This window comes from Candidatus Planktophila sp. (genome assembly GCA_030681675.1).
Taxonomy (GTDB): Bacteria; Actinomycetota; Actinomycetes; order Nanopelagicales; family Nanopelagicaceae; genus Planktophila.
The window spans coordinates 1-57,671 of sequence record JAUXRP010000014.1; the positions used below are offsets into that span (position 1 = coordinate 1).

The 57,671-nt window shown below is 45.8% G+C and carries 52 protein-coding genes, 1 tRNA gene and 1 pseudogene (1 of these 54 running past the window's edge); 3 read left to right on the forward strand and 51 right to left on the reverse strand.

Features of this window, described 5'->3' with window-relative positions; genetic code table 11:
• Positions 1-647, reverse strand: a 647-nt coding sequence (locus tag Q8K48_03270; protein ID MDP1851419.1) for a S1 RNA-binding domain-containing protein, incomplete at its 3' end; no start/stop codon positions are given.
• A gap of 129 nt (positions 648-776) precedes the next feature.
• On the opposite strand from Q8K48_03270, the gene Q8K48_03275 reads away from it, so the two are divergent.
• Positions 777-2,003 carry an MFS transporter gene (locus tag Q8K48_03275; protein ID MDP1851420.1) on the forward strand — a complete coding sequence of 409 codons (1,227 nt, stop codon included), beginning with the start codon at positions 777-779 and terminating at the stop codon, positions 2,001-2,003.
• A gap of 4 nt (positions 2,004-2,007) precedes the next feature.
• Here the strand turns inward: Q8K48_03275 and polA are convergent, their stop codons facing one another.
• Positions 2,008-4,596, reverse strand: coding sequence for a DNA polymerase I (gene polA, locus Q8K48_03280; protein MDP1851421.1), 2,589 nt, complete (start codon positions 4,594-4,596; stop codon positions 2,008-2,010).
• Between the two features lie 35 nt (positions 4,597-4,631).
• Here polA and Q8K48_03285 point away from each other — a divergent pair, with 35 nt between their 5' ends.
• Positions 4,632-5,042 (forward strand): PaaI family thioesterase, encoded by a 411-nt coding sequence (locus Q8K48_03285; GenBank protein ID MDP1851422.1) that lies wholly within the window; start codon positions 4,632-4,634, stop codon positions 5,040-5,042.
• 4 nt (positions 5,043-5,046) lie between these two features.
• Here Q8K48_03285 and Q8K48_03290 read toward each other — a convergent pair whose 3' ends face one another.
• The 30 genes from Q8K48_03290 to Q8K48_03435 form a co-directional block, all read right to left on the reverse strand.
• The gene (locus tag Q8K48_03290; protein MDP1851423.1) at positions 5,047-5,769 is read right to left on the reverse strand and encodes an ABC transporter ATP-binding protein; all 723 of its coding nucleotides are present in this window, start codon (positions 5,767-5,769) and stop codon (positions 5,047-5,049) included.
• Positions 5,759-6,535 (reverse strand): ABC transporter ATP-binding protein, encoded by a 777-nt coding sequence (locus Q8K48_03295; protein ID MDP1851424.1) that lies wholly within the window; start codon positions 6,533-6,535, stop codon positions 5,759-5,761. Before Q8K48_03295 ends, Q8K48_03290 begins: the two co-directional genes overlap by 11 nt.
• Positions 6,536-7,573 carry a branched-chain amino acid ABC transporter permease gene (locus Q8K48_03300; protein ID MDP1851425.1) on the reverse strand — a complete coding sequence of 346 codons (1,038 nt, stop codon included), beginning with the start codon at positions 7,571-7,573 and terminating at the stop codon, positions 6,536-6,538. It lies immediately after the preceding gene.
• A gap of 4 nt (positions 7,574-7,577) precedes the next feature.
• Entirely contained in the window at positions 7,578-8,528 is a 951-nt protein-coding gene (locus Q8K48_03305) for a branched-chain amino acid ABC transporter permease (protein ID MDP1851426.1), read from the reverse strand.
• Positions 8,529-8,666: 138 nt separating this feature from the next.
• On the reverse strand, positions 8,667-9,818 hold the full coding sequence (locus Q8K48_03310; GenBank protein ID MDP1851427.1) for a branched-chain amino acid ABC transporter substrate-binding protein: 1,152 nt from the start codon (positions 9,816-9,818) through the stop codon (positions 8,667-8,669).
• A gap of 143 nt (positions 9,819-9,961) precedes the next feature.
• Positions 9,962-10,537: a response regulator gene (locus Q8K48_03315; protein MDP1851428.1), complete on the reverse strand. Its 576-nt coding sequence runs from the start codon at positions 10,535-10,537 to the stop codon at positions 9,962-9,964.
• A gap of 36 nt (positions 10,538-10,573) precedes the next feature.
• Positions 10,574-10,646: transfer RNA gene (locus tag Q8K48_03320), tRNA-Leu, on the reverse strand.
• A 14-nt stretch (positions 10,647-10,660) separates the two neighbouring features.
• Positions 10,661-12,100 (reverse strand): pyruvate kinase, encoded by a 1,440-nt coding sequence (gene pyk, locus Q8K48_03325; protein ID MDP1851429.1) that lies wholly within the window; start codon positions 12,098-12,100, stop codon positions 10,661-10,663.
• Between the two features lie 9 nt (positions 12,101-12,109).
• Positions 12,110-13,564: a glutamate synthase subunit beta gene (locus tag Q8K48_03330; protein ID MDP1851430.1), complete on the reverse strand. Its 1,455-nt coding sequence runs from the start codon at positions 13,562-13,564 to the stop codon at positions 12,110-12,112.
• Positions 13,557-18,068 (reverse strand): glutamate synthase large subunit, encoded by a 4,512-nt coding sequence (gltB, locus tag Q8K48_03335; GenBank protein MDP1851431.1) that lies wholly within the window; start codon positions 18,066-18,068, stop codon positions 13,557-13,559. The genes Q8K48_03330 and gltB overlap by 8 nt, the downstream gene beginning before the upstream one ends.
• Positions 18,069-18,194: 126 nt before the next feature.
• The gene (locus tag Q8K48_03340; protein ID MDP1851432.1) at positions 18,195-18,902 is read right to left on the reverse strand and encodes a VIT family protein; all 708 of its coding nucleotides are present in this window, start codon (positions 18,900-18,902) and stop codon (positions 18,195-18,197) included.
• Between the two features lie 10 nt (positions 18,903-18,912).
• Complete coding sequence (gene lgt, locus Q8K48_03345) at positions 18,913-19,731, reverse strand: prolipoprotein diacylglyceryl transferase (protein MDP1851433.1); 819 nt, start codon at positions 19,729-19,731, stop codon at positions 18,913-18,915.
• Positions 19,732-19,735: 4 nt separating this feature from the next.
• Positions 19,736-20,449: a thioredoxin domain-containing protein gene (locus Q8K48_03350; GenBank protein ID MDP1851434.1), complete on the reverse strand. Its 714-nt coding sequence runs from the start codon at positions 20,447-20,449 to the stop codon at positions 19,736-19,738.
• A gap of 43 nt (positions 20,450-20,492) precedes the next feature.
• A complete protein-coding gene (locus tag Q8K48_03355) occupies positions 20,493-21,107 on the reverse strand; it encodes a vitamin K epoxide reductase family protein (GenBank protein ID MDP1851435.1) in 615 nt (204 codons plus the stop codon).
• A gap of 15 nt (positions 21,108-21,122) precedes the next feature.
• Positions 21,123-21,926 (reverse strand): tryptophan synthase subunit alpha, encoded by an 804-nt coding sequence (gene trpA, locus Q8K48_03360; GenBank protein MDP1851436.1) that lies wholly within the window; start codon positions 21,924-21,926, stop codon positions 21,123-21,125.
• On the reverse strand, positions 21,923-23,113 hold the full coding sequence (trpB, locus tag Q8K48_03365; GenBank protein MDP1851437.1) for a tryptophan synthase subunit beta: 1,191 nt from the start codon (positions 23,111-23,113) through the stop codon (positions 21,923-21,925). Before trpB ends, trpA begins: the two co-directional genes overlap by 4 nt.
• Positions 23,110-23,895 carry an indole-3-glycerol phosphate synthase TrpC gene (trpC, locus tag Q8K48_03370; protein ID MDP1851438.1) on the reverse strand — a complete coding sequence of 262 codons (786 nt, stop codon included), beginning with the start codon at positions 23,893-23,895 and terminating at the stop codon, positions 23,110-23,112. The genes trpB and trpC overlap by 4 nt, the downstream gene beginning before the upstream one ends.
• The gene (locus Q8K48_03375) at positions 23,892-24,074 is read right to left on the reverse strand and encodes a hypothetical protein (GenBank protein MDP1851439.1); all 183 of its coding nucleotides are present in this window, start codon (positions 24,072-24,074) and stop codon (positions 23,892-23,894) included. The genes trpC and Q8K48_03375 overlap by 4 nt, the downstream gene beginning before the upstream one ends.
• The gene (locus Q8K48_03380) at positions 24,074-25,558 is read right to left on the reverse strand and encodes an anthranilate synthase component I (protein MDP1851440.1); all 1,485 of its coding nucleotides are present in this window, start codon (positions 25,556-25,558) and stop codon (positions 24,074-24,076) included. The genes Q8K48_03375 and Q8K48_03380 overlap by 1 nt, the downstream gene beginning before the upstream one ends.
• The gene (hisI, locus tag Q8K48_03385; GenBank protein ID MDP1851441.1) at positions 25,555-25,899 is read right to left on the reverse strand and encodes a phosphoribosyl-AMP cyclohydrolase; all 345 of its coding nucleotides are present in this window, start codon (positions 25,897-25,899) and stop codon (positions 25,555-25,557) included. Before hisI ends, Q8K48_03380 begins: the two co-directional genes overlap by 4 nt.
• Positions 25,900-25,913: 14 nt before the next feature.
• On the reverse strand, positions 25,914-26,687 hold the full coding sequence (gene hisF, locus Q8K48_03390; protein MDP1851442.1) for an imidazole glycerol phosphate synthase subunit HisF: 774 nt from the start codon (positions 26,685-26,687) through the stop codon (positions 25,914-25,916).
• Positions 26,684-27,409, reverse strand: a complete 726-nt coding sequence (priA, locus tag Q8K48_03395) for a bifunctional 1-(5-phosphoribosyl)-5-((5-phosphoribosylamino)methylideneamino)imidazole-4-carboxamide isomerase/phosphoribosylanthranilate isomerase PriA (protein ID MDP1851443.1) — start codon at positions 27,407-27,409, stop codon at positions 26,684-26,686. Before priA ends, hisF begins: the two co-directional genes overlap by 4 nt.
• Positions 27,406-28,008, reverse strand: a complete 603-nt coding sequence (gene hisH, locus Q8K48_03400; GenBank protein MDP1851444.1) for an imidazole glycerol phosphate synthase subunit HisH — start codon at positions 28,006-28,008, stop codon at positions 27,406-27,408. The genes priA and hisH overlap by 4 nt, the downstream gene beginning before the upstream one ends.
• Positions 28,005-28,589, reverse strand: a complete 585-nt coding sequence (hisB, locus tag Q8K48_03405; GenBank protein ID MDP1851445.1) for an imidazoleglycerol-phosphate dehydratase HisB — start codon at positions 28,587-28,589, stop codon at positions 28,005-28,007. Before hisB ends, hisH begins: the two co-directional genes overlap by 4 nt.
• 14 nt (positions 28,590-28,603) lie before the next feature.
• Positions 28,604-29,689: a histidinol-phosphate transaminase gene (locus Q8K48_03410; GenBank protein ID MDP1851446.1), complete on the reverse strand. Its 1,086-nt coding sequence runs from the start codon at positions 29,687-29,689 to the stop codon at positions 28,604-28,606.
• Positions 29,686-30,996, reverse strand: coding sequence for a histidinol dehydrogenase (gene hisD, locus Q8K48_03415; protein ID MDP1851447.1), 1,311 nt, complete (start codon positions 30,994-30,996; stop codon positions 29,686-29,688). Before hisD ends, Q8K48_03410 begins: the two co-directional genes overlap by 4 nt.
• Before the next feature lie 54 nt (positions 30,997-31,050).
• Positions 31,051-34,548 (reverse strand): DNA polymerase III subunit alpha, encoded by a 3,498-nt coding sequence (gene dnaE, locus Q8K48_03420; GenBank protein ID MDP1851448.1) that lies wholly within the window; start codon positions 34,546-34,548, stop codon positions 31,051-31,053.
• A 15-nt stretch (positions 34,549-34,563) separates the two neighbouring features.
• On the reverse strand, positions 34,564-35,505 hold the full coding sequence (locus tag Q8K48_03425) for an RluA family pseudouridine synthase (GenBank protein MDP1851449.1): 942 nt from the start codon (positions 35,503-35,505) through the stop codon (positions 34,564-34,566).
• On the reverse strand, positions 35,502-35,987 hold the full coding sequence (gene lspA, locus Q8K48_03430; protein ID MDP1851450.1) for a signal peptidase II: 486 nt from the start codon (positions 35,985-35,987) through the stop codon (positions 35,502-35,504). The genes Q8K48_03425 and lspA overlap by 4 nt, the downstream gene beginning before the upstream one ends.
• Positions 35,988-35,989: 2 nt before the next feature.
• Positions 35,990-36,730 (reverse strand): TraR/DksA C4-type zinc finger protein, encoded by a 741-nt coding sequence (locus Q8K48_03435; GenBank protein MDP1851451.1) that lies wholly within the window; start codon positions 36,728-36,730, stop codon positions 35,990-35,992.
• Positions 36,731-37,003: 273 nt separating this feature from the next.
• On the opposite strand from Q8K48_03435, the gene ileS reads away from it, so the two are divergent.
• The gene (gene ileS / locus Q8K48_03440; protein ID MDP1851452.1) at positions 37,004-40,117 is read left to right on the forward strand and encodes an isoleucine--tRNA ligase; all 3,114 of its coding nucleotides are present in this window, start codon (positions 37,004-37,006) and stop codon (positions 40,115-40,117) included.
• Here ileS and Q8K48_03445 read toward each other — a convergent pair.
• From Q8K48_03445 to dinB, 19 genes and pseudogenes are all read right to left on the reverse strand, one after another.
• Positions 40,104-40,385 carry a YggT family protein gene (locus tag Q8K48_03445; protein MDP1851453.1) on the reverse strand — a complete coding sequence of 94 codons (282 nt, stop codon included), beginning with the start codon at positions 40,383-40,385 and terminating at the stop codon, positions 40,104-40,106. The genes ileS and Q8K48_03445 overlap by 14 nt on opposite strands.
• Before the next feature lie 7 nt (positions 40,386-40,392).
• Positions 40,393-40,665, reverse strand: a pseudogene (locus Q8K48_03450) (cell division protein SepF).
• Positions 40,666-40,887: 222 nt separating this feature from the next.
• Positions 40,888-41,550 (reverse strand): YggS family pyridoxal phosphate-dependent enzyme, encoded by a 663-nt coding sequence (locus Q8K48_03455; protein ID MDP1851454.1) that lies wholly within the window; start codon positions 41,548-41,550, stop codon positions 40,888-40,890.
• A complete protein-coding gene (locus Q8K48_03460) occupies positions 41,547-42,209 on the reverse strand; it encodes a polyphenol oxidase family protein (protein ID MDP1851455.1) in 663 nt (220 codons plus the stop codon). The genes Q8K48_03455 and Q8K48_03460 overlap by 4 nt, the downstream gene beginning before the upstream one ends.
• A gap of 5 nt (positions 42,210-42,214) precedes the next feature.
• Positions 42,215-43,348, reverse strand: coding sequence for a cell division protein FtsZ (ftsZ, locus tag Q8K48_03465; protein ID MDP1851456.1), 1,134 nt, complete (start codon positions 43,346-43,348; stop codon positions 42,215-42,217).
• A 131-nt stretch (positions 43,349-43,479) separates the two neighbouring features.
• Positions 43,480-44,121 (reverse strand): FtsQ-type POTRA domain-containing protein, encoded by a 642-nt coding sequence (locus Q8K48_03470; protein ID MDP1851457.1) that lies wholly within the window; start codon positions 44,119-44,121, stop codon positions 43,480-43,482.
• Positions 44,122-45,507 carry a UDP-N-acetylmuramate--L-alanine ligase gene (murC, locus tag Q8K48_03475; protein MDP1851458.1) on the reverse strand — a complete coding sequence of 462 codons (1,386 nt, stop codon included), beginning with the start codon at positions 45,505-45,507 and terminating at the stop codon, positions 44,122-44,124.
• Positions 45,504-46,583, reverse strand: a complete 1,080-nt coding sequence (locus tag Q8K48_03480; GenBank protein MDP1851459.1) for a UDP-N-acetylglucosamine--N-acetylmuramyl-(pentapeptide) pyrophosphoryl-undecaprenol N-acetylglucosamine transferase — start codon at positions 46,581-46,583, stop codon at positions 45,504-45,506. Before Q8K48_03480 ends, murC begins: the two co-directional genes overlap by 4 nt.
• The gene (gene ftsW, locus Q8K48_03485; GenBank protein ID MDP1851460.1) at positions 46,571-47,737 is read right to left on the reverse strand and encodes a putative lipid II flippase FtsW; all 1,167 of its coding nucleotides are present in this window, start codon (positions 47,735-47,737) and stop codon (positions 46,571-46,573) included. Before ftsW ends, Q8K48_03480 begins: the two co-directional genes overlap by 13 nt.
• Positions 47,727-49,136, reverse strand: coding sequence for a UDP-N-acetylmuramoyl-L-alanine--D-glutamate ligase (murD, locus tag Q8K48_03490; GenBank protein MDP1851461.1), 1,410 nt, complete (start codon positions 49,134-49,136; stop codon positions 47,727-47,729). The genes ftsW and murD overlap by 11 nt, the downstream gene beginning before the upstream one ends.
• Positions 49,121-50,179: a phospho-N-acetylmuramoyl-pentapeptide-transferase gene (gene mraY / locus Q8K48_03495; GenBank protein ID MDP1851462.1), complete on the reverse strand. Its 1,059-nt coding sequence runs from the start codon at positions 50,177-50,179 to the stop codon at positions 49,121-49,123. Before mraY ends, murD begins: the two co-directional genes overlap by 16 nt.
• Positions 50,176-51,552, reverse strand: a complete 1,377-nt coding sequence (murF, locus tag Q8K48_03500) for a UDP-N-acetylmuramoyl-tripeptide--D-alanyl-D-alanine ligase (GenBank protein MDP1851463.1) — start codon at positions 51,550-51,552, stop codon at positions 50,176-50,178. The genes mraY and murF overlap by 4 nt, the downstream gene beginning before the upstream one ends.
• Positions 51,549-53,045: a UDP-N-acetylmuramoyl-L-alanyl-D-glutamate--2,6-diaminopimelate ligase gene (locus Q8K48_03505; GenBank protein ID MDP1851464.1), complete on the reverse strand. Its 1,497-nt coding sequence runs from the start codon at positions 53,043-53,045 to the stop codon at positions 51,549-51,551. Before Q8K48_03505 ends, murF begins: the two co-directional genes overlap by 4 nt.
• The gene (locus Q8K48_03510; GenBank protein MDP1851465.1) at positions 53,026-54,825 is read right to left on the reverse strand and encodes a penicillin-binding protein 2; all 1,800 of its coding nucleotides are present in this window, start codon (positions 54,823-54,825) and stop codon (positions 53,026-53,028) included. The genes Q8K48_03505 and Q8K48_03510 overlap by 20 nt, the downstream gene beginning before the upstream one ends.
• On the reverse strand, positions 54,818-55,219 hold the full coding sequence (locus Q8K48_03515) for a hypothetical protein (GenBank protein MDP1851466.1): 402 nt from the start codon (positions 55,217-55,219) through the stop codon (positions 54,818-54,820). Before Q8K48_03515 ends, Q8K48_03510 begins: the two co-directional genes overlap by 8 nt.
• Positions 55,219-56,172, reverse strand: a complete 954-nt coding sequence (gene rsmH, locus Q8K48_03520; protein ID MDP1851467.1) for a 16S rRNA (cytosine(1402)-N(4))-methyltransferase RsmH — start codon at positions 56,170-56,172, stop codon at positions 55,219-55,221. The genes Q8K48_03515 and rsmH overlap by 1 nt, the downstream gene beginning before the upstream one ends.
• 157 nt (positions 56,173-56,329) lie before the next feature.
• Positions 56,330-56,761 (reverse strand): division/cell wall cluster transcriptional repressor MraZ, encoded by a 432-nt coding sequence (gene mraZ, locus Q8K48_03525; GenBank protein ID MDP1851468.1) that lies wholly within the window; start codon positions 56,759-56,761, stop codon positions 56,330-56,332.
• Positions 56,762-56,946: 185 nt separating this feature from the next.
• Positions 56,947-57,294, reverse strand: coding sequence for a DUF3040 domain-containing protein (locus Q8K48_03530; GenBank protein MDP1851469.1), 348 nt, complete (start codon positions 57,292-57,294; stop codon positions 56,947-56,949).
• A 36-nt stretch (positions 57,295-57,330) separates the two neighbouring features.
• Positions 57,331-57,671, reverse strand: partial view of a DNA polymerase IV gene (dinB, locus tag Q8K48_03535; GenBank protein MDP1851470.1) — the final stretch only. It continues 835 nt past the right edge of the window; 341 of the gene's 1,176 nt are visible here — the last part of the coding sequence; its start codon lies beyond the right edge, outside the window — the gene reads right to left on this strand; its stop codon occupies positions 57,331-57,333.

Consider the following 57,671-nt stretch of genomic DNA (forward strand, 5'->3'; position numbering starts at 1 on the left):
ACGATCGATGAAACGACACCTGTGCGAACTTGACCCTTTTGAAGCTGATTAAGGAATGTCGTGCGGGACTCTGATTGAGTCTGCTCGAGGAAGGCACGACGAGAAAGAACTACGTTATTACGGTTCTTATCTAGTTCAATAATGCGTGCCTCGACCTGCTTACCAATGTATGGTGTTAAATCACGGACGCGACGCATTTCAACAAGGGATGCTGGCAAGAAGCCACGAAGTCCGATATCAACAATAAGTCCACCCTTAACAACTTCGATAACAGTTCCGATGACAACTTCGTCACGCTCTTTCTTGCCTTCGATGTCTCCCCATGCACGTTCGTACTGTGCGCGCTTCTTTGAAAGGATGAGACGACCTTCTTTATCTTCTTTTTGAAGAACAAGAGCTTCAATACTTTCTCCAACTTTTACAATCTCATGTGGGTCTACATCGTGGCGAATTGAAAGCTCGCGTGAAGGAATTACACCCTCCGTCTTATATCCGATGTCAACGAGAACTTCCTCGCGACCAACTTGAACGATTGTTCCGGTGACGAGATCTCCGTCATTAAAATTTCTAATTGTTCCTTCGATTGCCGCTAGAAAATCAGCTGCTGTTCCAATGTCATTTACTGCAATTACTGGTGTTGTAGACAAGTGTGCTCCGTAGGGATAGATGAATAGAAGTTCCCGCATTCGCGGCTGGAGGGCAAGGCTACGGTTTGCCTGTACTTAAGGGCAAATCCTCCCCGGGAATCTCGCTCTTTAGTTAGACTTGTCATCATTATGAATCGATACCGCCAATTATTTGCCATGCCCAATGTGTGGGTTCTGGTTTTGGCTGCCTTTCCTGCGCGCGTTGCCTACGGAATGGTCGGTTTAGCGCTGTTTTTTAAAGCCGAGCAGGAGACGGGATCGATTGCATTAGCAGGTCTGGTTATAGGAGCAAACTCGTTAGCGGGCTCATTTACCGCGGGAGTTCGTGGATCGATAATCGATAAATACGGACAAAAGTGGCCGCTTAGAGTCCTCGTACCCGGGTATGCATCGATGATGGTATTGGTCAATATCTCCCATTCAGCAACCTTCATTCTCGTAATGGCAACCATTATGGGTTTAACCGCACCACCAATAAATTTATCTGTGCGCCCTCTCTGGAAAACAATAGTTCCTGGAGATTTTCTTCGTACCGCTTATGCAGTTGATACATCGGTGATGAACACAGCTGGAGTTATTGGTCCAGTCATTGCGACATCTTTGGCTTTATCTAAATTTCCAGGAAGTCCGTTAGTCACTGCTGCGATTCTCATGGCGCTAGGCGGCGGTGCTTTAGCAATTGCACCGGTTTCAAGAGATTGGAAACCGGAAAAGAAAGAGCGTGGCGCACAATCTCTTTGGCGTAGCCCTGCACTTCGATTAATGATGCTTGAGGGATCATTCATCGGTTTTGGCTGGGGACTCTTTGATGTTGCTGTACCGGCATTTGCAACAATCGAAAACGTTGCTCATCGCACGGCCTGGGTATTTGCAGCTATGGGTATCTCAAGCATTATCGGCGGATTAATTGCAGGACTACTTTCAAAGCGCACATCTTCGCTATCGGCGCTGCGTAAAACATACTTTATTTGGTTTCTAGTTGCGATACCCATGGCATTTACATATCCAGGGTGGTCCATGGCAATTGCCGGCGCCTTCCTTGGTTTCGTTGGGGGTGCAATTCAAGTTTTCTATTGGGAAGTCATGGAGGCTGTTCGCCCAAAGGGATCGGCAGTTTCTTATATGGCCTGGCTTTGGACAGTCGAGGGAAGTGTGATGTCGTTGGGTGCGGCCGTTGGGGGAATACTCTCTGAAAGAATCTCTCCGCAGTTTTGTTTAGCACTAACTGCAGTTTCCATTGGACTAGGCAGCCTCATACTGACAATTGGAAAAGAACGCTTAATTGCCGCCGATAGAATTCCAAGTGATGAAGAGGACCTTAAGGCGATGGAAGGAAACTCACCAATTACTACCTAACTGCTTAATGCGCCGCCTCATGCCAGGACAGACCTAAACCTGCACTAACATTTAATGGCGCTCTCAGTGGATAGGCGGCGCCCATCTCACTTTTTACAAGTGTTGTAATTTTCTCTTCCTCTCCTTTGACTACTTCAACAATTAACTCATCATGAATCTGGAGCAGTAATCGTGATTGAAGCTGTTCTTTCTTAATCTCTGCGTCCACTTTTAACATGGCCAACTTAATAATGTCAGCTGCAGATCCTTGGATGGGAGCATTCAACGCCATTCGCTCAGCCACCTCTCTTCGTTGACGATTATCACTCATTAAATCCGGCAAATACCGTCTGCGTCCCATGATTGTCTGCGTGTAACCCACCTTTCTTGCATCCTCAACAACTGTTTTTAAGTAGTCACGAATTCCGCCAAATCGTTGAAAATACGTATCCATTAACCCTTGCGCCTCACTTGGACTAATTCCTAACTGTGCCGACAAGCCATACGATGAAAGTCCATAGGCAAGGCCATAGGACATGGCTTTAATCTGCCTTCGCATTTCTGGATCCACATCATTGGCATTTACTCCAAAAATAACTGCAGCGATTGTTGCATGCAGATCTTCTCCCGATTCAAATGCAGATAAAAGTTTTTCGTCGTTGGAAAGATGCGCCATTATGCGCATTTCAATTTGGCTGTAATCAGCGGTCAGCAGCGCTACGTAGCCATTTCCTGGAATGAAGGCGCTTCTAATCGTGCGACCCTCTTCTGTGCGAACTGGAATATTCTGCAAATTAGGTCCAGTAGATGAAAGGCGACCCGTTGAAGTCACAGTCTGGCCAAAATGAGTATGTACTCGCCCATCGATCGCAATTTCAGAGATCAACCCCTCAACGATTGAGCCAAGCTTTTTAACCTCTCTTATTCGCAGAAGATGGGTTAAAAGCGCGTGACCAGTCTTTTGATGTAGCCAATCCAAACTTTCGGCATCAGTCGTATAACCAGTCTTAATTTTTTTAGTCTTAGGCAATCCTAACTCGTCAAATATGACTACCTGGAGTTGTTTAGGAGATGCGACATTGAATTCATGCCCTGCCGATTTGTGGGCCAGCTTTGTTTCGCGCGCAGCTTCATCTTCGAAGAAGGCTTGCAATTTCTCTAACTCTTTTTTATCAACAGCGATCCCAATATTTTCCATGCGGGCCAAGAGTTCGGCTATTGGAAGTTCCATCGTATTAAAGAGATCGAGTAATCCGCGTTCTGTTAACTCGCGAGTAAGTGAGGTGCGGAGAAAGAATAACGCTCGTGCACATGTTAATAACTCTTGCTCAGGGCTGGCTGTATTGATATACGAGCCATCGCCCCATCGCTCTTGTAAGTCTTTAAACTCTTGCGCGCGCACACCTGGATTTACAAGATATGCAGCTATCGAAGTATCAAACTCTATTCCTACAAATGGATTGTTCCGTGCCAAGGATTTTGCATCGTGTGCAATCTTTTTAACACCGATATCCATTGCCCAACTGCCCATAGAGGATGAATGCACTAAGAAAACTTCCTCTGGAGAAAACGCCACAGCATATCTATGAAGTTTTTCATCACGAATTGAAAAGGTAACCGCTATTGGGCCATTGTGGCTCGTAATTCTGGCATCGGCCTCTTCTGGTGTTAATACTCCTTCAGCCATCTCATCGGCAAAGAGTGAGAACTCCGGTTCGAGAACAGGAGCAGTTGTGCTCTTCAGAAGAATTGGCTTCATTCGATCTTTGAGAGTTTTGAACTCTAGTACATCAAAGAGTGGATTAGTCCGATTTTCATCTACTCCTGTCCAAGCAAGATTGTCGATATTTAAATCAAAAGGAACATCAGTAATTAGTGCCGTCAATTCACTATTGAGCATCACGCTGTCGATTGAATCCCTGAACGATTGACCGGATTTGCCAGGCAATTTCTCTGCATTGGAAATGAGCTCTTTGAGCGAGCCGTACTCAACTATCCATTTTGCAGCAGTTTTTTCGCCCACCCCTGGTACAGACGGCAAATTATCACTCGGGTCTCCACGTAGTGCGGCAAAGTCTGGATAATGCGCCGGTGACATTCCATACTTTTCTTGAACTGCATCTGGAGTCATACGTGCCATTTCACTAACCCCACGCTTTGGATAAAGGATCGTGGTTTTTTCATTGACTAATTGAAAAGAGTCTCGGTCTCCTGTACAAATCAACGTTTCAAAGCCTTCACGCTCTGCACGTTTAGCAATCGTTGCCAAAATGTCGTCGGCCTCATATCCATCAACCTCAAAACTCGAAATCCCAAAAGCCTTTACGAGCTCGTGCAAATACGACATCTGAGAGCGAAATTCATCGGGGGTTTTCGAGCGATTCGCTTTGTATTCTGGAAATATCTCGGAGCGAAAAGTTTTTCTCGAAACATCAAAGGCAACTGCTACATGTGTCGGTTTTTCGCTAGTGAGTAAGGAGAGTAACATTGTTGCAAAGCCATATATAGCATTGGTGTGTTGCCCAGTGGCGGTTGTGAAGTTCTCTGCGGGAAGTGCGAAAAAGGCACGATATGCCATTGAATGCCCATCGATTAGTAATAGGCGTTTGCTCATGTGCTCATTGTAGGTTGCACGGTAGAGTACGCAGCATGAGCGAAGATAAATTCCTAAGAATTATTCAAGAACGCGGTGGAGGAGCATTAGGCATAAAGATGGGCATTGAAATTATTGAAGCCTCTCCGCATAGGCTGGTCGCCACAATGCCAGTTGAGGGAAATACTCAACCGATTGGACTATTACATGGCGGCGCTAGCGTTGTCTTAGCTGAAACCGTTGGATCCGTCGGTGCAGCACTTCATGCAGGTCCGCACCGGATGATTGTTGGACTTGATATTAATGCGACGCATCATAAATCGGCAACAGATGGAATCGTCACCGCTGTCGCCACAGCAATATCCCTTGGAAAGACAATCTGTTCCTACGATGTTGTCATATCTAATGATAAAGGTGAACGAACATGCACGGCGCGAATTACTTGTTTGATATTGGAAGAACGTTAAAACCTTAGCTGTGCGCTCCTGTGCCTAAATAAGCCTCGCGCACCGCTGGATCGTTGAGAAGATCGGCAGCTGCCGCCTCTTTGACCACATTACCCGTCTCCAGAATGTAGGCTCGATGTGCTCGTTGCAGAGCTTGTTGGGCATTTTGCTCGACGAGCAGAATAGTTACACCGGTTTTGTTTATCTCAGTAATAATACGAAAGATATTTGCAATCATCTGAGGTGCAAGTCCCATTGACGGTTCGTCAAGGAGTAAAACCTTTGGTCGAGACATCAATGCGCGGCCAATTGCCAACATCTGCTGCTCTCCCCCAGATAAAGTGCCACCGGCCTGATATGTGCGCTCCTTCAATCGGGGAAAAAGAGCATAAATTTTATCGAGATCTTCACTCATCTCATGACGACGATTTTTGCGATGAAACTTTCCCATCTCAAGATTTTCTAACACAGTCATGCCAGGAAAAATTCCGCGGCCTTCTGGGGCTTGTGAGATTCCAAGATCTACTCTCTGATGAGCTGGAACTTTAGAGATATCTTGACCGTCGAACAAGATCGCTCCACTTGAGACTTTTCGAAGACCCGATATTGTCTTAAGCGTTGTAGTTTTTCCTGCGCCATTAGCACCGATTAAAGTAACAATTTCGCCTTGATTAACTACGACAGAAATTCCTTTAATAGCTTCAATCTTGCCATAGTGGACGTGAAGATCTTTAATTTCAAGACGCATCTGCTGGTACTCCTAAATAGGCTTCAATAACTTTGGGATCGTTTTGCACCTTACTTGGCAGATCATCAGCGATTTTGATACCAAAATCTAAAACCGCCACGCGATCCGAGATTCCCATAATCAGTGACATATCGTGCTCAATGAGCAAGACGGTATACCCAGCATCCCGAATTCTCTTAATCAACGAAGCCAGCTCAACTTTTTCTGCAGGATTAAAGCCAGCTGCCGGTTCATCTAGTAGCAATAGTTTTGGAGAGGTTCCCATTGCGCGTGCGATTTCTAATCGACGTTGAACTCCATATGGAAGATTCTTTGCCAATCGATCGGAGTACTCATCGATTCCAATGAATTTCAAAATCTCATGTGCCCTTGCGCGATTCTCTCTTTCCTCGCGGCGTGCTCGTGGTAGGCCAAAGAGCGCTCCTACGAGTCCGCTCTTTTTGTGAACATCGGTCGCGGTAATGACATTTTCAAGAGTAGTCATATCTCCCCACAGGCGAATATTCTGAAATGTGCGTGCGATACCTAACCCAGTAATTTGAAAACGTTTTTGATTTTTCAGCGCGATACCGTCAAAGGTAATTGAGCCCTTTGTTGGCTTATAGACGCCGGTAATCACATTAAATACTGTTGTTTTGCCCGCTCCATTTGGACCAATGAGCGCCAGAATTTCTCCCTTATTAACCTCAAGGTTGACATCACCAAGGGCTGTTACTCCACCGAATTTCATCGTTAAGTTTTGAATTGAAAGAAGGACCTCAGACATTTAGGCGCTCACCTCACTTTTGACGATTGCTTTCTCGCGCTTCTTACGTGGCAAGAGACCATCAGGCCTAAAGTTCATGACAACAACTAGAACCGTACCGAAAACTAATAAACGTGCATCAGAGATAAAACGGATTCGATCTGGTAAATATCCCAGAATCGTCGCACCAACTACAACTCCCCAAATATTTCCAATTCCCCCGAAAACAACACACGAAAGAATCAAAATTGAGACGTTAAGAGTAAACATTTCAGGTGCGATAAATAGATTTTTAGATGCATACAACACGCCTGCAGCGCCACCAACTGCAGCTCCTAATGTAAAGGACCAAATCTTATATTTAAGAGTTGGTACGCCCATGAGTTCGGCTGCATCCTCATCCTGTCGAATTGCCTCCCATGCTCGTCCAGGGCGACGAATACTAAGTCGACGAATCATCCAAATCGTGCACAAGATCATGACTACAACTACCCAGAAGAAAACCTTTTGATCCTCTAGTTTGAACTTTAGAGGTCCAATATTCGGTGGCATTGGAATATTTGCAATTCCATTTGGACCTTTAGTCCACGATGAGTTGAGAGCTATCAGCCGAACGATTTCACCAAAGCCCAAAGTTACAATCGCTAAATAGTCACCTCGAAGGCGAAGAGTGGGAAGTCCAAGTAATACACCTGCCACCATTGCAAGAGCAATTCCAAAAGGCATGATCTCCCAGGTATTTAAACTGGTCAGAGTGCCCATTAGCGCCATTGTGTAGGCTCCAATTGCAAAGAATGCTACATATCCTAAATCCAGCATTCCAGATTTTCCTACAACGATATTGAGGCCAAGTGCCATTAATACAAAGACTCCGACAGGATAAACCAGAACAGCGTCATAGGATGCAATGGGGGTTGCTAAAAAGCTAGCGCCTGCAAAAGGCAGGAGGCCAACTAATAAAATGGAACCGAGCGCAATACTTGTTCGCTGCAGGCGATTAGATCGCTCCCATATTCCAGCACCAAAGTCACGAAGGTTGAAGAAGTTTCGTATTTTCATATTCTTATGCCCTCGTCTGCTGGACGGCTTCACCAAATAATCCATTTGGCTTAAAGAGAAGAACTAATATAAGTACCACGAAGACGGTAACCGCCTTCCATTGAGTGCCTAGTACCGCCGAGGCATAGACCTCAAGAAGACCTAGGCTCAATCCACCGAAAAACGCTCCTCTAATATTTCCAATTCCGCCAAGTACTGCCGCTGTAAAGGCGGCCATTCCCATCGTAAATCCGATATTGAACTTTGTATATTCAAAAACAGTTATATAAAAGAAAGCCGCAGCGCCTGTTGCCAGACCTCCAACTAAGAAAGTCGTCGTGATAACACGGTTTAAATTAACGCCCATTAACTTTGCAGCATCTTCATTTTGCGAAACTGCTCGAATGGCTTTACCCATGCGTGATAATTTAATGAAACGTTCAAGAGTGAAAAAGATAATCGCTGCAGCAATAATTGTAATAACTGTGTCGAGACGAACATTAGCGCCCCATATTTCAGTCAAAATAATTTTTTCTAAAACTCGAGGCGAACCCACTGGGCGCGAACTTGTTAGCAGTCGCATAACTTCTTGAAGAACGATTGAGATTCCAATCGCTGAAATCAATGTCGCCAGGCGGTTGGTACCTTTCATGCGCAAGCGACGATATGCGACTAGCTCTACAAAAACCGCGGTCAAAGCGGCAACAAACATCGACATGAGCAAAGCTGTAATCAGAACAAGGGCTAACTTCCACCCTGTAGCAGGCTCGGAGGTCTGGGTGTAGTGGAAAATATCGCGATTAGTAATGACTGTTCCGAAAGTTCCCCACATAAAGATTTCAGAGTTAGCAAAGTTTATCATTCGCAGAACTCCATAGACCATTGTGTAGCCGAGAGAGATTAGAACATAGATAAAACCGAGGGCAACTCCAGCGATCGTTAATGACCAAAACTGGTCGATCAAAACTGTAAACATTGCACTCCTTAAGGCTTTTGATTGAAGAGGTAAATGTAATACAACTCAACGTAAGAAGTGGGTGTTTCGGGGCCTCTAAAGAGATTTCCGAAACACCCACTAACTCATAAGCGTTGTAGCTAAGTAGCTAAGAAGTAACTACTTAACGATGCCTGTATTGACTAGAACGCCGCCCTTTGAAGTAAATCCAGCAAAGAGTCCGTAAGAAATATCTCCATTCTTGTCGAAGACAATCTTATTTCCGCTCACGCTCTTACCCTTGTAAGCCTTGACCCACTTAAGCATCTTGGCACGGGTTGTATTTCCCTTTTTTATACCTTCAAGCAGGATGTTTGCAGCATCGAATGATTCAACTGAGTAAACACCAGATGAAACACCCATTTGCTTCTTGAAATCAGCTTCAAGCTTTTTGCTAATTCCAGCTAATCCACCCACACCAGTGATCCGTGCACCTTCAGCTGCAGCACCTGCAAGCTTTGGGAACTCCTGGTTAAAGACTCCGTCGCCACCAGCAAATATTGCTGTTGAACCTGAGTCACGGAGCTGCTTAATAAAAATTGCAGCTGCAGAATAGTAACCTGTATAGATAACTACAGTTGCTCCCGAAGATGCGATCTTTGCAATTGTTGGGCTGTAATCAGTTGCTGTATTAGGAACTGAGTCTCCACCAACAAGTGATGCTCCAGCAACCTTCTTCAAGCCAGCTTCTACGTAGCCCCGAAGAGGTACGGCATATGCTGATTGATCGTCGAATACAAATACCTTTGCACTGGAAACACCTTTAGTTGCATATTTAGCCAACGCTGGACCTTGTAGATCATCTTTACCTACAACACGGTGGAACACTGGTCCGCCGAAGTCAGGAGATGTTGGATCTGTAAGTGAAACACGTGTAGCAGATGGAGAGACAAGAACTAATCCACCGGCCTTGTAATATGGAAGTGATGCGATTGTTGCACCTGAGTATGCAGGTCCAACTAAACCAAGCACATTCTTATTAGCTCCAATGCCTGGGGCAACTGTTGATGCAACAGCTGGATCTCCCTGGTCATCTACTGAAACTACTTTGACATTGTACTTATTCTTATTTTTTGCATTGAAGAGCTTTACTGCATACTTCACTGCATTCTGCTCATCGATACCAGTTGATGCTTCTCCACCTGAAAGAGGACCTTGGTATGCGATATAGAGAACCTTTGCAGCTGCCTGCGCGTTAGTCGCTGCTGAAACTCCGAAAATGAGAGCTGCTGCAGATACAACGGCAAGTGAACGCTGAATCTTTATGTTCATGTATTGCCTTTCCTGATCTTGTTGTCCCGGGACAGGGAGGTGATGAGGGTAATGCCTAGTGCTAGCACTAAACAAGGCGAAAGTGAACATAAAGTATTTCTTTTTCGTTATAAAGGAGAGGAGATCACCACAAAATCAGGTAGCTAATGCGGCGGAACCGCCTCTGGATTGATAACCGCTTCAGCAACAGCCTTCATACTCATTCGACGGTCCATCGCCGCCCGTTGGATCCATGAAAAGGCCTCAGGTTCGGGCAAATTCAGCGCTTTCATTAAAATCCCCTTCGCCCGATCGATTAATTTACGAGTCTCAAGACGATCATGTAAATCGGCAACTTCGGCAGCTAGCGTGCTCATCTGTAGATGTCTACTTATCGCAATCTCAATGGCTGGAATTAAGTCACCAATTGTGAATGGTTTGACTACATAAGCCATAACCCCGGCATCACGCGCGCGATCGATGAGCTCCTTTTGCGAATATGCCGTGAGCATTAAAACTGGAGCTACATCAATTATCTTTTCCGCCGCCGATATGCCATCTAAAACCGGCATTTTGACATCCAAAATAGCTAGATCTGGTTTATGTTCAAAGGCTAAATCTACCGCCTCTTGCCCATTTGAGGCTTGAGCCACGACTTCATAGCCAGCGCCTTGGAGCATTTCAACTAAATCCATACGTATGAGCGCTTCATCTTCGGCAACGAGAATTCGAATGCTCATATCCTTTTCACCCCTTCAGGATGTACATGCCGTGCGTGCCTCGAGTCGGATTCGAACCGACACTATGCAGTGTTTGAGACTGCCCTCTCTACCGTTGGAGTACCGAGGCGTTACTGGGCAATCTTATCGGTAGGCCGGAGCTGCGCCGCCAACAGCATCGCCAACGCGGTGCACTCGCATCGCATTTGTCGAGCCTGGAATTCCTGGCGGAGCGCCTGCAACGATCATGACGTTATCGCCAATTTCCGCCCTTCCTGAATCGATCAGAACCGTATCGACTAACTTCACCATCTCGTCGGTCGCGCCCACGACAGGGGTCAACATTGATTCAATCCCCCAGGAAAGGGCTAAGCGATTGTATGTGCCGACCTCCGGAGTCATTGCAAGGATTGGAATAGGTGAGCGAAGACGTGACATTCGACGTGCTGAATCACCACTCTGGGTAAATGCAACTAAATACTTAGCGTCAACGATCGCACCAACTTCGGTCGCCGCCTTTGTGATTGCGCCGCCCTTTGTTCGAGGTGCGGTCTTTATAGGGCGTATTCGATCTAAACCGCCCTCTTCAGTTTTTTGAATAATACGCGCCATAGTTTGGACGGCCTCAATTGGAAACTCACCAATGCTAGTCTCACCAGAGAGCATCAAGGCGTCTGCACCATCTAGAACCGCATTTGCGCAATCAGTAGCTTCGGCGCGTGTAGGTCGCGAATTTGTAATCATTGATTCAAGCATTTGAGTTGCAACGATTACAGGCTTAGCCATATCTCGAGCAAGTTCGACACAAAGCTTTTGCACAAGTGGAACATCTTCAATTGGAAGCTCTACACCTAAATCTCCACGAGCAACCATAATTCCATCAAAGGCATCGACTATGTGTGCGATATTTGCAACGGCTTGTGGTTTTTCAATTTTGGCAATAACAGGAAGGCGAATACCTTCCTCATCCATAATTTTATGAACATCCTTAATATCTGCAGCGTTGCGAACAAAAGAAAGTGCAATGAAGTCGGCACCTGCGTGAAGTCCCCACCTTAAATCTTCAATATCTTTTTCAGACAGTGCAGGAACAGACACGGCCACTCCCGGGAGATTGATACCTTTATTATTACTGACTGCGCCAGGCTCAATTACTTTAGTTATGACATCAGAACCCTTAACCTCAATAACCTCGACAGTCACCTTCCCATCATCGATTAAAATGCGGTCTCCGATTTTGCAATCTCCTGGAAGGCCCTTATACGTAGTACCAACTCGCTCTTTTGTGCCTTCAATTTCATCGGTCGTAATAGTAAAGATATCTCCACGAGCTAGATCATGTGGGCCTGCAGAAAATCGAGCGAGTCGAATCTTTGGACCTTGAAGATCCACAAGAATTGCCACCGGTCGCCCAGCTGCTTGTGCCAATGACCTAACTAAATTTAAACGGACTTGATGCTCGTCATAGGAGCCATGTGAAAGATTTAATCTAGCCATATTCATACCGGCATCAATGAGAGCTTTAATCAGCTCTGGGGATTCAACGGCTGGCCCCAACGTGCACACAATCTTTGCTCTACGCATGAGCCAACCTTAAACCATCAACTGACGGGTAGTGGGTTCGATAGGATTTGGAAGTTGAGTATCACCCGTGAGATATCTATCAACCGCCGATGCAGCACTTCGGCCCTCTGCAATTGCCCACACGATTAAGGATTGTCCACGTCCAGCATCGCCGGCAACGAACACACCATCATCATTTGCTGCAAAATTGTTGTCCCGGACAATGTTGCCGCGATCATCAATGTGAACCTCAAGTTGATCCAAGAGCGGAGATTGTTCTGGACCGGTGAAACCCATTGCAAGAAAGACAAAATCTGCCGGAATCTCTTTTTCGCTACCAGCGACCGGTTCAAACTTTCCATTGACGTACTCTGTTTCAACGATACGTAAAGCTGTCACATTGCCTAACTCGTCACCTAAGAACTCCTGCGTACTCACTGAAAAGATTCGGTTATCACTCTCTTCATGTGCACTGGAGACACGGAAAATCATGGGATACATTGGCCAAGGCGCAGTTGATGGACGTTCCTCACTAGGTCTTGGCATAATCTCTAACTGCGTAACACTGGCAGCACCTTGGCGAATCGAAGTTCCAAGACAGTCAGCACCAGTATCGCCGCCTCCCAAAATAACGACATGTTTACCTTTGACATTTATCTCCGGAGTTTTAGTTTCGCCAAGTGCCTGTCTGTTGCCCCAAGGTAGAAACTCCATCGCTTGATAGACACCGGTTAAGTAACGGCCCGGGACCGGCAATTCACGCCAATTGGTCGCACCTACCGCTAAGATAATTGCATCGTATTTTTTGCGAAGCGCTGATCCTGTTAACTCTCCCCCGACATCAACGCCAGGTCGAAAGCGTGTTCCCTCTTTCTCCATCTGTTCAAGACGACGATCCAGAATATGCTTCTCCATTTTGAACTCAGGAATTCCGTAACGAAGCAAGCCGCCGATTTTTTCGGCTCGTTCGTACACCGCAACAGTGTGTCCTGCCCGAGTTAATTGTTGAGCAGCTGCCAAACCAGCAGGCCCAGATCCAATAACGGCGACTGTCTTGCCCGTCAAACGATCCGGAATGAGTGGTTTAACCTCACCCGTTGCAAATGCCTCTTCAACTATTCGAAGTTCGACCTGTTTAATCGTTACTGCATCGCGATTAATAGCAACAACGCATGCCGTCTCACATGGGGCGGGGCAAAGGCGTCCTGTGAACTCTGGAAAATTGTTAGTGGCATGTAAGCGATTAATCGCCTCGTGTGTATCTCCCCGCCAGATTAAATCATTCCACTCTGGAATCAAATTTCCGAGTGGACAGCCAGAATGACAGAAGGGAATTCCGCAATCCATGCACCGCCCGGCCTGCTTTTGCAAATGTTCAAAGCTCTGAGGTTCATACACTTCACGCCAATCTTGAATACGCACATCTACCGGTCTTCGCGCCGGTGTTTCGCGAGGTGTTGTAAGAAATCCCTTGGGATCAGCCATGTGCTGCTACCTCCATTACATGCGCATCGACCGGCAAACCTTCACGTGCAGCACGCGCCATAGCCTCCAGCACACGTGCATAATCTCGCGGCATCACGAGAGAGAATCGCCTAATGGAGTTTTCCCAATCATCAAGGAGTTGCGTTGCGATGATTGAATCTGTCAGAACTGCAAAGTTAGTGATAATCGCCTTTAACTCCACGCCCTGATCATCCGGAACAGCTAAAACATCGACCATATCGGTATTTACATGTAAAGGATTAATATCTAATACAAAGGCGCGTCCACCTGACATTCCCGCAGCAAAGTTACGACCTGTGTTTCCTAAGACGACTACAGTTCCACCAGTCATATATTCACAACCATGATCGCCTATACCTTCTACAACTGCAGTTGCACCTGAGTTGCGCACGCAGAAGCGTTCACCAACAACTCCGCGAATATGAATTTCACCAGAAGTTGCGCCGTAACCGATAACATTTCCAGCGATAACATTCTCATGTGATTTAAATGTTGAACTCACATCCGGTCGTACAATCACACGGCCTCCTGAAATTCCCTTACCAACATAGTCATTTGAATCGCCAAAGAGACGAAGAGTCAACCCTGAAGGAATAAATGCGCCGAGAGATTGTCCGGCAGATCCGTGCAGAGTGATGTCTATACTTCCATCGGCAAGACCGGCACCGCCAAATAGCCGAGTTATTTGCGCGCCAAGCATGGTCCCAACTGTTCGATTTACATTTCGGACAGGCATTTCGATTCGTACGGGCTCTCGATTAGTAAGTGCTGGTTGGGAAAGAGCAATTAACTCATTATCAAGGGCGGCATCTAGGCCGTGATCTTGTTCAGATACATTATGCAGAGCGCCTGAATTTTTTGGTCTTACAAGTAGAGGTGTCAAATCTAAACCGCTCGCTTTCCAGTGATCGACGGCTTTTTTTACCTCTATATATTCAACGTGACCAATGGCCTCAAGTAAAGTTTTAAAGCCTAGTTGCGCCAAAATCTCGCGAACTTCTTCGGCAATATACTCAAAAAAAGTTTCAATGAATTCAGGCTTTCCACTGAAACGAGCACGTAGCTCTGGATTTTGTGTCGCCACACCGACGGGACATGTATCCAAATGACACACTCTCATCATGATGCACCCTGAAACAACCAGTGGAGCAGTTGCAAAGCCAAATTCTTCTGCGCCAAGAAGGGCGGCAATTATTACATCGCGTCCGGTTTTTAATTGACCATCAGTCTGTACCACTATTCTCTCGCGCAAATTGTTGAGCAATAGAGTCTGCTGCGTTTCGGCTAAGCCCAGCTCCCAAGGTGCGCCAGCATGCTTGAGTGAAGTCAGCGGTGAGGCACCCGTGCCACCATCGTGGCCTGAAATAAGAACTACATCGGCATGGGCTTTGCTAACACCTGCAGCAACAGTACCGACGCCTACTTCTGCGACAAGCTTGACATGGACTCGCGCATTTTTATTAGCATTTTTTAAATCATGAATGAGCTGAGCCAAATCCTCAATCGAGTAAATGTCGTGATGTGGAGGCGGTGAAATTAATCCAACTCCCGGAGTCGAATAACGCACCTTAGCGATCCATGGATAAACTTTGTTGCCAGGTAACTGTCCACCTTCACCAGGTTTTGCTCCCTGTGCGATTTTGATCTGAATATCATCGGCATTTACTAAGTACTCGCTGGTGACGCCGAAGCGACCTGAGGCAACCTGCTTGATGGCAGATCGCTTTGAATCACCATTTACTAACGGGATAAATCGCGATGGATCTTCGCCTCCCTCACCAGTATTTGATTTAGCACCCAGTCGATTCATTGCAATTGCTAAAGTCTCGTGAACCTCCTGCGAAACCGAACCATACGACATCGCACCTGTTGAAAAACGCTTAATTATCGCTGAAGCAGGCTCTACTTCATCAATTGAAATTGAGGCCTGCGGTTTAAATTCAAATAATCCTCGCAGAGTCATAAGGCGAGCACTTTGATCATTGACTCGATTCGTGTAACGCTTGAAAACATCGTAACGCTTGCTACGAGTTGAGTGCTGCAATGTAAAAACAGTTTCAGGATCAAATAAATGTGGTTCGCCCTCACGACGCCATTGATAGTCACCGCCGATAGGAAGTCGCTTCGTGCCCGGAACTTCTCCCCCTGGCGGATATGCAATGTGGTGGCGAGCAATAGTCTCTTGAGCGATTACATCGAGTGAAACACCACCTAAAGCAGATGTCGTGCCCACAAAAAACTCATCAACGACTTCTGCGCTCAAGCCTATCGCCTCAAATACTTGCGCTCCTGTATAGGAGGCAATGGTGCTAATTCCCATTTTGGACATTACTTTAAGAACACCCTTGCCAAGAGATTTAATTAAGTTACGAACAGCCTTCTCTGGAGTAATTCCAGTAATGACTCCCTGCAAAACTAGATCTTCGGCACTCTCCATTGCAAGATACGGATTCACCGCTGCCGCGCCATAACCGATTAACAGTGCAACGTGGTGAACTTCTCGAACATCACCTGCTTCAACGACCAAACCAACTTTAGTTCGCGTTTTTTCACGGATTAGGTGGTGGTGAACTGCAGAGGTAAGCAAAAGAGAGGGAATCGCAGCCTCTTCAGTATCGCCATCACGATCAGATAACACAATAATTCTGGCACCATCTTCAATCGCCTTCGAAACTTCGGCTGTAATTTCATTTAGTCGTGCGCGAAGTGAATCGCCGCCGTCGGCTACAAAAAAGAGGCCGCGTATAACATGAGCAGTTAAACCTGGATGATCGCCATCTGCATTAACGTGGATTATCTTAGCTAACTCGTCGTTATCAATTACTGGAAATGCGAGAGAAATATGGCGACATGAAAATGGGCCTGGATCTAGAAGGTTATGCTCTGGTCCCATTGCAGTGCCTAGACTGGTTACTAACTCTTCACGAATTGCATCCAAGGGTGGATTGGTAACTTGTGCAAATAGTTGCGAAAAATAGTCAAACAACAGGCGTGGCCTATTTGAAAGTGCGGCAATAGGGGTATCGGTTCCCATTGAACCTAGTGCCTCCATGCCGCTTTGTGCCATCGGTGTCACGAGAATTCTCAACTCTTCCTCTGTATAACCAAAAGCGCGTTGACGTCGGAGCACGGATGAGTGAGGGTAAACAATATGTTCGCGTGAGGGAAGTTCACTCAACTTTACGATGCCGGCATGAAGCCAATCACCATACGGGGCGGCGTTTGAAAGTGAATCCTTTATCTCTTCATCTTCAATAATTCGTCCTGCTTCAATATCTACTAGGAACATTTTTCCAGGTTGTAGGCGACCTTTTCGTACAATATCGGCCGGAGCGATATCTAAGACTCCAACTTCAGAGGCAAGAACGACAAGTCCATCTTTAGTTACCCAAAAACGTGAAGGGCGAAGACCGTTTCGATCAAGTACTGCGCCAACTTGATGGCCGTCGGTGAAAGTCACACAGGCTGGACCATCCCAAGGCTCCATTAATGAGGCGTGAAAGGCGTAAAAATCTCGTCGCTCTTCAGACATTGAGCTGTGATTTTCCCAAGCTTCGGGAATCATCATTAACACTGCATGGGGCAGAGATCGTCCGCCTAAGTAAAGAAGTTCTAAAACCTCATCAAAAGATGCTGAATCACTTCCTGACATCTGAACTATTGGGAATAAACGTTTGAGATCCCCAGGAATTAAATCACTTTCTAAAAGTGATTCACGTGCGCGCATCCAGTTTCGATTACCTTTAATTGTATTAATTTCGCCATTGTGTGCAATAAATCGGTAAGGATGCGCAAGTGGCCAGGATGGAAAAGTGTTAGTTGAAAAGCGGGAGTGGACTAATGCCAACGGAGATTCAACACGCTCATCGCTTAAATCTGGAAAAAACTCTTCAAGTTGCCCCGTTGTAAGCATGCCCTTAAAAACAATTGTTTGGCTGGAGAGCGAAGGAAAGTAAAGCGCCAGTGAATGCTCAAGACGTTTTCTTAGGCAGAAGACCATTCTTTCAAGAATAAGTGCGCTCTCATTTTTGAGACCACTCACAAACAACTGTTTAAAATCAGGCATGACTGAGAGAGCAGTTTTTCCAAGGGAGGTCGAGTTAATGGGTAACTCTCGCCATCCAAGAACTTGCAAACCCTCTTCATGCGCAATACGCGCAATATCGGCGTACACGTCTACACCTTTTTCAATGAATGCGATACCAGTGGCATACGATCCTGATGGTGGTAATTCGAATTCAACTACCTCTTGGAAAAATCGATCCGGGATTCGAATGAGAATTCCAGCTCCATCACCGCTATCTGGCTCAGCCCCCGAAGCTCCTCGGTGCTCGAGGTTGCGCAGTGCAGTTAGAGCTTTTTCTACAATGTCGTGAGTTGCAATTTTATTAAGAGTTGCAACCATCGCAACGCCACAGGCATCATGTTCTTTGGCAGGGTTGTACAGCCCCTGTGCATGTGGATAGTCGGAAGGCAAAGCCATAATTGTTGAGCTCCGATTGTCGAGGAATACTGCGGGACAACCTTGGCCCTAGGAAATAAATACTCTGAAGGTATCAACTACTCAATACGTGCAAAGAGTAGCAACAAAAATTGAAATGGCTAGAGTTTAGATACCTGCAACTCGGGCAATCTGACCGATTCCTGCAGTGATGAGCATGCCGAGAGAGCCACCAATTATCACCCGAAGCGTTGTTGAGCGCACCTTAGCGCCAGCGGTTTTCGCGCTGACTATGCCTGTGAGCAATAAACCCCCAATCGTGAAACCAACGATGCTCCACGCCTTAGCCCCAGTTGAAGGCGCAAATGATCCAAGGAATGGGATCAGACCGCCGACAGTAAATGAGATCGCGGAAGCAATGGCCGCTTGTACTGGCCGTGCTTTGGTGTGTGGATGCTGCCCCAGCTCATCGCGCAAATGTGCAGCGAGTGGATCCTTTGCATGCATTGCCATTGCAACTTCAAGGGCAAGCTCTGGAGTTAATCCACGGGCAATGTAAATATGTTGAAGCTCTAAGAGTTCGCCTTCGGGGTCGGTCGCCAAGTGTTCAATCTCAAGTACACGGTCTGATTCCTCTACATCGTTTTGCGAGCGAACTGATACGTACTCACCGACTGCCATCGACATCGCACCTGCTGTGATTCCAGCTAAACCAGCGGTTACCAGAAACCCATTTTTACCGGCTGCAACAACACCAATCATCAACGATGCCATTGAAACTAACCCATCATTAGCGCCCAACACTGCCGCCCGAAGCCAGCCCGCACGGTGAGTCCGGTGTTGTAAATTTCTGGCGCGAACATCTTGTAGCGGCATAGCGCTCAGCCTACTCGATAACTTTTATATTTTTTGTGCCCAACCTTCGATAAATAATAAGTGCCCCTACTGCTACGAGGCTCCCGACCCATACATTAAGACGCAGACCATAAATTTCATGTGCTTGGTCGATTCGAATTGATTCAATACCTATACGACCTAGGCAGTATGCAAAGACATAGAGAGTAAAAATTTGGCCTGGGAGTAATCTCCTTCCAAGGAAAATTAACAATAAAGCTATCGCTGTACTCCAGAGAGCCTCGTACAAGAATGTCGGATGAAAAGTTTCAAAGGCGCTAAAACCATTTGGCCGTTTCAAGGGTGGAACTGAAAGTGCCCACGGCGCATTGAGCGGTCTTCCAAATAGTTCGATATTAAACCAGTTTCCAAAACGTCCTATGGCTTGAGCCAAAAGAACTCCAGGTGCAAGAGCATCCATAAAATAAGCAAACCTTGGAAGCTCCATCTTCGTAGCAAGCCGGCGATAACGAAACCAAGCCGCCAATGTTCCTAAGGAGATTGCGCCCCATATTCCGAGGCCACCCTCCCAAATCTTTAAGGCATCAATGGGGTGTCCACCGCTACCAAAGTAAGCATCGGGAGATGAAATTACGTGATAAATCCGCCCACCTATAATTCCCAGAGGGACGGCAGTAATTGCAACCTCTGAAACAACCGAGGTTGCATGGGGTACGAGCGCCCTGAAGCGCTTATCACCAAGCCATATTGCAACTGCTATACCAGTGATTATGCAGACGGCATAGAGATGAATCGTAAGTGGTCCGATTTCTAACGCCGATACAGTTGGCGATGGAATCGAACGCAACAAGGTTTTAGCCAGCCTCTACAGCAAGACGGAATTCTACGGGATCAAATGCATTAGATTTTCGAACCCATAACTTGTCATTGATAAAGACCGTTGGCGTTCCGGTGACATTGTATTTATCCATGGAAGCTGCATGAGCATTTACTAAATCCGCCCTTCCCCCATTGTTTACACAATCAATAAAGCTTTTGCTCTTTAATCCAATGTAATCACCGATTTTAATCAAATTCTCGCTCGTAAAAAATCCTGAGTTTTCTAGCGCGGGTTGAACGAGGTACAAGGCTTTGTTAAAATCTAAATACTGGCCCTCATCGGCTGAACACATCGATGCATTTGCTGCTCGAACTGACTCATCACCAAGAAAAGATAGAACGTGGTAAACAAGGGTTGCCTTCTTAGTACGAACTAGCTCCTCAATATATTCACCGTTAGCCTCTTCAAATGAACGACAGATGGGACACTGCGGATCTTCCCAAATGTCAATCTTTACTGGAGCCCCCGGATTTAGAACTAAACCGGATCCTTGTGCTACATCGACGGTTGCAGCAACAGGTTGGCCTAAGGTAATGCCCTTCAGGGCTGTAAATGACTCATTAGCTTTAGTCGATGAACCGATCATGGAGAAAACAACTCCAGTGATAACGACGAGAGCGACCATTCCAATTACTAACCAGCGCGTGAAATGATCACCGCCAGAAGTTGCCTTTGCCTGTTTGGACATCTATTTCTCCTTGTCTTCGATGACTAGCTTAACTTTTGAGAGTTTATAGTAATTTAAAAATTAATAGTAATGCGATGAGGGAATACACACCCGTTATAACAACGGCGTCCCAACCAGATAATAATTTTTGCTGTAGTTTCGCCGTTCTTTCAGGACTCAGTGGAAGTGCCCCGTTGAGAGCGTTAATCCTAAACATGCTCCCAAATACTGTGACCGTAGAAATAGTAACTAGGAGGCACCACGGACAGAAGGCTTTTATGACTAGATATGATTGAGAGAATAACCAGAAGGCGAAAAGTAACCCGATACCGTAGATGCTCAAGGCAACTCTCATAAAGTTTTTAGGGAATTGAACTCCGGAAAGACCAGCAACCGCAATCGTTATGACTACTGCCTCGCAAATAAGTCCTAGGAACGCATTTGGGAATCCAAGTAGATTGGACTGCCATGAAACCGCCACCTTGGCGCAGGAGACTGCCGAGTTGATGTTACATGCCAATGGGGCGTCGGCGTCCTTGGCAAGTTTAATTGCATCAATTGACAAGACTAGGGAAGCAACAAGACTGAAAAACGAGGAGACAAGCATTGTCACGTAAGCCTTGAAGTGTGGGACTTTCTTACTCGATGTAGCTTCCTCGTTTATAATCTTATTGTCCATTACCATAAAATTTTTTCATCGCCCCTCTCGAACTCCATTCGCTAAATCTTTAGCTAATGCTGAAATTGCAATTAGGCCACTTGCTTCACTCTTGGAATTGAGAAGAAGTCTAATAAAAGCTGATCCGACAATAACGCCATCGGCATATCCTGCCACTTCTTTGGCCTGCTCACGGGTCGAGACACCCAGTCCCACGCATACAGGAAGTGAGGTCACTGCGCGCAAACGTGAAACTAATTCAAGGGCATCTATTGATACATCGCTTCGAGACCCTGTCACCCCCATCATGCTTGCTGCATAAACAAAACCACCGGTTTTGGCACTGACTTGGGCAAGGCGAGCATCACTTGTACTTGGTGCAACCACAAAGATTGGATTAATTGCATTCCTAGAAGCCGAACTCAACCAAAGCGCAGACTCTTCGATTGGTAAATCGGGAGTTATGACACCTGAACCGCCATGGGATGCAACCGCGGCGGCAAAATTTTCGACACCATATCTTTCAATGGGATTCCAATAAGTCATGATGACTGAGGCAACTCCAGCATCACTTGCTACTTTGAGTGCGGCAAAGACATCTGATGCTCCAGTCCCGGCCTTTAAAGAGATTTCTGCGGCAGCTTGAATGGTTGGGCCATCCATGACTGGATCGCTATAGGGAAATCCAATTTCAATTGCATCAACACCTGAATCCACCAATGTTTGAATCGCTTTGGCGCAACCATCTTTGCTAGGAAAACCGGCTGGAATATATGCAATGAGGGCAGCGCGATTTTCAGCGCGAACTTTTACAAATAAATCTTCTAAAGGGGTGCTCATAATGGGATTCCAAAATACTGCGCCGCAGTTTGGACATCCTTATCTCCACGTCCTGACAAATTAACTAAAAGCGTGGCATCAGGACCGAGTTCATTTCCCACAATCATTGCACCGGCCAAGGCGTGAGCAGACTCAATTGCAGGAATTATCCCCTCGGTTTTGCAGAGAAGGGAGAAGGCATTCATCGCTTGATCGTCATTGATGGCGCGGTATTCAGCGCGGCCAATGTCATGTAAATATGCATGCTCTGGGCCAACGCCTGGATAATCTAACCCTGCAGAAATCGAATGAGATTCAATAGTTTGACCATTCTCATCCTGTAATACGTAGGATCTAGTTCCATGGAGTACCCCTGGAGAGCCTCCAGTAATTGTTGCCGCATGCCTTCCAGTTTCAACTCCATCGCCACCAGCCTCAAAGCCAATTAAGCGAACTTTCGAATCAGGGATAAATGCATGAAATATACCTATGGCATTTGACCCGCCACCGATACATGCCAAAACTGCATCTGGAAGTTTTCCGCACAAGGCTAAAATTTGCTCTCGAGCCTCGATTCCGATAATTTTTTGGAAATCACGTACCATTGTTGGAAATGGATGTGGGCCTGCCACCGTGCCTAATAAATAATGTGTATCTGCAACATTTGTTACCCAATCGCGCATAGCTTCGTTAATGGCATCCTTTAAAGTTTGTGAGCCCGATACCACTGGAATGACCTGCGCACCGAGCAACTTCATTCGTGCAACATTGAGCGATTGTCTGCGCGTATCCTCTTGGCCCATGTAAACAACACATTCAAGTCCTAAGAGTGCTGCCGCTGTAGCTGCGGCTACACCATGTTGCCCAGCGCCGGTTTCAGCAATAATACGTTTTTTACCCATGCGTTTAGTAAGCAATGCTTGACCCAAAACATTATTAATCTTATGGCTACCCGTATGGTTTAAATCTTCACGCTTTAAAATTATTCGCGCACCACCTGCAAATTCGCCAAAGCGGGGAACTTCGGTAATGATGCTCGGACGTCCAGTATATGTACGGTGGAATTCGGCAAGCTCTGCTAAAAAAACTGCATCGTCTTGCGCCGAAATATGTGCAGCTTCTAATTCATTAAGTGCACCGATTAAGGCTTCAGGTACAAAACGTCCACCATATTGACCAAATCGGCCAGGCAGCTCATCAACACTCACGGTTCAAGCCTACCTAGGCCAAGAAGTTCGCGCACAGCGGCCTCTGCATCCCCAGCCCTAACGAGGGCTTCACCGACTAATACGGCTGTGGCACCTTGTGCTTGTGCGTGTTCAACATCACCTCTAGTCGATATTCCAGATTCAGCCACACGTACTAGATCTTTAGGAATTCGAGGAATCAACTCTGTAAAAACACTCGCATCAACATCTAGCGTTTTTAAATTACGTGAATTAATCCCAATTATCTGTGGGGAAATTTCCAGAGCTCTCTCAAGTTCATCATGCGTATGGACTTCAACGAGTGCGCACATTCCAAGTTCGAGGGTTAATTCGTAATAATCCTTAATTTGATTGCTTCCTAACGCCGCGACTATAAGCAGTACAACATCGGCGCCATGGGCTCGTGCCTCAAAAAATTGATACTCATCGATCATAAAATCTTTTCGTAAAATGGGAATATCAACTCTAGATCGCACGGCGACTAGATCATCGAGTGATCCACCAAAGCGGCGTCTTTCAGTAAGGACGCTAATCATTGTTGCCCCAGCGCTTGCATACTGCTCGGCTAGAGCGGCAGGATCAAGAATTGAGGCAAGCTGACCCTTACTTGGAGAGGCGCGTTTTACTTCGGCGATTAAAGAGATTTCATTTTTCAAGAGCGTGGCGAGCGGGTCGCGCACCTTCGGCGCGCCATCAATTGCCTCGGAAATTTGCGCCATTGATAATCGGCGAGATGCTAAATCTTCGCGTACGCCCTCAATAATTGCATCAAGCACGCTCATTTATTTCTCTCTTCACTAGTCTCTTCACTTGGATCAACTCCCTTATCAAGGGAGTTCCAAGGGTCTTGAATGTGTGAACCTCTCTCATATCTTGATGAAATTCGAAATTTCTTTCCAACTAAAATAGTAATCGTATAAACGATAACGATACTTAGTCCAATTGCTAAAGTTTGATCCACTAGTCATCACGTAATCTATTTGCGGAATCTATGGCTCTAAGAACGGCAGCTGCCTTGTTATAGCATTCGAGATTTTCAGATTCAGGATCCGAATCTGCAACAACTCCTGCTCCGGCCTGAACGTAGGCTGTGCCGTTGTGAATTAATGCGGTACGAATCGCAATGCAGGTATCTATATTTCCAGTGAAATCTAAATATCCAATTATTCCTCCGTAAAGTCCTCTACGCGTTGGCTCTAATCTTTCGATGATTTCCATTGCGCGCGGTTTTGGTGCACCTGAGAGAGTTCCTGCCGGAAAAACTGAAAATAGAGCGTCCACGGCCGTTGATTTCGAATCTAAAACTCCAGTAACCGTTGAAACAATATGCATCACGTGTGAATAGCGTTCGATATGCATGAAGTCAATAACTTCAACGCTTCCGGGTTGGCATACACGGCCAAGATCATTTCTTCCTAAATCCACCAACATTAAGTGCTCTGCACGCTCTTTAGGGTCTGCAAGAAGCTCTTCGGCTAATCGATGATCTTCTTCAGGTGAGGCCGAGCGTTTACGTGTGCCTGCGATCGGATGGATCATGACATCACGCCCATTTACCTTTATCAGCGCTTCTGGGCTCGATCCAACTACATCGATTCCATCGTTAAATCGAAATAGATACATATAAGGACTTGGATTATTCAAACGCAACATACGATAAACATCTAAAGCATCCGCGGTGCACTCAATCGAAAAACGTTGAGAGAGAACAATTTGAAAAGCCTCCCCCGCCGCAATCTCTTCCTTAGCTTCTAAAATCTTTGATTTAAAATCCTCTGGCTCAATAGTTGAAGCAAAGTGTGGTTGTGCGTGGATTTCAATTTTCGCCACATCACCAGCTAAAGCCGTTGCGAGATCGCGTTGCATTCGATCTAAACGTTCGTTGCAGGCCGCAAAGGCTTCATCAATCCGCGCATCGCTGCCATCCCAATTAATCGCATTTGCAATTAAAGTAACCGTCCCATCACTGTGATCTAGGACTGCTAAATCACTTGTCAGCATAAAACTCAGTTCAGGTAAAGGAAGATCCTTGCGTGAAAGATTTGGAAGTTTTTCAAGCCTACGTACTACGTCATATGCCATAAATCCAACAAGGCCACCAGTTAAAGGGGGCAATCCCTCAATTTTTGGTGACTTTAAGTGTGAAATAGTTAAACGCAGCGCTTCTAGTGGATCAATTCCAGAGGGTGCCCCCGCTGGCGGACTGCCCTGCCAATAAGCAAGGCCATGTGATTCGCTTAAAACTGCTTCGCTACGAACACCGATGAATGAATAACGTGACCAGGCTCCTCCATGTTCGGCTGACTCCAAGAGAAAAGTATTCGGTGCATCTTTTGCAAGCTTTCGATATATACCGAGTGGTGTTTCGCCATCGGCTAATAGCCGACGTGATACGGGAATTACATTTGATACTTTTGCATGTGCGCGAAACTCTTCAAGATTCACTGTAAACTCACATCAAGTGGAGTATGAAAACATGTTGCATTGCCCGTATGACAGGCCACCCCAGTTTGAATAACTTTTATGAGAAGTGCATCCCCATCGCAGTCGAGAGAGAGTGAATGAACCTCTTGAAAATTTCCTGATGTGGCACCTTTTACCCACAACTCATTTCTACTGCGACTCCAGTACGTTGCCCTACCGCTCTCTAATGTGATTGCCAAGGACTCACGGTTCATATAGGCCAGCATGAGAACTTCATGGCTGAAGAGATCTTGAACTATCGTTGGAATAAGCGCCGATGGATCCTTAAGTAATGCTTCAATCGCTGGATCTAAAACCGTCATGAGGTAATTCTGCCTTACAAAACCTGGACGGTGCGCATGGAATAATTCTGTGATGCCAGATAAGACTTAACATCCCTAATTCGATAGTTGCCAAAGTGAAAAACACTCGCTGCAAGTAGAGCATCGGCCCCAGCATTTAAAGCAGCGGCGAAGTCTTCAAGTGCGCCTGCTCCACCACTTGCGATTAATGGAACCTTAGATACTGCACGGACTGCAGTAATCATCCCTATGTCATAACCCGCTCTTGTGCCATCAGCGTCCATCGAATTAAGTAGAATTTCACCAACGCCAAGGGCGCAGGCCTTTTCAACCCATGCAAGAGCGTCAATATCAGTGCCTTCACGGCCGCCATGTGTAGTAACCTCAAAACCAGATTCGGTCCGAGCTCGTCTGGCATCAACAGATAAGACCAATACTTGCGAACCAAAGCGATCTGCGATCTCAGCTATAAGTTCTGGTCTAGCAATCGCGGAAGTGTTAATTGATATCTTGTCCGCACCTGCGCGTAATAGTCGATCCACATCTTTTACGGATCGGATCCCGCCTCCCACTGTGAGAGGTATAAATGTTTGTTCAGCAGTTCGTCGAACAATATCCATAGTTGTTTCTCGCCCTGCACTACTTGCTGAAATATCTAAAAAAGTTAACTCGTCAGCGCCCTCGGCGTAATATAAAGCCGCTAATTCAACTGGATCTCCGGCATCGATGAGATTTGTAAAGTTAACTCCTTTGACAACACGTCCATCAGTGACATCTAGGCAGGGAATAATTCGAAATGAGAGCGTCATGTACGTGTCATCTCTAGGGCCTCTTGTACAGTGAAAGCACCTGCATAGAGAGCTTTGCCAACTATCGCACCCTCTACTCCTAAAGACGTCAAAGTTGCTAGCTCGGCGATGTCACCAAGGTTTGAGATTCCACCACTTGCAATAATCGGTCTGGAGGTTGCCGCGCATACCGACTTCAGCAATTCAATATTTGGTCCGGTCAGAGTTCCATCCTTTGTGACATCGGTTACTACATAGCGCGCACAACCATTTCCATCTAAGCGCGCAATAGTTTCAAATAAATCTCCTCCTTCACTCGTCCATCCACGCGCGGCTAATGTGTGCCCCCGAACATCTAGCCCAACTGCAATTAAATCTCCAAACCTAGAGATGACACTGGCCGTCCAATCGGGGTTTTCCAGGGCTGCAGTACCCAAATTAATTCGTGCACATCCCGTAGCAATTGCACGCGCAAGTGATTCTTCATCCCGAATTCCACCTGAAAGCTCAACTTTAATATCAAGTGTTGCGACAATCTGCGCCAAAAGAAGTGAGTTTTCGCCTCGACCGAAAGCAGCATCTAAATCGACTAAGTGGATCCACTCTGCACCGGCGTTTTGAAAATCAAGTGCTACTTCTAGGGGCGCACCATAAATACTCTCCTGTGCCAACTCTCCTTGAACTAATCGAACTGCACGACCATCTTTAACATCTACAGCAGGTAAGAGTTCCAAGCGCTTCATAAAGATTTACTCCAGTTCTTAATCAGAGCCAGCCCAACGGCGCCCGATTTTTCAGGATGAAACTGGGTTGCGCTCATATAACCATCTTCAACTGCAGATAAGAATTTCTCTCCATACGTGGTCCACGTCTGCATCTCTCCAACTGGGGTTTTCGCGGCATAAGAGTGAACAAAATAGAAAGACTCATTGGAAATTCCCGAAAAGAGAAGTGAGGCAGTTGAAGGATCAACAGTGTTCCAGCCCATATGTGGCAGTAGAGGCGAGTTGAGCACGGTTACAGTTCCCGGCCAAACTCCTACACCTGGATGGGGTTGAGTTTGGGAATGTTCAGCACCTGCTGCAAAAAGTATCTGCATACCTATACAGATTCCCAGAGTCGGTCGTTCATTTTCTATCCGCGATTTAATGATGCTTGCACCATCAATGGCGTTCAAACCATTCATGCATGCGGCAAATGCACCTACTCCCGGGACTACTAAGCCATCTGCCTCACTCGCAATTCGAGCATCGGAGGTAACAAGAACTTCGTGGCCACTCGTTGCAAATGCACGCTCTGCCGATCGCAAGTTACCTGAACCATAGTCAAGAATTGCGATCAAAGAGAGCCCTTTGTCGAGGGAATCCCCGCAACGCGACCATCGAGGGAGACGGCATCTCTTAAGGCTCGAGCTACTGCTTTGAATTGAGCCTCGAAAACATGATGCGCATTACGCCCTTCAAGAACTCGAATATGCAGTGCAATATGTGCTTCTGCAACAATTGACTCCCAAATATGTTTGCCCAATGTTGTATCAAAAGTTCCAATGAGTTCAACAATCTCTGGTTGACGGTGTACTAAGTATGGACGTCCCGACAAATCAACGGCAGCTTGCACCAGAACTTCATCCAGCGGAACCATTGAGTCACCAAAGCGTCGAATTCCTGCCTTATCCCCAAGCGCAGTACGCAGCGCTTCTCCAAATGCAAGAGATGTGTCTTCAACGCTGTGATGTGAATCGACATCGATATCTCCGCTTGTTTTTACCGTCAAATCAAAACCAGAATGTTTTCCCAACTGCGACATCATATGATCGAAAAATGGAACACCAGTGGAAACGTCAATGGTGCCCTGCCCATCTAGATTAAGTTCTACTAAAACATGAGACTCTTTAGTCTCTCGTTCAATTCGTGCAGTTCTCATGCTCCACTCACTTTCTACAGAAGTTCGGATAGGGCCTTAATAAATGCTTTATTTTCGGCATCATTGCCGATCGTCACTCGAAGATAAGACGATAATCCCACATCTCTAATGAGAACTCCTTTTTCGAGTAATTGCCTCCACAATTGATCAGAACGTGCCGCAAACCCAGTAAAAAGGATGAAATTTGCCGAACTTGGCAGTGTTCGTAAACCCATTGCCTGCAGAGATGCTGCAAGCTCCTCACGCGCACTAATTAATAATCCAACATTGCCCAAGAGCTCGGTGCGAAAATCTAGGGCAACTGTGGCAGCCGCCTGAGTCAATGCGCTTAAGTGATATGGCAATCTCACTAGCATCATCGAATTAATAACGGCCGGGTCGGCTATTAGGTAACCAACTCGGACTCCAGCGAAAGCAAAAGCCTTACTCATCGTGCGAATTACAACTACGTGTGGATACTGTGCGATTAAATTGACCGCAGATCTTTCACTAGAAAACTCAGCATAGGCCTCATCGACGACCAATATCCCACCATTCTCACCGACAACAATGGCAAGAGCCTCAATATCATTAAAGGAAATGGCATCACCCGTAGGATTATTAGGTGTGGTGATAAAGGTCAATTGTGGCTTATTGAGAGCAACATCGTGAATTGCAAAATCTATATTAAATGAGAAATCGTGATTTCGTTTTCCATCAATCCAATGTGTATCGGAAACTTTGGAAATTAACGGGTGCATGGAATATGAGGGTGTAAAACCAAGAGCAGAAGAGCTTCCGAAAGCTAAAAAGAGAGATTGAATAATCTCATTACTCCCATTGGCTGCCCAAATATTGCTTATCGTAAACTGCGTTCCATTCTCCTCATTTATGTAAGAGGCTAGAGCGGTGCGAACTGTAGTGGCATCACGATCTGGATAACGATTGAGCGAACTGCTCGCCTCTGCAACTGCAGCTGTAACTGCCTGCTGCAATGCAATTGACGGTGCAAATGGATTCTCATTCGTGTTCAGTGATGCCTTTGCAGGAAGTTGAGGCGCTCCATATGGAGATAAAGGCTTTAAATCACTGCGAAGTGGAAGCCAAGCAGGCCACATCATGAAAGGTTTTCTAATCTGGCAGTCATTGCCTGCCCATGGGCCGGTAAATCTTCTGCAGTAGCTAACGTGAGAACAGTTGGAAGAATTTCAAGGAAAGCTCGCTCCCCGTATTCAATAATATGCACTCCTCGTAAGAAAGTCTGAACTGAAAGTCCACTCGAGTGACATGCGCAACCGCCAGTTGGAAGTACATGGTTAGAGCCAGCCGAATAATCCCCAAGAGAAACGGGAGAATAGCGGCCAACAAAAACCGCACCTGCATTTCTAACTCTGGCGGAAATTTCTCGAGCATCCTCCGTATGAATCTCCAGATGCTCTGCAGCATATGCGTTGACCACATCTATTCCCTGTTCAATAGAATCAACAAGTACAATTGCCGATTGAATGCCGGCAAGTGCCTCACGTATTCGATCCGCGTGTTTTGTAGTTGCCACACGCACTTTCAATTCGAGAGCTACCGCTTCGGCTAACTCAGGACTATCTGTAACTAGGATCGCAGCGGCAATCACATCATGCTCTGCCTGACTAATGAGATCGGCGGCGACATCGGCAGGAATCGCCGATCTATCGGCAAGAATTGCGATCTCAGTTGGTCCAGCTTCAGAATCAATCCCAATGACACCTCGCAGCGCTCGTTTTGCTGCCGCCACATAAATATTGCCTGGACCGGTTACGAGGTCACACTTTTCACAGACTCCCTCCATGCCATATGCAAAGAGAGCAATAGCTTGCGCTCCACCCACTGCATAAACCTCAGTTACACCAAGAAGGGCGCACGTTGCCAAAATAGTAGGATGCGGAAGACCACCAAACTCTCTCTGCGGAGGTGAAGCGACTGCAATTGATGGTACTTGAGCAATTTGAGCGGGAATTACATTCATCATCACACTACTTGGATAAACAGCGCGTCCCCCAGGAACATATAGCCCAACACGATCGACTGGGATCCATTTTTGGGTGACTTCTCCCCCATCAACTACGACTGTTTTCTTTTCGCTTCTCACTTGATCACTATGAACTCTCTTGACTCGAGTAATTGAACGCTCAAGGGCAGAACGTATGTCTGGATCAAGTGCTTTCAAAGCCGCATCTAATGCGCTCTGCGGAACACGAATACTTGGTGGAACTACGCCATCGAACTCTTCGGCCAATTCAATTAAATCACTTTCACTACCGAATCTAACGCGCTCAAGAATCGGCGCAATCAACTGCATTGCTTCGGCAACATTTAAATCTGCGCGTGGCAGTTCGCTGTTATAGCCGACCTTTGTCAGAGCTCGGCCCTTAAAATCCACGAGGCGAATCATTGTCTAATTATAATGGAGAAAGAGATCTTCATGGAGCGAAGTTATTTGTAGACCTTAGACTAGGCAGTTTGGTCCTAGTATCGATTTCAAATCTGCGCTCAAACTTGGCGATGCAGTAACAAGGGCATCAATCTTCATAAATGTATCAACCCCATTTTCATTAAGTTTGAGATGAACTTCGCGCTTTCCAGGATGCGAACGCAAAATCTCTTTAATTCGCTCGACAACTGGTGGAGTACATTGTGACATCGGGAGTGAAATCACTAAGGGACCGAGCGGGGCCATGGAAATATCTGGCATCGACATTTCCATAGCAGTAAATCGAAGAGCATCATCACGTCGATCAACACGGCCACGAACCGTCACAATTCGATCTTCAGTTAACGACATGGAGTACTGGTTATATGTCTTTGCAAAGAACAGAACCTCGAGTGAACCTTCAAGATCTTCAATTGTAACTACAGCCCATGAAGCACCCTGTCTAGAAACTTTCCTAGTAACACTGGTGATCAACCCGCCAATAGTGACTATAGATTCGCTCTGTGCTCCCTCATCTATAAGTTCGCTGATAGTCATATCAGTGCTAGAGCGCAAAATATGCTCAACACCTAACAATGGATGGTCAGAGACATAGAGACCGAGCATTTCGCGCTCATAGCTAAGGAGCATTGGTTTATCCCACTCTCCTATTGGAATTTCCAGATCTAAAGATTCGACTTGGCCTATATTTTCTCCACCAAATAAATCAAATTGACCAATTGCTTCAGCTCGTTTTGCTTCAATTACCGAATCGATGGCTTCAAGATAGACCGCCATTAAACCCTTTCTAGTTACTCCCATCGATCCGAATGCTCCAGCTTTGATGAGAGATTCGATAGTTTTCTTATTACAGACTTGTGCATCAACTTTGGCGAGGAAGTCACCAAATGAAGTAAATCGGCCTTTTGATTCGCGAGCGGTTTTTATAGAACCAACCACTCCCTCACCGACGTTGCGAATTGCGGCCAATCCAAATCTAATGTCATTTCCACGTGGCGTGTATTCGGCATCGGACTCATTTATATCTGGTTCCAGAACTTTGATTCCCATACGGCGACATTCGCTCAGATAAAGCGCTGATTTATCTTTATCATCACGCACACTTGTTAGAAGCGCAGCCATGTATTCAGTTGGATAGTTGGCTTTTAAGTACGCCGTCCAATATGAAACAACCCCGTACCCTGCAGAGTGCGCACGATTAAATGCATAGTCAGAGAAGGGAATCAACACATCCCATAACCGCTTGATCGCTGTAGTTGAATATCCATTTTTTCTCATGCCAGCTTCAAAGGGAACATACTCTTTATCCAGAATATTTTTATCTTTCTTACCCATAGCTTTTCTCAGTAAATCTGCGCGGCCTAACGAGAATCCAGCTACTTTCTGAGCTATGGCCATCACCTGTTCTTGATAGACGATAAGGCCATATGTATCCCCAAGAATCTCCGACAATGCATCCACGAGCTCTGGATGAATCGGTTCAACAGGTTTACGAGAATTCTTTCTATCGGCGTAGTTATTATGTGCATTTTCTCCCATTGGTCCTGGACGATATAGAGCAATAACCGCTGAAATATCTTGAAAAGAATCGGGAGACATTGAACGAAGTAGAGCGCGCATTGGCCCACCATCGAGTTGGAAAACTCCTAATGTGTCACCCCGCGACAAAAGTTCATATGTTTTTTTATCATCAAGAGTTAAATCCTCAAGAACAACTTTAATTCCTTGATTTGTTTCTATATTTATCAGGGCGTCATCTAGGACTGAGAGATTTCGAAGGCCCAGGAAGTCCATTTTAAGAAGTCCCGTCGCCTCACAAGCTCCCATGTCGAACTGTGTAATAATTGCGCCATCGGCCTCGCGTCGATGGATTGGAATCACATCTAATAGCGGTTCCCGTGAAAGAATTACACCGGCTGCATGAACTCCCCACTGGCGCTTCAAGCCCTCTAGGCCACGTGCAGTGTCCACTACACGTTTTGAGTCGGAATCAGATTCATACAGAGTTCGAAACTCACCGGCTTCTCCGTAACGATCATTCTTTGGATCAAAAACTCCACTCAGAGAAATGTCTTTACCCATTACCGATGGCGGAAGCGCTTTTGTAAGTTTTTCTCCAACAACATATGGATAGCCGAGTACGCGAGTTGAATCCTTTATAGCTTGCTTCGATTTAATGGTTCCATATGTAATTATCTGAGCAACTCGATCTTCGCCGTACTTTGTAGTGGCATAGCGAATCATTTCGCTACGTCGACGCTCGTCAAAGTCCAAATCAATATCTGGCATTGAGATTCTCTCTGGATTTAAAAAACGTTCAAAGAGGAGTCCATGTTCAAGGGGATCTAGACCTGTAATTCCAAGTGCATACGCTACAAGCGAACCGGGGGCAGAACCTCGGCCAGGGCCAACCCGAATTCCAACTTTTTTTGCATGCGCAACTAAATCAGCGACTACGAGAAAATAGCCAGGAAATCCCATCTTCTCCATGACCCCAAGTTCATAGTTCAAGCGAGAGTGGTGCTCAGGAGTTACTCGCTCACCCATCCGCACAATAAGGCCAAGTTCGGCCTCGCTCTTTAGCCATGAATCCTCGGTGTGGCCTGCCGGGACAGTAAATGCTGGCAAGAGATTTTCACCCTCACGTAGTGTTACGTTGCAACGCTCAGCGATAAGTAAGGTGTTATCACAACTTTCAGGAATCTCTTTAAAAAGCTCGCGCATCTGCGCAGAAGTCTTGACGTAAAAACTATCGTTATCAAATTTAAATCGCTTCGGATCGGCCAAAGTGGAGCCAGATTGAACACAGAGAAGGGCCTCATGTGCTGGGGCATCAGATTGCAACGTATAGTGAAGATCATTCGTGGCAAGCAAAGGTAGACCTAATTCTTTAGCCAATTTCAAGAGATCGGATTTTACGCGGCTCTCAATTTCAATTCCATGATCCATAATCTCAAGGTAGAAATTACCTGCCCCGAAAATATCTCTGTAGTCACTCGCTGCTTTTATAGCCTCTTTATAAGCCCCCATACGCAACCGAGTTTGCACTTCTCCGCCAGGACAGCCTGTAGTTGCAATTAATCCTGCCGAGTATTTAGCTAAAATCTCTCGATCCATGCGAGGCTTGTAGTAGTAACCCTCAAGAGAGGCAAGAGATGAGAGCTTAAATAGGTTCCCCAATCCAATATTGTTTTCAGCCAAGATTGTCATATGTGTATATGCACCACCACCTGAAACATCATCTTCGCCGCCATCTGCCCAGTTGACACGCTTTTTCTCAAATCGAGATTCAGGCGCTACATACGCTTCAATACCAATGATTGGTTTAACGCCAGTTTTTTTTGCACCCCTATAAAAATCAAAAGCTCCGAAAACATTTCCGTGGTCGGTCATTGCAATTGCAGGCATACCTTGACGTACCACTTCATCCATGAGATCTCCCACTCGCGCGGCTCCATCTAGCATCGAGTACTCGGTATGAACGTGAAGGTGGACGAAATTATCTTTAGTCATGTGAGTGATAACTGCTTAAGGAAGGACGGCATCAGATAGTAAGGTTAAAGAGTGTGTGAGATCTGCCGGGTAAGGCGCAATGAAGTTGAGTTTTTCCCTAGTGATTGGGTGGACAAAGCGCAACTCTTTGGCATGTAGCCATGGTCGCGTCATTTCAAGGCTTTTGGCTAAAACAGGATCGGCACCGTACGTTGTATCTCCTACCAACGGGTGGTTCAGGGCCGAGAAATGAACTCGAATCTGGTGAGTTCGCCCGGTTTCCAACTCCACCTTTACTAGAGAGACGGCCCGGTAAAATTCAATTACTTCATAGTGGGTAATCGATTCTTTCCCTGTACCAACAACGGCAAATCGGTGATCTTCTTTTGGATGGCGATCAATGGGTGCATCAATTGTTCCGGTAGTTGGATCCATGTGCCCCTGAATGAGTGCATGGTAGATTTTCTCAACGCTTCGAGTGCGAAAAGCATCTTTAAGCACGGTGAATGCGCGATCACTCTTTGCAACAATCATTAAACCGCTAGTTCCAACATCTAATCTATGAACAATTCCTTGACGCTCGGCGGTGCCGCTTGTTGAAATTACATATCCTGCAGCACTTAATGCGCCAACAACTGTCGGTCCAGTCCAGCCAGGACTTGGGTGCGCGGCACAGCCAACAGGTTTATTTATGACAATAATTTCATCATCCTCAAAAACTATTTCCAAGCCATCAATAGGAGTCAGTGGAATTGGCAGAGCGTTAATCGGAGCCGGAAGTAGTACATCGATAACTTGACCTTCGCTCACTCTGTCGGATTTCTGCATCGCCCTTCCAGCGGTAGTTATGTCACCATCTTCAAGGAGTTTTACAACCGAGGTACGCGAAAGACCCAGAACACGTGTGAGGGCACTGTCGATTCGTTCGCCAGCGACACCCTCTGGGACGGCCAAAGTACGTAATTCACGATTACTCATGGCCTTAACTCCTTCGAAGAAATCGGCGAAATATTTCGAGCAGTTAAAATCATAGCCAACGCAGCTGCAAGAACGATCGCCGAGTCGGCAATATTGAATATAGGCCAATGCGGAAATTGCATCCAATCGATAACGTGACCACGTAAGAAGGAGGGTTCACGAAAGAGTCGATCCATGAGGTTTCCTAGAACTCCTCCCAACACTAAACCTAAAACTACTGACCAACCCTTCGATGTGATCTTCGGAGCGAAATAAATCACTCCTATGGCTACGACAATGCCAAAAAGCGATAGCAATAGAGTCGCATTTGATGCAATTGAAAATGCGGCTCCAGAGTTTCGTACAAATGTGAGTTGAAAAAAACTACCGAGAATCTTTATTGGCTCGCGGTGAGCAAGTTGGCTTACCGCCCATGCCTTAGTTGCTAAATCAAGAATCCAGACTAACCAGGCAACACTTAAAAGTGTTCGCCACCTTTGCACTTTTAGCGCCGTTCTTCCTTCTGCTTGCAGAGCATGCAGAGGGTTGCACGGGGGAAGACCTTTAATCGAGCCTTCCCGATTGCATTTCCGCACTCTTCGCAATTTCCATAGCGCTTCGAATCAATGCGATCTAATGCACGCTCGGTCTGTAAAACCATATCGCGTGCATTAATAACAAGAGACATCTCATGTTCGCGCTCGAAGGTTTTGGTACCAGCATCGGCTTGATCATCGCCAGCGCCCTCACCAGACTCCTGAATGAGAGAGTCCATTTCAAGTTCGACTATTGCTAACTCTCTACGCAAACGCTCGAGTTCAATGACAATATCAGTGCGTACGGCCTTAAGTTCAGCCGCGCTCCAAGGAGATTCAGAATCGCTGACTACAACTGGTGTGGGTGCGCTCCTAATCGGCTTTAGAGGCGCACTCTTCTTTCCATTCTTAATTGGACGTGGTGGGGGTGGCATCACTAGACGACGTTGTTCAATTACCGGCGCAATAACTGCAGTACTTACCGTTGAAACTGAGACTGTTTGGGATTTTTCATCGACGGTAAGAGTGGTCTTTGTAGTTGATTCTTTACTGCCCGCCTTTTTTACAGGGATACTTTTTACAGTGCTCTTTGGTGCCGCCGCCTTTTTAGCTGCCGCCTTTGTAGCTACCGGCTTTTTGGCGGCTTTTACGGGTTTCTTAACTGCAGCGGCCTTTGTGGCAACGGTTTTCTTTACAGGCTTCTTGGGCATGACGCGAACCTTAATCCGTCTGCGCCAGGTATACCAATTGCGCCACGAGCAATCTTTTGCTCAGGATGGCCTAGACTTGCGGAACTAACCCATGAGCGGCATTGACGGGGCTATCACCTCACGAGCCTGCCGGAAGAAGTGAGTGAAAACTCATCTAGAACTGGCCCTAGTTAGATTAAGAGTGGCGCGAACGTTGCGCAAGGCGGGTGGTACCGCGAACTCTGCGATAGCAGAGTTCGTCCCTCCAGGTTTTCTTCTCGGAGGTAAGTTCAAATGACATTTCGCCCCATTTCTGCATCCGTTGATTTGCCCGCAGTTGAACATGAGATTCTTACTTTCTGGGCAGATAACGAGATTTTCCACAAAACTGTAGAGGCGCGTGCCGGTGAATTGCCGTGGAGTTTTTATGAAGGTCCACCGACAGCTAATGGAATGCCGGGAACTCATCACATTGAAGCTCGAGTATTTAAAGACGTCTTCCCGCGCTTTCAAACTATGAAGGGCCGTTACGTCACGCGCAAGGCGGGATGGGACTGCCATGGCTTACCAGTAGAAATTGCCGTTGAAAAAGAGCTTGGCTTTGCAGGTAAAGGTGATATTGAGAAATTTGGGGTTGCAGCTTTTAATGAAAAGTGTCGAGAGTCAGTGCAACGACATGTAGGTGCATTTAGTCAGATGACGAATCGAATGGGCTTTTGGGTAGATTTTGATCATGCATACTGGACGATGTCACCACAATATATCGAAAGTGTGTGGTGGTCGCTGAAGGAGATTTGGAAAAAAGGTTTACTGGTACAAGATCATCGAGTTGCCCCATACTGCCCGCGATGTGGAACGGGCTTATCAGATCATGAATTAGCGCAGGGTTATGAAACGATTACTGATCCATCGGTATACGTTCGTTTTCCAATTACTTCGGGAGAGCTCGCGCAATTAAATGCTTCTCTACTAGTGTGGACGACAACGCCTTGGACCTTAGTTTCTAACACAGCAGTTGCGGTTAATCCAGATGTCTACTACGTGGTTCTTGAAGTTTCGGTAGATGAAAAAACCGAGGTGTTAGTAGTTGCCGAGGCGCTGACTGAAAGTGTGAAAGGCGATAAAAAAGTAATTAAGAGGCTCCTCGGCAAGGATTTGGAACGCATTACATACAAGCGCCCCTTTGATTATGTTGAAATTCCAAGTTCGCACTTTGTAGTTCTAGCTACATACGTCACCACCGAGGATGGCACGGGATTAGTCCATCAATCACCGGCATTTGGGGCCGACGACTTAGCAACCTGCCGAGCTTATGGGCTACCCGTTGTAAATCCGATCGCACCAGATGGTCGTTTTTTGCCTGAAGTTGGCGTTGTTGGTGGAATGTTTTTTAAGGATGCTGATAAAACCTTAGTCAGAGAGTTAAAGGCGAGTGGAGCCCTTTACAAACACCAACCATTTGAGCACTCTTATCCGCATTGCTGGCGCTGCCACACTGTACTGATGTATTACGCACAGCCTTCTTGGTATATACGTACAACGTCGATCAAAGAGGCACTTCTGCGGGAGAATGCCGCAACTGATTGGCATCCTCAGACGATTAAGGATGGTCGCTACGGCGACTGGCTCAATAACAATGTCGATTGGGCGCTTTCTCGAAATCGATACTGGGGTACGCCTCTACCAATCTGGCGTTGTGAAAATAAACATGAAATTTGTGTCGACTCATTGAAGGAGTTAGGGGAGTTATCTGGTCAAGAACTTTCTAACCTTGACCCTCATCGCCCATTTGTAGATGACATCACAATAAACTGTTCTGAATGTGCTTTAACAATGGTTCGAGTTCCTGAAGTTATTGATTGCTGGTATGACTCCGGAGCTATGCCATTTGCACAGTGGGGTTACCCTCATGTCGAGGGTTCGGTCGAAAAATTTCAAGCCTCTTACCCTGCCGATTTCATCTGCGAAGCGATCGACCAAACACGTGGTTGGTTTTACACCCTGATGACAATTGGCACTTTGGTTTTCGATAAATCTTCATATAAAACCGTTCTCTGCCTTGGTCATATTCTAGATAAAGACGGTCGAAAGATGAGTAAGCATCTTGGAAATGTTTTGGAGCCCATGGCGCTTATGGATCAACATGGCGCCGATGCCGTTCGCTGGTACATGTTGGCAGCGGGTTCACCTTGGGCTGCACGCCGCGTTGGCCACGATGCAATAAATGAAGTCGTACGCAAAACTTTGTTGACTTATTGGAATACCGTCTCATTTCACGCTCTGTATGCAAAGGCTTCAAACTTTGACTTAACTCTAACTCCTCCATTGTCCGAACGCTCATTAATGGATCGTTGGATTATCTCTGAACTCAATATTTTGATCCTCGAAGTTGATAAAGCATTGACTGAATTTGATTCTCAAATTGCTGGGCGTTCTCTCGCTCGATTTATAGATGATCTCTCCAACTGGTACGTACGTCGTTCCCGTCGCCGTTTTTGGGATGGCGAAGTAGCGGCAATGGCGACATTGCACGAATGTCTCGTGGGTTTGACACAACTTCTAGCTCCAATGGTTCCCTTTATTACTGAACAGGTTTGGCAGGAGCTTGTGCGTCCGAACGATCTTTCCGCGGCGATCTCTGTTCACTTATCCGACTTCCCTGTTGCAGATGAGACGGCAATTAACAATCCATTAGGAAATCAAGTTGCTTTGACGCGTCGAATTGTTGAACTCGGACGTGCTGCACGGGCGGAATCTGGAATCAAGATTCGTCAACCATTAGGTCGAGCCCTCATCGCTGCAAGCGGATGGGCTTCATTGCCTACGCAGATGCGCGAACAGATCGCCGATGAGCTCAATGTTATAACCCTTGAAGATATTGCAAATGCCGATGGCGATTTAGTAGATATCTCAATCAAGGCAAACTTTAAGAGCCTAGGTGCAAAATTTGGCGCCGCGGTTCAAGAGATTGCCAAGGAAATATCCACCTCTGACGCAGCCGCCTTAGTCAGTACTCTTCGCAGCGAAGGAGTTTCAAAAGTTGCTCAATGGGAAATCGAATTGGGTGACGTTGTAATTACAGAGGTACCAAAGAGTGGATGGATGGTTGCATCTCATGAAGGTGAAAGTGTTGCACTAGATTTAGCACTTACTCCGACTCTGATTTTGGCCGGACATGCTCGCGAAGTTATTAGATTTATTCAAGAGCGCCGCAAGAGTGATGGCTTTGAAATATCGGATCGGATCGACATTGTGTGGAATGCAACTCCTGAAATCATTGAAGCTATTGAAAGTGACCAGCCACATATTCAGGACGAAGTTCTAGCGATTTCAATGCTGCGCGATGAATCAATAAATGTGGAGGCAAGTGAGATTGGTTTAGCAGTAATGCTTACTAAATCCCTCTAACTAAGCCCATCAAAAGTTGAACTCCAAAGAAGAGCACAATAAAGCTCATATCTAAACTGACTGCACCAATACGAAGTGGTGGAATAAAACGACCTACAAAGCGCATAGGTGGATCAGTGATGGCGTAAATTGCTTCTACCAAATAAAGAGAGATTCCACTTGGCTTCCAGTTTCGAGCAAACATACGAACATAATCAAGAATTAAACGACCAAGCAGGGCAAAGAGAAATAATTGAAGAATGCCAGCTAATAGCGAACCAAGCTGCATGAATTACTCAGCTCTGATTAAAGAAGCTGGCTTGTGCGGCCGTGGATTTGTCCTCTGAGCTAACGTGGAGATTGGCTGGTGAAATCAGGAAAACCTTCTTAGTAACTCTCTCGATTGTTCCGTGAAGCCCGAATGCCAGTCCGCTTGCAAAGTCGACTAAACGCTTGTGTTCGGACTCGTCCATATCGGTCAAGTTAATAATTACTGGATTTCCTTCACGAAAATGTTCGCCAATTGTTCGCGCCTCATTATAAAAACGAGGATGGAGTGTAACGATGCGATCTAACACTGGAAGATCGAGCTGCGGCGCAAATTGATTATTAGACGTGACTACAGAGGAAACGGTACGGGGTGGACGAGCTTTCACCGCGCCCTCACCGGCAGTCGGAACCGATGGAAGTTTAGATCGAACGGGAACGTCAAACTCTGGATCATCCATCAAACCTAAATAATTTGCGACACGCTTTAATGCATTAGCCATGTATAAACGGTACCTGTCGGTCTACCTAGAACCCAGGATTTGGCTACCAATGCGTAAATGTGTCGCTCCGTGTAAAATAGCCTCTTCAAAATCATTACTCATGCCAGCCGAAAGGCCAGTGGCCCTTGGAAAATCTTTGAGAAAATCTGCGTGCATTTTACGGAGCCGACCAAATGCCAGATTGGCATCGCCTCCTAATGGGGCCACAGCCATCAAACCTGCCAAATTGTGAAGTGGGCTAGCCTCGATAGCTTGGGCTACGGGAAAAAGTTCTTGGATTTGCGCCCCACCTCGGTTTTTAGAGCCATCAAGGTTAACTTGTAAAAAAATCTTCAAAGGATGAGTTGTAAATTTTTCGATGATTCTAAAATGGTTTAGATCGTCTAAGGAATGAATAACCTGCGACCATGAGCAGATTGACTTCAGCTTATTACTTTGAATTTGCCCCTGAAAATGCCAAGTTCCTTCAACGGCGGCGGCTTTAGACACCGCCTCAGAGTCCCTGTTCTCCCCAAAATTGCTTACTCCTAACTCCTTAAGAATTTCTATATCACTAACCGGAAAATTCTTAGTTACTGCGATCAGAGTTAGTTCAGAAACTTTTCTTCCTGATTCAATTGCCGCTCTCGAAATCCGTTCATGGACACCCTGCAAATTTCTTTCAATTTCAAGAAAGCGATTCATAGCCAGATAATTCCTGCGGATCGGCCGGTAATTGGATTACGACGATAAGAAAAATAATTGTGATTTTCGAAGGTACAGAGTGATGAAGCTTCATAACTTATTCCGGCACTCGTTAAATCAGCAATCAAAGCACGTGGTAAATCGAGGGCAGGAGTCGCAACTTTGGTTTGAGAAAGAGCACTTGGGTGTATAAGCGAAACCTCCTCGGCCATATCTGCAGGAACCTCATAACACTCTCCGCAGATAGAGGCTCCTAACTGAGCGTGAATTGAAGCAGCACCTAGGGCACGCATGTGAGCAATCACTCTCAGTGCAACTCTGTTAACTAACCCCTTTCTGCCGACGTGCACCGCTGCAACGACGCTCGGTGATGAAAGCAAAAGTGGAATACAATCTGCAACGAGAACCGCTACGGCAAATCCTGGAGTGCTAGTAATGAGTGCATCACACGATGGATCAATCTCTGAAAAGGAATTCACAACTGCGATTTCATCACCATGTGTCTGATTCATGAACTGAATAGCAGAAACTGGCAATGAGAGAGATGCGCGATTATCTATAACGTAATCGCGATTATCGCCAACATGAAACGCCAAATTCAATGAGTCATAAGGCGCAAGACTCACGCCCCCGCGCCTATCTGTAAATAACGAAGGCAATAGCCCTACTTCATGAAGTCTGGGACGTCGATTTCATCTTCAGTAACTAACTCTTCGAATGTTACACGGCGGCGTGGGGTTGGCTCATCTCCAAGTTCAAGTGCAACTGAAAGCGGATCATTTGCTGAAAGCGGATCTGCATTACCACCCAATGTAGAGGCATCTATCACCGGAGTTGCAACTCGCTTAGGCTCTCCACCTTCAAAGCCCGCAGCGACGACAGTAATACGCACTTCATCACCTAATGCATCATCTATAGTTGTTCCAAAAATAAACTTAGCATTCGGATGCACTGCCGATTGAACTAGTTCGCAGGCCTCATTGACTTCAAACAACCCTAAATCCGACCCACCTGAAATAGAAAGCAAAACTCCCATTGCGCCATCGATAGATGCTTCAAGTAATGGTGATGAGATTGCTAACTCAGCTGCTCGAATTGCACGGTTTTCACCGCGCGCAGAACCAATTCCCATTAATGCCGATCCCGCGCCTGACATCACCGCTTGAACATCGGCAAAATCCAAATTAATCAAGCCTGGTTGGGTAATAATCTCAGTAATACCTTGGACACCTGAGAGCAAAACTTGATCAGCACTCTTGAAGGCATCTGACAAAGTTATTGTGCGATCTGAGATTGCAAGTAAGCGATCATTAGGGATAACAATGAGTGTGTCGACTTCACTGCGCAACGCCTCTATTCCAGCATCTGCCTGCGTTGCACGGAGTTTTGCTTCAAAAGAAAAGGGGCGTGTTACTACTCCGATTGTTAAAGCTCCAATATCTCGCGCAATTTTAGCTACTATCGGCGCAGCACCCGTTCCGGTTCCGCCACCTTCGCCCGCTGTAACGAAAACCATATCGGCACCACGAAGAATCTCTTCAATGTCATCGACGTGATCAAGAGCCGCGGCACGTCCTTTTTCTGGATCCATACCTGCTCCGAGACCACGAGTTGTCTTTCGACCAATATCTAATTTCACATCGGCATCACTCATGAGTAAATGTTGTGCATCTGTATTAATCGCTATGAACTCAACACCTTTTAAACCAACATCGATCATTCGATTAATTGCATTTACTCCACCGCCACCAATTCCTACAACCTTGATGACTGCTAAATAATTCTGCGGTGAAGCCACGTTTATCCTCCTCAGGAACTATAAACCTCAACTTGAGCCTTATAATTCAATACTTTTATATAGGGTGAACGTAAAGTGCCAGCGCGCCTTAAGCAAATACCGACTCAATATATTTTTATCGTGTCGAATTTCTATTTCACTATAGGTGCATGAGGGGCTGAGAGATCGATTCGTTGAATCTCAAAATTTTCGGGTCTTGCTATCAGAGCTTTATAAACCCTTATTTTTAAAGAGTTTTCGCCATCCTGTCCCCACAAAAGTTCAATGGATTTCTCACCTTGACTCATTTCGATTGAGTATGAATCCCCCGTCGCAACTTTGATTGTTGTAATTGCATCGGCAAAATCTTTTGGCAATGAATTAAAGAAATTTGCGGCAGTAATGGCTGCATCGATATCCATTGCCTGAATATGTGGAAGTCCCTGAATGCTTTGATTGATTGGGAGGAAACTCACGCCTTCTTCATCGATGACTTGCTCATTAAATATTGCAATAGGTGTTCTCTCAACTATGGCAATGCTCACTTTCCCAGTAATCCAATTTCTTGAAACTTCCACACTTCTGATCCACTTAATTCTTTCAAGTTCGGCAACGATAGATCTTGGTTCTACGCGAGCTAACCTTTCTCCTACTTTGATGTCAGTGGTAATTAAGGTTTTAGTACCAGTAATTTCTACAGAACTCACAGTGAAAAACGTTGACCAACCTAATACATAAGCGGTCGCAACAAATACAAGAATTACGATTGCAATGCCTAAACGATGTCGCTTCATTTATCCAAAGCGTCGAATCAGTCCATCGACAATAATGGGACCAAGAGAACTAACATCTCCTGCGCCTAAGGTAACAATGACATCGCCAGGTTGTGCTGAGTCGATGACACTATCGGTAACTTCGACAAAATTTGGTATGTATTCACCGTTTTCCATTAATTCGGTAATCAATTGTGATGAAACTCCCATAATGGGTTTCTCGCTAGCTGCATAGATTTCTAAAACTATTATCCGATCCGCCTTAGAAAGTGAGTCCGCAAACCGCTGGGCAAATGCGACTGTACGAGTAAATCGGTGAGGCTGGAATATGACTATTAAACGTCCGCCATCGGCAAATCGGCGTGCTGCTTTAAGGGTCGCATCAATCTCCGTTGGATGATGTCCATAATCATCGATAACTCGAACTCCGTGCACAGTACCCTTAACCTCAAAACGTCTACCTGTTCCATGGAATACATATAAACCCTGCAATAAATCGGGTGCGTTAAATCCAAGTTGCAAGCCTGTAGCAAGGGCGGCGGCGGCATTGAGCAGATTATGATGTCCGGGAACTTGCAAATTAATCGTTCCAATACTTTTTCCATGCCAAATTGCTCGTGCACTAGAGCGAAGAGCTAACAGTTCAATCGTGTCAAGACGCAAGTCGCAGTCTTCGCCTGTGCCATATGAGATACAAGTAAGCATCTCCAACTTTTCTGCCAGTGCCCTCGCACCAAAGTCATCAGCGCAGTAGGTCAAGAATCCACCAGTTTTTATAGTTGCGGCGAAAAGTTCAAATGCTTTTTCTACAGCTTCTGGTGTTTGAAAAAAATCCACGTGATCATGCTCGACGTTTGTAACGATCGCAGCAAATGGATGGTATTCAATAAACGAGCCATCTGACTCATCGGCCTCAGCAACAAATATTTTCCCGGTTCCACGGTGTGCATTTGATCCAGATGCTGTGATTGTTCCGCCTATTGCAAAAGATGGATCGGCTCCACAAGCTTGCAAGGCAACGGCCAGCATCGAAGAAGTTGTTGTTTTCCCGTGCGTCCCGGCAACTGCAACGCTAATTGATTCAGACATTAATACTGCTAGTGCTGCGGCGCGAGGCAAGGTTTGAATGCCTAACTCCTTGGAATGGATGAGTTCTGGATTGCTAGGTGAAATCGCACTCGAGTAGACGACTAAGTCTGCACCTTCGACATTGACTGCCGAGTGCGAGATTGAAATTTTTGCGCCGAGTGCCACCAAAGCTTTTACAACAGAGGATTCTGTAGAATCAGAGCCACTAACATGAATAGAGTGTGATAGAGCGATTCGAGCTAAGCCACTCATGCCCGCGCCGCCAATTCCAATAAAATGGAGTCGTTTTCCAATGAGAGATTGCAATGTTGGTCTCATTGATGTGATACCGCAAATTCACCGAACGCCACAATTTTTTCCGCTGCGTCAAGATCTGCATCCGAACCATCAATTCGCGAATTTGCTGCACTTTCAAGGAGAATATCTATGTGTGCAAGTAGATATTGAGCGTTGAAATTTGATTGTTCTACTACCTCAGCGCGTGATTCTTCTATGAGAGAGCGAGCATTGTAAAACTGTTCTCCATTACCAATTGGCAGTGGCACAAAAAGAGCGTAACGTCCGAGGGCTCTAAACTCACTACACGTGACTGCGCCACTGCGCGAGATAACCAGATCGCTAGCCAGATAAGCATCACCCATTGCATCAACATAGGTAACTGGTCTATAACCATCTACTTCTTTCGGCAAAGTATTCAATTTCCCAGTTGAGTGCAAAATTGAAATTCCCTTCGCTAAAAGTTGAGGGAGGCTTTCTTCAACAACCTTATTTATCGCTATTGAGCCCTGAGATCCTCCCATTATAAAAACTAGAGGTTTATCTTCGTCAAAACCCAACCGGCGCTTAGCGGCAAGTCGTGCCGCTGAAAAGTCAAGGCGAGAAGCCACAAAAGCCTCCGAAACATCGGAGCGAAGCGGCAGTCCAGTGATGAGCGCATTAGCAAACTCTCCCTTTTCAACTTGGTTGGCAACGGCTAAAAATGGAGTCAACTTCGCCCCTAAACGATTAGCCCATCCCGGTCTGGCATTTGCCTCATGGATAAGAATAGGTATTTTTACTAGTCGCGCAGCCAAATAAGCTGGCGCACTGACATACCCACCAAATCCAATCAAAAGTTGAGCATCTTTCAAGACTATTCGGGAAGTTGCAACAGCACGGATTAAGTCAAAAGGGATTCGAAACCATGAAAGTGAGGGTCGGCGAGAAATTTGGACTTTAGGAATGTGAGCCAAAGTAAATCCCGCTGAAGGAACGAGCTTATTTTCAAGACCAGCTTTTGTTCCGACAAAAACCATTACATCATCAGGGTGCGCCAATTTCCAGGCACGTGCAACTGCCAGAGCTGGTTCGATATGACCTGCAGTGCCACCTCCTGCTAGAACTACAGTAGCCATCTATGTTCACTCTTTCTTAAACTATCAATTATTTCAGGATCTCGTCGTGCCGCTCCAATCACAAAACCAATTCCCATATACGTTGCAACAAGTGCTGAACCGCCGTAAGAAACAAATGGCAACGTAACTCCAACCACTGGAAGAACACTTAATGTTGAACCGATATTAAGAATAACTTGTATTGCTATCCAGCATCCGATTCCAGAGCTTACATATCGAACCATAGAGTCCTTTGCCCTCAGTGCAATCCTGAAAATTGAAAAAAGTAGAATTGCAAGCAATGCAAGAGTGGTTAAAGTTCCAAATAAACCTAACTCCTCTCCAATTACTGAAAAAATGAAATCGGTATGGGCTTCAGCTAAATTTCCCCACTTCTGCCGACTTGCTCCGAGCCCTACGCCAAATAGACCGCCGCTGGCAAGTCCCAAGATGCTATGGGCTGGTTGCCATCCTGAGTTCTTGTACTGCTCTTCTGCAAAGGGGTTGAGCAAAACTGCAAAACGCTGCATGCGATAAGGCGCACTTACTATTAGTGCCGCTACGCCTGCAAAACCAAAACTAATGAGACCGGCAAAAATACCCAAGCGAACCCCTGAAACCCATAGCAATCCCGCCAAAATAAAGGCAAAAACGCAGGCGGTTCCAAGGTCGTTTCCTAGCAAAATTAAAATAATGCACAAGGCGAAGATTGGTGCAATTAACGTTATTACATTTGTTTGCACTCTTCCGGAATTTTCGCGCTTAGATAAAATGAAACCTGCCCACAGTATCATGAGAAATTTAGCGATCTCACTCGGCTGAACATCTACGAAACCTAGACTAATCCAATTGTGATTTCCGTTGACACTTTTACCAACAACTTGAACCGCTATTAACAGTAATACAGAAGTGATCGCACCGAAACGTGCTATCAATCTCCAGCGTGATAAAGGTAATCGCGATAATACCCATGCCATCGGTATTGAGACTAGAAGAAAAAATATTTGACGAATGACGATTGCATATGTCGAACCCTTGGCATCTAGTGAGTGAATAGAAGACGCTGAAAAAACCATAATCACACCTAATATGCTCAAGGCTAAGGTGCTGCCTATTAACATGTAGTACAGATTGATTGGTTTAGTAAAAACATTTTCATTCGCTTTATGCTTCATTGGAAACCAGTTTTCTTACCGCTGTAGCGAATCGATCTCCTCTATCAGCGTACGAAATAAATTGATCCATGGATGCACAAGCCGGTGCCAATAAAACCGTATCCCCAGATGCAGCAAATTTTTGCGCAGCCTTTACAACGCTCTCCATTAGTGAATTGGATAATTCACCCTTTGTGTGGTCTATATCAATTCTTACTATGGGTATCGCCGGCGCAATTTTCAATAAAGCCGACTCAATCAACTTCTGATCTTGACCTATCAAAATTACTGCTTTGATCCGATCCTTTGTCCGCTCGACCAGCCACTCCATGTCAGCGCCCTTTGCTAATCCACCAGCTATCCACACCACAGAAAGGTGCGACATAATTGAGGCCGAGGCGGCATGCGGATTAGTCGCTTTTGAATCATCTATCCATGAAACTCCATCTGAAATTAAAATTGATTCTATGCGGTGCCGGCCAGGATGAAAATCAATAAGCGCACTCTGAATATCTGCATATGAAACGTGCACACTTCGAGCCAAAGCTGCAGCGGCTAGTGCATTCAATACACTATGCGGCAAAGTCGGTTGAATCTCCTTTAATGCGGCAATCATTGAGGCTTCTTGCGGATCATTCACAAATGCACGATCAATTAGTAAATCTTCCACCACACCAAGTTCACCTGGTGCTGGCGTACCTAATGAGAAGAAACTCTTAGGACCATGAAAGCTGTTGGCACGAAGTACAATCTCTGAATCTTCGCCATTTAGAATTGCCTGTTCTGCACGATCTAGAATTGAAAACTTTGCATCACAATATTCCTCAAAACTACCATGCCAGTCTAAATGGTCCTCAGCAATATTTAAGATAGCCGCACAAACAAACCTCGCCTCTTTTATCCAATGCAGTTGAAAAGATGATAATTCAATAATTAAGTAATCAAATGCGTCGCTATGTGTCACGGCTTCAATGACCGTATTGCCTACGTTACCGCATGCAATGGCGTTTAGACCTGCGCGCTGGAGCATCGCAGCGGTCATTTCGACCGTTGTGGTCTTTCCATTGGTACCAGTCAACGCCAACCATTTTTGGTTTGGACAAATCTCCTGAGCAATCCTCCATGCGATATCAATTTCATTGTGAATTTCAATCCCGGTTGCAATAGCTTCAAGAATTATCGGGTGATCGCGTTGCCAACCCGGTGAAATAACCACCGCTGAATAATCAGATAGCTTAACGCTCTTCGGATTCATAACCGAAAAAACACTGTGTACATTTGAATTCTCATCAACTAAATCGACGAGTGCTCCATATGCAATCAAAGTTTTTGCAACTGCATTGCCTGTAACTCCGGCTCCAAGAACTAAAACTCTCTTTGACCCTAAGTTAAGCAACATCGTATCTACTTTGCTACCCACTGGGCATAGAAGAGTCCTAGACCTAATGCAACGAATAGTCCAGCAATTATCCAAAATCTAATTACGATTGTGACTTCACCCCATCCTAAGAGTTCAAAGTGATGTTGCAAAGGAGCCATCTTAAATACACGTTTTCCGCCACTAATTTTGAAATAAAGGCGTTGAATAACCACAGACATCGTAATTATTACAAAAAGTCCACCGAGTGGAATCAGTAGAAGTTCTACGCGCAGCGTTGCAGCTAGTCCAGCCAATGCCCCGCCGAGAGCAAGTGAACCGGTATCGCCCATAAAAATCCTTGCAGGAGATGCATTCCACCATAGGAAACCAGTGCAAGAACCTGCAAATGCAGCGGCTAATACTGCTAAATCCAGTGGATCTCGAACTTGATAACACCCTGTTCCGACATTTATTGCGCAACCCTGTCCAAACTCCCACACACCTATCAAAATAAAGGCTAAAAATGTCATTACAGCTGCACCAGTTGCAAGACCATCTAAACCATCTGCAAGATTTACACCATTGCTCGCTGACATCACCATTATAACTACCCAAGCGACTGCAATTATTGGACCAAGATATAAAGAGGTTTCACGCACGCCAGAGAGGTAGTATGAAATTGGCGTAAGAGACGATGTGTCCGCAAAATTAATTCCAAGTCCACCGAAAATGGCAGCTATTGATGCCTGTCCGAAGAGTTTTTGTTTAGCCGTTAAACCTAAAGATTTTTGTCGAGAGACTTTAAGCCAATCATCAATAAAGCCGAGCACTCCCAATGCAATTACTAAGCCTAAGACTAGTACCGCAGAAATTGTGAGCGAGTTTTGTGTTAGAAGGTGCGCCGTTAAATATCCAACAAGAGCGGCAGCAATGAGGATTATGCCTCCCATAGTAGGGGTGCCGCGTTTTATATGGTGACTACTTGGTCCATCATCACGAATTATCTGCCCGTAACCGCGTATTGCAAGAATCTTTATTAACCCTCGAGTACCAAAAAGTGAAAACAAAAGCGCAACTGCGGCGGCAATTAGGATTTGTCTCACTTGTGGCTACTCACTTTTAGCATCCAGAGCTCACGTATTTCTTGGGCGAGAAGCTCAAAATGTTCAGCGCGTGAAGCTTTTACTAAAACTATGTCTCCCGGCGCAAAATAATTAACGAAATTAGTGGCCTCGGCAATATTTGCTACATGGTGGAATTGCATAGGACCGACTCCAGTTCCATACTCAGGGGCATTCACAATTACTAAATGGTCAATACCAATCTCAGATGCAAGAGTGCCAATGTCTCTGCTCGCAATCTCTCCTGACTCGCCGAGCTCATGCATTTTTCCTAAAAATCCCCAGGATTGACCCCCACGTTCTTGGGCAAAAAAAGCCAGAGATCGGAGCGCTGCCTCCATTGATGCTGGGTTGGCATTGTAAGCGTCATTGATTAGAAGTAACTCATCTAACTCAACCAACTCCATTCTCCACTTGCTATGTACTTCTGCTGTCGATAGAGAACTCGCAATAATTTCTAGAGGGAGTGAGAGTGCAGTGCCTACGGCAGCGGCAGCCAAGGCGTTTGAAACTTGGTGGGCACCGATTAACCGCATTCCTACTGCATCACGACCTGCCTTAGTCACAAGATCAAAGTGCGGTCTACCTTCGCGAATTTCTACATCTGCCGCACGAACATCGACGTCACTTCTCTCTCCAAAGGTAATGACAACGCCATCGTGTAGTGAAGCCATCGCTGGAGTAAATTCATCATAACATCCTAAAACTGCGATTCCTTTTTTGCCCAAAGCTTGAACAAGCTCACTCTTAGTTTCTGCGATTGCCAACTGTGAACCGAACTCACTAAAGTGAGCAGTTCCTACAACCAATACAACTCCTATATCTGGCCTAGCAATTTCACATAATCGCGTAATATCTCCTTTATGGCGCGCCCCCATCTCCAAAATACAGAAACGGGTTCGCTCGTCACACTCGAGAAGTGTTATAGGCAATCCTAAATTATTGTTAAATGAACTGAATGGAGCAACAGTTGGACCAACCGCAGCCAGCATATGAGCTAATAAATCCTTCGTACTAGTTTTACCTTGCGAGCCCGTAACTGCGATAACCGATAAGTTGCTCAATCGAGTACGTATAAAGGCGGCAAGTACAGCAGTTGCCAATATTACATCTTTAACTATTATGCAAGGGCCATCGATTAAGCGAGTAGTAAGTGAAAATACTGATCCAAGACGATACGCCTCTGCAACGAATTCATGGCCATCGATATTTTCACCTTTTAATGCAAGAAAAAAACTACCTGGTGTCGCCAATCTCGAATCAAACACAGGCGCTTTTGATATTAGTAAGTTAGAATCGCAATGAAGTTCTCCACCAACAAGTAGAGCAATCTCGCCGGCAGTTAAAGTAATCATCTCTTATCCTCAATCGCTCGGGCTAATTCGATGCGATCATCAAAGGCATGAATAACTCCATTTATCTCCTGCCCCATTTCATGGCCTTTGCCTAAGATAATCACAACATCACCAGTTTTGGCGTGATTGACGGCGGTTTTAATCGCTAATGTGCGATCACTGATTACTTGATTTGGCGCTAAAATCTCAATGTTTTCTGTCATTTGTTCCAGAATAACCTCAGGATCTTCACTTCGTGGGTTATCGCTAGTGAAAATTGCTACATCCGCACCATTTCGAAGTGCCATTCCCATTAAGGACCGCTTTGATCTATCCCTATCTCCACCACAGCCCAAAACCGCGATGACATTTCCATCTGAAATATCATGGGCGGTTTCTAGAACACGTGCAACAGCATCGGGAGAGTGTGCGTAATCAACCAGCGCAGTGAATTTTTGTCCTAGACGAACTGCCTCTAGTCGGCCTTTTGCTCCAGTTAGTATCGGAATTATTGCAGCCACGTCAATCGGATCGACTCCACTTTCAACAGCAATAGCTACAGCCATAAGCAGATTGTCATAATTGAATCCGCCGTAAAGGCAAGTTTTGCCTTCGATGAGAATTCCGCCGCTTCCCCTAATTGAAACTGAGGCACCAACATAGTCACGAGTAATTGATGTGTAATGCCAACTCGCCTTTGAATTAGAACGAGAAAGCGTTATTACGGGAAGTTGAGTTAAATCTGCCAGTCTCGCACCGTATTGGTCGTCAATATTAATGACAGCAAGGTCAGCAAACTCGAAGGTGAAGAGTTCGGCCTTGACTTTAAAATAACTCTCCATTGATTTATGAAAATCTAAGTGGTCTTGAGAAAGATTTGTGAATCCAACTACAGCGAAGTGACTTCCTCGAACTCTCTCCAAACTTATTGCGTGACTTGAAACTTCCATGATGATATTGTGCATATGACGTTCTCGCATAAGCGCACAGAGCGCCTGTAACTCTGAACTCTCTGGTGTCGTTCTTTTACTCAATAGCGCCTCGCTACCTATCCGAACCTCTACCGTACCAATGAGCCCGCTTTCTCGTCCTACTGCTTGCATAATCTGGTGCAGTAAAGTCGTTACTGTAGTTTTACCGTTCGTACCAGTAACTCCAATGCTATATAAATCTCGCATGGGTTCGCCATAGAACCAAGCACTTAAGACCCCTGCTGATCGACGCGGATTTGAACTAATTAAAACTGGCACTCCACTAATCTTTGATGCCCCTACAGCATCGCTAAGAACTGCCACAGCACCTTTGGCAATTGCATCGATTGCAAAGTCGGCGCCGTGATATTTTTCACCAGGCAACGCTACAAAGATGTCGCCTGCAACAATACTGCTACTAGCTTGTGATACTCCCGTTATTTCAACCGCGGATAATTCTCCTTGATTCAAAGTTGATGTTGCGCCAACTAAGGAGAGGATTGAAGCAAGATTTTTGTTGGAATTATTTAGAGGTCTTTGCATGTGTCACCTTCTTTGCCACTAAATCTCTTTCCGTGAGTGCCACCGGAATCACAGTTGTACCAGTTGGTGCAATGTGTCGACTCTGTAAAACAAAAGACATAACCTTTTTGAAAACTGGACCACCAAGCGCGCCGCCCCAATGCATTCCCTTAGGATCTTGAATCGTTACGCTGATTACGTAGGCAGGTTTATCTGCAGGTGCAAAGCCAATAAATGATGCGGTGTAGCCGCGATAACACCCACACGTGTCATCGATGCGCATTGCAGTTCCGGTTTTTCCAGCGACTCGATAGCCATTTATCGCCGCACTAGGCGCGGTTCCCGCAGATGAAACTACACTCTCCATCATTATTCGCATCGCCTTTGCGGTTTCAATACTAATAACTCGCTCACTCGTGCGACCTTGCGCAGGAGTGTAGTTTCCACTTGAATCACTCGTACCAGCAATTACAGTTGGAGAGACTCGTACACCGTTATTTGCAATCGTCGCAAAAATACTGGTGGCCTGCATCGACGTTAATGAGTATCCCTGGCCAAATGCAACCGTAGGAGCAGTTGTTCCTGACCAATCAGCTACTTCAGGCAGAATTCCTCGTGATTCACCCGGAAGCCCCGAACCAGTTTTCACACCAACGCCGAACTTCGAAAGATAATTAAAAAGTACTTGGTTAGGTAGGAGTTCTCCGATCTGGATTGTGCCTGTATTGCTTGAAACCGCTAAAACACCCGAAGAAGTCAGACGTTGAGTGGGATGTTTTTCATGATCATGAAAAACTCTATTAGAACGCTTCAGAGTGTAAGGAATCGTAAATACTGTTTCGGGAGTTATTTTTTTCTCCTCTAAGGCCGCGGCAACTGTCATAACTTTTCCTGTTGAGCCAGGTTCGTAAACATCTTGCACGGAAGGATTTCGCATCGCAACGAGGGAGACTTTAGATGTGTGATTTGGATTAAAGGTCGGAGCTGTAGCATGAGCTAAAATTTCACCTGTTGCAGGATCCAGAACAATGACGGTTCCACTTATGGCTCTTGATGATTTAACGGCATCAGAGATTGCCTTGGAAGCTACCCACTGAATATCACGGTCAATAGTCAAACGCACCGACGTTCCTGCTTGCGCTGGAATTATTTCAGACTGGGATCCCGGAATTTCAGCCCCATACCCATTGGCATAGGAGTATTTGCCGTCAACTCCTGAAATTATGGAGTTCATACTGGATTCAAGGCCAGTTGCTCCCACTCCACTGCGATTAACAAAGCCAACAAGAGATGCTATGAGTGAACCTGAGGGATATTCGCGAATATAGCTACTTTCTGGGAAAAAACCTATGATGCGCTGAGGACTCATCGCCGGAAATTTTTCATTATAATTTGCTATCTCTGAGCTCAATTTCTGCCAAGTTGCAGGTTTAGCATTTTGAAAGACCATGCTCCATTTACGCTCACCGGTAATGCTTGATTCAACTTCTGCAACCGTTAAACCTAAAATTGGTGCAACAAAACTTGCTACACGTGAAGGATTTGTGATCTGTGTTTGATCGACAACAATGCTTGTGGCTGCAACGCTTCTCGCAAAAGCAACTCCATGTACATCGGTTATTTCACCGCGAGGGGCAAGAAGCGAACGAGTATTTTCCATTTCATTAACTGCGCGCAATCGATAGTCCCCCGCCTGTAAGGCTTGGACTTGGACGAGGCGAGCTCCAAACAAGAGCATAAAGACAGTAATTACCAGCACTAAGAGTCGAATGCGGCCGTGCGCAAGGGCAAAATTACCCATTGCTCGCACTCTGCGATTCAATACTTTCTGCATCTAAGTTTAAAAATACTGGAGATTCGGAAGGTTTCATTCCAAGTGCGACAGCGGAACGGGCAAGTGCTTCTGGGGATGATTGAGCATCTATTTGACGTGCAATCGCCTCGCGCTGATCACTGACCATCTTTACTTCCAGTTTAAGGTGCGTTAGTGCAAAAGCATCTTGTGCCAAAAGAGTATTTACAGTAAGGAGTAGAAGTAAGCCAGTGGCCCCTATAGCAGAAACAAAAATTGCAAAGTATTTTCTTTTTGCCTGTGCATCGGGAGAAATATCTGGAACAAGCTTTAAGGCTACCTTCGTCGACTTTTGTGCAAACCTTTCCCGTGAACGAGTAACTGCCGTTGCCGTCAATGCCATTATGCGGCCACTCTTTCAATAGCGCGCAGACGAACTGATGCCGAACGTGAATTTCCCTCGAGTTCTTGGACATCAGATGTTTCGCTTCCGCGAAAGACAAGCGAAAACTTAGCTGCTAATTCAGGTAACTCGAATGGAAGTTCGCGAGGTGTTCCAGATGTTGTCGAGCCAATAAAAAGATCTTTTACAATTCGATCTTCAAGAGATTGAAAGGACATAACCACAAGTCGTCCTCCAACGCGTAGCAATTTAAGTGCTTCTGGCAGAGCTCGAGTTATCGCACCAAGCTCATCGTTCGTTTCTATGCGAAGGGCTTGAAATGTTCGCTTGGCTGGATTGCCACCGGTACGACGAGTGGCAGCAGGTATAGCATTCTTGACCAATGTAGCAAGCTGGGCAGTTGAATTAAGAGGTTCTTTTGCACGTGCCTTTACAATCGATTCAACAACGCGAGTGGCATATTTCTCTTCACCGTAAGAACGCAAAATTCGAACTAATTGACCTGGTTCATACGTATTGATGATTTCGGCGGCAGTTAGACTTTGGCTCTGATCCATCCGCATATCAAGTGGAGCATCATGTGAGTATGAAAAGCCACGATTTGTTTCATCAAGCTGCATGGATGAAACACCAAGATCAAAAAGTGCACCAGCAATGTGTGTATAGCCAAATGATTCTACAACACTGCCAATTGCATCAAAACTGGTATGAAAAGTAAGTAGACGATCAGAGTATGCCGCCAAACTCTGAGTTGCTCTAGCCAATGCATCTTGATCGCGATCGATACCAATAACAGTTAGTGTTGGAAACTTTTCTAGCAAGGCTTCTGTGTGTCCTCCAAGGCCTAATGTCGCATCAACAATTACTGGATGCTCTGTTGCCTTAATTGCAGGCTCGAGGAGTTCAATGCATCTATCTCGCATTACAGATATGTGTGCGTTTTTATCAATCATTACTCCCCCTTTACTTGATATTTAATATCTACTTACATTCTCTGTTTTCAACTCTCATCTCTGGTCACCGCCGGCCGACGGATCTATTTAGTAGCGGCGCCGGGGAAGGGGCGCCGATACGTTCGAAAGGTCGGCGGTGGCCACAAATGAGAGTTCGTTAGAACAAACCTGGAAAGACCTCCTCAGAAACATCTGCAAAGCTCTTTTCGCGATCTGCTAAATACTCATTCCACGATGTTGAATCCCAAATTTCAACACGTGTGTTTGCACCAATGACTACGCAATCCTTTTCAAGTCCGGCATATGTACGAAGATTTTGCGGAATTGTTATGCGACCTTGTCGATCTGGAATCTCATCGTGCGCGCCGGCAAACATCACTCGGCTGTAATCGCGAGCTGCTTTAGCTGTGACCGGTGCTTGTTTCAACGTCTGTGTTATAACTTCAAATTCACTCGACGGAAAAACATAGAGACAACGCTCTTGACCTTTAGTAATGACTAAACCAGAAGCCAACTCTTCTCGAAATTTCGCGGGAAGAATGAGTCGGCCTTTTTCATCAAGACGTGGTTCATGGGTACCAAGAAACATGTGTACCCCTTCCCCAAGGTCGCTCGCCGTATGAAACTTCGGCTTAGTTCCCCACTTTACTCCATTTTCCTCCTTTTTACACCACTTTGAGCCAAATATTAACTGTTTTCATCCACATCGCCCCACCTTTCAGGCATTAAAAATGGCCCCCCTTTAAAGGGAGGCCATCTCATCAAAGCGAGAGATTATTGATTATTACGCTCATCCCAACGCTCTTCAAGGCGTGAGCCGAGACCAGTTTTTTTGCGAGCGCCTTTTATGCGAGGGCTGCGTGTTCCCACAGAGGAGACAATCGCAATTACTCCAGTAAGTGCGATGAGAAAGCCAAGAACCCCAACGGGTGTCGTTTTAGCTACTAAGCCAGCAAAGAGTGTGACGGTTCCACTGAGAATGAGAGCTGCACCAATTAGAGTTCGCGTGCGGCGCGGCGGCCGAGCTTCACCAGATAAGGCTGAAAATAGGCGTGGATCCTCGGTTAAGAGCGCAGCCTCCATCTCCTGGAGCATTCGCTTCTCATGATCAGATAGTGGCATATGGCCATAATAGAGAATTTTTCCCAGTGGTGCTACTTATTCACTCTCTGTTGACGCTGGTTTAATTAATCGAGCTGGACGCACGCTCCCTGCGCCAAATCGAGCCCTTGCACGGTCAATAGCACCATCGGCCTGGCGCCAACCACTCTCCCGCGCTCCTAATACCAACTGCTCAGGAGCGCGCCCGCTTAAATTCTCAAGGCTAACTCCGACTAATCGAAGGCGAGCCCGGTCGATTTTGAGTGCTTCATAGAGGGCCTTAACAACCTCATAAATCTCATGTGTTCCATTTATCGGTAATGCAAGAGTTTTCGATCTATTAATAGTTGAAAAATCGGCAAAGCGTACTTTTATTGAAATAGTTTTAGTAAAGAGCT

Bases quoted from the DNA above. Each gene is read 5' to 3' on its own strand.
- polA (MDP1851421.1), bottom strand. From the start codon at position 4,596: ATGAGCAAACGCCTATTACTAATCGATGGGCATTCAATGGCATATCGT.
- ftsW (MDP1851460.1), bottom strand. From the start codon at position 47,737: ATGAAGCATAAAGCGAATGAAAATGTTTTTACTAAACCAATCAATCTG.
- Q8K48_03310 (MDP1851427.1), bottom strand. From the start codon at position 9,818: ATGAACATAAAGATTCAGCGTTCACTTGCCGTTGTATCTGCAGCAGCT.
- Q8K48_03275 (MDP1851420.1), top strand. From the start codon at position 777: ATGAATCGATACCGCCAATTATTTGCCATGCCCAATGTGTGGGTTCTG.
- hisF (MDP1851442.1), bottom strand. From the start codon at position 26,687: ATGACGCTCTCATTTCGAATTATTCCCTGCCTAGATGTCACTGATGGA.
- Q8K48_03410 (MDP1851446.1), bottom strand. From the start codon at position 29,689: ATGATGTGGCCTGCTTGGCTTCCACTTCGCAGTGATTTAAAGCCTTTA.
- hisI (MDP1851441.1), bottom strand. From the start codon at position 25,899: ATGACGGTTTTAGATCCAGCGATTGAAGCATTACTTAAGGATCCATCG.
- priA (MDP1851443.1), bottom strand. From the start codon at position 27,409: ATGAAGCGCTTGGAACTCTTACCTGCTGTAGATGTTAAAGATGGTCGT.
- Q8K48_03515 (MDP1851466.1), bottom strand. From the start codon at position 55,219: ATGGCATTGACGGCAACGGCAGTTACTCGTTCACGGGAAAGGTTTGCA.
- Q8K48_03285 (MDP1851422.1), top strand. From the start codon at position 4,632: ATGAGCGAAGATAAATTCCTAAGAATTATTCAAGAACGCGGTGGAGGA.
- Q8K48_03340 (MDP1851432.1), bottom strand. From the start codon at position 18,902: ATGCCGCTACAAGATGTTCGCGCCAGAAATTTACAACACCGGACTCAC.
- hisB (MDP1851445.1), bottom strand. From the start codon at position 28,589: ATGAGAACTGCACGAATTGAACGAGAGACTAAAGAGTCTCATGTTTTA.
- Q8K48_03455 (MDP1851454.1), bottom strand. From the start codon at position 41,550: ATGAATCGCTTTCTTGAAATTGAAAGAAATTTGCAGGGTGTCCATGAA.
- Q8K48_03330 (MDP1851430.1), bottom strand. From the start codon at position 13,564: ATGGCTGATCCCAAGGGATTTCTTACAACACCTCGCGAAACACCGGCG.
- Q8K48_03290 (MDP1851423.1), bottom strand. From the start codon at position 5,769: ATGCGTCTTGAAATTAAAGATCTTCACGTCCACTATGGCAAGATTGAA.
- mraZ (MDP1851468.1), bottom strand. From the start codon at position 56,761: ATGTTTCTTGGTACCCATGAACCACGTCTTGATGAAAAAGGCCGACTC.
- murC (MDP1851458.1), bottom strand. From the start codon at position 45,507: ATGAGACCAACATTGCAATCTCTCATTGGAAAACGACTCCATTTTATT.
- ileS (MDP1851452.1), top strand. From the start codon at position 37,004: ATGACATTTCGCCCCATTTCTGCATCCGTTGATTTGCCCGCAGTTGAA.
- trpA (MDP1851436.1), bottom strand. From the start codon at position 21,926: ATGAGCACCCCTTTAGAAGATTTATTTGTAAAAGTTCGCGCTGAAAAT.
- Q8K48_03470 (MDP1851457.1), bottom strand. From the start codon at position 44,121: ATGAAGCGACATCGTTTAGGCATTGCAATCGTAATTCTTGTATTTGTT.
- Q8K48_03505 (MDP1851464.1), bottom strand. From the start codon at position 53,045: ATGCAAAGACCTCTAAATAATTCCAACAAAAATCTTGCTTCAATCCTC.
- Q8K48_03350 (MDP1851434.1), bottom strand. From the start codon at position 20,449: ATGTCCAAACAGGCAAAGGCAACTTCTGGCGGTGATCATTTCACGCGC.
- rsmH (MDP1851467.1), bottom strand. From the start codon at position 56,172: ATGATTGATAAAAACGCACACATATCTGTAATGCGAGATAGATGCATT.
- Q8K48_03445 (MDP1851453.1), bottom strand. From the start codon at position 40,385: ATGCAGCTTGGTTCGCTATTAGCTGGCATTCTTCAATTATTTCTCTTT.
- murF (MDP1851463.1), bottom strand. From the start codon at position 51,552: ATGATTACTTTAACTGCCGGCGAGATTGCTCTACTTGTTGGTGGAGAA.
- trpC (MDP1851438.1), bottom strand. From the start codon at position 23,895: ATGAGCGTGCTTGATGCAATTATTGAGGGCGTACGCGAAGATTTAGCA.
- Q8K48_03530 (MDP1851469.1), bottom strand. From the start codon at position 57,294: ATGCCACTATCTGATCATGAGAAGCGAATGCTCCAGGAGATGGAGGCT.
- Q8K48_03425 (MDP1851449.1), bottom strand. From the start codon at position 35,505: ATGAGTAATCGTGAATTACGTACTTTGGCCGTCCCAGAGGGTGTCGCT.
- Q8K48_03300 (MDP1851425.1), bottom strand. From the start codon at position 7,573: ATGAAAATACGAAACTTCTTCAACCTTCGTGACTTTGGTGCTGGAATA.
- dnaE (MDP1851448.1), bottom strand. From the start codon at position 34,548: ATGACTAAAGATAATTTCGTCCACCTTCACGTTCATACCGAGTACTCG.
- Q8K48_03510 (MDP1851465.1), bottom strand. From the start codon at position 54,825: ATGGGTAATTTTGCCCTTGCGCACGGCCGCATTCGACTCTTAGTGCTG.
- Q8K48_03480 (MDP1851459.1), bottom strand. From the start codon at position 46,583: ATGGCTACTGTAGTTCTAGCAGGAGGTGGCACTGCAGGTCATATCGAA.
- Q8K48_03315 (MDP1851428.1), bottom strand. From the start codon at position 10,537: ATGAGCATTCGAATTCTCGTTGCCGAAGATGAAGCGCTCATACGTATG.
- Q8K48_03305 (MDP1851426.1), bottom strand. From the start codon at position 8,528: ATGTTTACAGTTTTGATCGACCAGTTTTGGTCATTAACGATCGCTGGA.
- Q8K48_03295 (MDP1851424.1), bottom strand. From the start codon at position 6,535: ATGTCTGAGGTCCTTCTTTCAATTCAAAACTTAACGATGAAATTCGGT.
- gltB (MDP1851431.1), bottom strand. From the start codon at position 18,068: ATGGCTTTGCCTTCCGACTATCCACATGCACAGGGGCTGTACAACCCT.
- Q8K48_03355 (MDP1851435.1), bottom strand. From the start codon at position 21,107: ATGGACAATAAGATTATAAACGAGGAAGCTACATCGAGTAAGAAAGTC.
- Q8K48_03435 (MDP1851451.1), bottom strand. From the start codon at position 36,730: ATGCCCAAGAAGCCTGTAAAGAAAACCGTTGCCACAAAGGCCGCTGCA.
- hisD (MDP1851447.1), bottom strand. From the start codon at position 30,996: ATGATTCGCCTCGTGGATTTTAAGGGCCGAGCTCTGACAAAGGTCGGC.
- pyk (MDP1851429.1), bottom strand. From the start codon at position 12,100: ATGCGTAGAGCAAAGATTGTGTGCACGTTGGGGCCAGCCGTTGAATCC.